We start from the raw sequence: 56,136 nt of genomic DNA, 5'->3' as shown, positions 1-56,136 counted from the left end.
ATCCCAGGTCTTGACCAGGTCCTCGGTGAGGAAGGCCACGTGCTGGATGCCTTCGCCGTTGAACTGCATCAGGAACTCTTCGATCTGCCCGGCGCCCTTGGACGACTCTTCGTTCAACGGGATACGGATCATGCCATCCGGGGCGGTCATGGCCTTGGAGGTCAGGCCGGTGTATTCGCCCTTGATGTCGAAGTAACGGATCTCGCGGAAGTTGAACAGCTTCTCGTAGAAGCCGGCCCAGTAGGCCATGCGCCCGCGATAGACGTTGTGGGTCAGGTGGTCGATGATTTTCAGGCCCGCGCCCACCGGGTTGCGGTCAACGCCCTCGAGGAACACGAAGTCGATGTCATAGATCGAGCTGCCTTCGCCAAAACGGTCGATCAGGTACAGCGGCGCACCGCCGATGCCTTTGATCGCCGGCAGGTTCAGCTCCATCGGGCCGGTCTCGATGTGGATCGGCTGGGCGCCGAGCTCCAGGGCACGTTTGTAGGCCTTTTGCGAATCCTTGACCCGGAACGCCATGCCGCACACCGACGGACCGTGCTCGGCGGCAAAGTACGAGGCCACGCTATGGGGTTCGTTGTTGAGGATCAGGTTGATCGCGCCCTGGCGATACAGGTGCACGTCCTTGGAGCGGTGGGTGGCCACTTTGGTGAAGCCCATGATCTCGAAGATCGGCTCCAGGGTGTTGGGAGTCGGGGATGCGAATTCGATGAATTCAAAGCCCATCAGGCCCATGGGGTTTTCGTATAGATCTGCCATGTTGGCGCCTCATCAGTCGGGTCAATTAACAAAAAACGTTAGTTGCTGGCGATGCTGAGGACACGGGGCGGCGCGCAGGAAATGCCACGAACGCTGCGGGCGAGGAAATCGCCATAGATCAGTTGAAACCCAAGTATCTTCATTGTCGACCCAAGGCTCTTGCGGGCGAGGCTTCTGCTGCCAGAAGACGTTATTCTTATATGCGTAACTCGATTCTACACAGCGTAACCTGGTTTGTCCGCCTTCTGTATCAAATCGCCTTTTCCTTCGACCGCGCAAGGGGTTTGTTGCACAGGAAAATGCCCGCCAGGATCACGCCCCCGCCGACACACATCAAGGCCGTGAGCCGTTCGTCCAGCAGCAGCGCCCCCAGCAGTACCGCCGTCAGCGGGTTGAGCGCGATGAATACGCCGGAGCGGGTCGCGCCAATCCGACGAATGCCGTCGTACCAGGCGATATAGGCCAGGGCCGAGCCCAGCACGCCGAGGTACAACAGGCTCAGCCATTGCTCAACGTCCAGCGCGCGCAGGGCTTCGACACGAATCTCGCCCGCCGCCGCGCAGGCCAGCCACAACATCAGCGTGCCCAGCAGAATCGACCAGGTCACGGTCTGCAAGGGGCCGAGGCTGTCATTGAGTTTTTTCGAAAACAGCGAATAGATGCCCCAGCCCAGCACGCAGCCAAAAATCAGCAGGTCGCCGATCCAGCCCTGCGCGGCGCCTTGCAACAAGGACGGATCACGACTGACGATCACCAGCCCCGCCCCACCGATGCAGAGCACGATGCCCGCCACTTTCAAGCGGCCCAGCCGCTCCTTGAACAACCACCAGGACGCCAGCCCGATCACCGCCGGGTTCAAGGCCACGATCAGCGAGGCCCGCGACGCATTGATGTACTGCAAGCCATAGAAGAAGCACAGGTTGTAGAAAAAGATGCCGAAGAACCCCAGCGCGGCCAATTGCAGCCCCTGCTTCACACTGGGCCTGGCCAGCGGGATCCCGGCCAGGGCGAGAAACGCCAGCAGCGCGATACTCGCCAACAGGAAACGCAGGCTGGCTGCAAACATCGGCGCCAAGGCATCGGCAAGGATCCGGCCGGCCACGAAGGTCCCGCCCCAGATCATGGTGACCATGGCGAGCTTCAAGTAGACCGGCAGGTCCGACGAGGCTGGGAGGGTTTGTTCGAGGGTTTTCATGGTTCGCCACCGCACGCTAATGAGAACAACACCAAACCTGTGGCGAGGGTGATTAATTGTGGGAGCAAAGCTTGCTCGCGATGAAGGCGACGAGATTCAGCAGGCAAACCGAGTCATCGTTCATCGCGAGCAAGCTTTGCTCCCACAGGGTGGAACCTTGCCAAAAGGTGTTGTGCTGCTTCCTGATTCAAGTCAGATACCTCATTATCTGGCTCATGCCTTGTCATCGTAAAATGAGTAATCCCTCATGACCCTCACCCAACTCGAAATCTTCTCCCTGGTCGCCGAGCTGCGGGGGTTCACGGCGGCGGCAACGCGCCTGGGCATCGGCCAGTCAGCGGTATCCCACGCCATCAAATCCCTGGAACAAGAATTGGGCGTTGAATTGCTCCGGCGTCATCAGTCCCAGGTGGAACTCAGCGACATTGGTCAGCAATTGCTGCTGCGGGCCCGGGCCATGCTCGGGCTGGCCAACACCCTGCGCCAGGAAGCCGCCGATGCCCGGGGCATGCGCCGAGGCACCTTGCGCATTGGCTCGTTCGGGCCCACGTCATCGATGAAACTGTTGCCCGGTATCCTGCGGCGCTATCGAGACTTGCACCCGGGCATCGAAGTGCACATCGACGAAGGGCCCGACAGGCAGGTCCTCCAATGGCTGGACGAACGGCGGATCGACGTCGGCTTCGTGGTCCTGCCCGAGGAGCGTTTCGATACGTTCATGCTGATGGAGGATCAGATGGTCGCCCTGCTGCCCGCCAACCATCCCCTCGCCGCCCAGGCCAGCCTGAACCTCAAGGACCTGTGCAACGACCCCTTCGTGCACACTGAGGCCGGATCGTCGGAACTGGTTTCGCGCCTGTTCAATGCCGCCCGGCTGACCCCGAATGTGCGTTTCCGTTGTTCGCAACTGCTCAGCACCCTGGATATCGTCAGGCGCGGTGAGGCGGTGAGCGTGGTGTCCGAAGGTTCGTTGCCGGAGGGCGAAAGCCTGGGCTTCGTCGTGCGCCCCTTGTCGCCGCGGGTGCCGCGCCAGATTGGCCTGGCCGTCCTGGACAGCCGCCAGGCCTCGCCCGCCACCCTGGCGTTTATCGAGCTGGCCCGGCAGTCATGAGCCCTGCATCAAACCTGGGGGAGCCTGGCATTGAACCTGTGGGAGCAAAGCTTGCTCGCGATGAAGGCACCTCGGTTCTCCAGGTGGACCGCATGATCGTTCATCGCGGGCAAGCCTTGCTCCCACAGACCTCGCTCCCACAGTCACCCTGCGGTCAGCAAGCACCCGGCAAGCCATCTATCATGGTCGGCATCCGACGATTCCCCCTCACCCCCTTTCTTCTCAGGTTGTGCCGATGCCCTTGACCGCCACCCGCACGCACACCCGGCCCCGTCGCTATCTCGTCACCCTGCTTTGCGGTCTGGTACCGATGCTGTCAGGGCTGGCCATTTTGTGCATGCAGGCCGAACGGACGCTGGAGCAACAGACCCGGCAGACCGCCGAGGAACTGGTCAGGCAGATCGAGCTGATGCTCGACAACACGGCCTTGGCGGCCCATGAACTATTACCCCTGGCCGGCCAGCCCTGCGAAGCGGTGAAGCTGGCATTACGCGAACAAGTGACGCGCCGGCCCTTTGTCCGTTCGACCAACCTTATCTGGGACAACAACCTGTATTGCAGCTCGCTGTTCGGTGCCTTCGAGGAACGCCTCAACCCGAGCGACTACCATCAAGGCACCTTGTGGCTCATGGACGGCAACCCGGTCACGCCGGACACCGCGCTGCTGATTTACCGGCTCAACGCGGGCCATCAAGGCGCTTTGGCCACGCTTGACGGGTACCACCTGACGAACGTCTTGCGCTTGATCGGCCGCCAGGCCCGGCTACGGCTGCAAGTCGGGGCGAACTGGCTGGCGGCGGACGGCAAGGTCCGACCAGCGCCCATGCCCGGGCTGCCGGTCGCCCAAAGCGAGCTGGGGTCATCGCGTTACGCCTTCAACGTAGAAGCCGGCTTCGACGAGGGTGAAACCTGGCGCTACATGGCCAGGGAATATCCGCCGCTGTTCAGCTTGCTGATCTTCTTCGGCGTCGTGGCCGGGACCCTCGGGCACTGGCTGCAAAAACGCGCCTCCTCGCCCAGCCGTGAACTGCAACGGGCCCTGGAAGCCGGCGAGTTCGTGCCCTATCTGCAACCGGTCGTACACAGCGACAGCAAACGCTGGGCCGGCGTCGAAGTGCTGATGCGCTGGAACCATCCCAAGGAAGGCCTCGTCCGCCCGGACCTGTTCATCCCATTCGCCGAACACAGCGGCCTGATCGTACCGATGACCCGGGCGCTGATGCAGCAGACCATGCACCTGCTGGCACCGCTGGCGCCTCAACTCGAAGCGCCGTTTCATGTCGGCATCAACATCACCGCCCGCCACTGCCAGGACCTGGCACTGGTGGACGATTGTCGCGATTTTCTCGGTGCCTTCGCGCCGGGTACGATTGCCCTGGTGCTGGAGTTGACCGAGCGCGAGCTGATCGAACCTACGCCCATTACCCGGCAACTGTTCGACCAACTGCGGGAGCTGGGCGTCAAGATCGCCCTCGACGATTTCGGCACGGGTCATTCCAGCCTGGCGTACTTGCGCCAGTTCAATGTGGATTTCTTGAAAATCGACCAGAGTTTTGTCGCGATGATCGGTGCCGATACGCTGTCACGGCACCTGCTCGACAGCATCATCGAACTGTCGGGCAAGCTGGGCCTGGACATGGTGGCCGAGGGCGTCGAAACCGTCGAGCAAAGCGACTACCTGAGCGCCCATGGGGTGAACTTTCTACAGGGTTATCTATTTGGTCGACCGATTAGCGGGCCGACGTTCATTGAGACCTTGACCGGCCTTAATGGCAGTTAACCGCCGCCGATCTATTGACGATGATGCCCAACTGACAAAAACTTTTGCTGTTGTTACATAACGAAAAAGTTACGATTTACACTTTCCGGATTAACTACTACAATTTTTCTACCTGTGCCAGATAGCAGGAGAGTCATTAACACCAAGGCGCTTGGCTTATAGCTTTGTTTGCGGTTGGTATCAGCCAAATATTTTGATTGGAGTAACGATTTTGTCCAGACTCGCTGAATTTCGTGCAGCCGAAAAGGCCCTTCAAGAACAGCTCAAGCAGTTGGAATCGCTGAAGAACGATGCCGGGCTCAAGAAGGAAATCGAATTCGAAGAAAAGCTCCAGGGACTGATGAAAACCTACGGCAAGAGCCTGCGCGATATCGTCGCGATCCTCGACCCGAACCCGTCCAAGGCGAGCCTGCAATCGACCAAACCCATCAAGACCCGCCGTGCGCGAGTGGTAAAGGTTTACCAGAACCCGCACACCGGCGAGTTGATCGAGACCAAGGGCGGTAATCACCGCGGTCTGAAAGCCTGGAAAGAACAGTACGGTGCAGCTACCGTCGACTCCTGGTTGCGTGGTTGACACGTGCGCGGTTGACAGCGTCCATGATGCAAAAAAAAGCCCTGAATACACTCAGGGCTTTTTTATGAGCTAAACTTCTTGGATTAAACCCCGAGCGTATTACGCTGACGGCGTTATAGTTTCAAACTGTTTCGCACCGACTGTATTTCATCCTGGCTTTCAACAAACACCTGCGCCTGCCCTGCATAGGACAGCACATAAGCCTTGCCCTCATTTAGTGCCGCGACGAGTGCCTGAGACAATACATGGCGTCCGTTCTGCGTGATCGTGCAAGTGGTTTCCAATGCAGTTACGCCGCCCAACATGGAAGCATGGATCTTATTGCACACACTTTGGTAACCGCCCTGGAAGAAATCCTTCTGGATCGATTTGCGCATTTCCAGCAACACGCCTTGCAAGTTGACCTGGTGATCGGGCTCGACGGTAGTCGTGGTCAATTCCATGACCATCACGGCATTGCCGGCCGAATCGCTCTTGGTTGCACGTTGCCGCAAGGGGCCCGGCGCCGCGGCGTCGGCGGGCAGTGGCTCGACAACCCAGCCTTGGGGCCAGGCGATCTGCGGTTCGTCCGCCTGGACGCCGCCGACACTCGCAATGCAGGCAAACAGCAGGACAAACAGCGAAAGGAACGGTCGAATCATTGCGTTGGCACTCAAGGGCGAATCGTAAAGTCTGAAGCCCGAGGCAGAAGCAGGCAATAGCCACACGCGGTTTGGCGACACCGCGTCCCTTGCGTATCATGCTCGCACCTGCAAGGAAGCCGCTGACGCAAGCCCAGGAACCGTCGCAACCAAGCTTGCGACGCCGTTTGCCCCACTTATATCCGGAGGGCCCATGAGCCTGCACGAACTCAATACTTTCCCTGGCGTCACCGCCCAACCTGACGCCGCCACGGCCAAGTTCGTCTTCAACCACACCATGCTGCGAGTCAAGGACATCACCCGGTCCCTGGATTTCTACACCCGCGTGCTGGGTTTCTCGCTGGTGGAAAAACGCGACTTCCCGGAAGCCGAATTCAGCCTGTATTTCCTGGCACTGGTGGACAAGAACCAGATCCCGGCGGACGCGGCGGCGCGGACCGAATGGATGAAGTCGATCCCTGGCATCCTGGAACTGACCCACAACCATGGCACCGAAAGCGACCCGGCCTTCGCCTACCATAACGGCAACACCGACCCACGCGGCTTCGGCCACATCTGCATCTCGGTACCGGACGTCGTCGCCGCCTGCGAGCGCTTCGAAGCACTGGGCTGCGATTTCCAGAAACGCCTGAACGACGGCCGCATGAAAAGCCTGGCCTTCATCAAGGACCCGGATGGCTACTGGGTTGAAATCATCCAGCCTGCGCCGCTGTAAGCCTCACCACCATCCCCCCTGTGGGAGCGAGCTTGCTCGCGATGACGGCGGCACATTCAGCATTGATGCAGGCTGATCCACCACTATCGCGAGCAGGCTCGCTCCCACATTGGTTAGTGGTGAGTGCGTGAAATAGCCAATAAAAAACCCCATGAGCCAGGCCCATGGGGTTTTGTTTTTTCCGGTTCGGGTGTTCAGGCCGGCGCAGAGGTGCGGATCAGGTGGTCGAAGGCACTCAGCGAAGCCTTGGCGCCCTCACCTACGGCAATCACGATCTGCTTGTACGGCACGGTGGTCACATCACCGGCGGCGAACACACCAGGGATCGAGGTTTCACCCCGGGCATCGACGATAATCTCGCCCCGCGGCGACAGCTCGACGGTGCCTTTGAGCCAATCGGTGTTGGGCAACAGGCCGATCTGCACGAAGATCCCCTCCAACTCCACATCCCGCACGTCACCGCTCGGACGGTCCTTGTAGCGCAAGCCGTTGACCTTCTGACCGTCTCCAGTCACTTCGGTGGTCTGGGCGTTGGTAATCACCGTCACGTTCGGCAGGCTGTGCAGTTTGCGCTGCAATACCGCGTCGGCACGCAATTGCACATCGAACTCCAGCAGCGTGACGTGGGCGACGATACCGGCCAGGTCGATGGCCGCCTCGACGCCGGAGTTACCACCGCCGATCACCGCCACGCGCTTGCCTTTGAACAACGGACCGTCACAGTGCGGGCAGTACGCCACGCCCTTGTTGCGATACTGCTGCTCGCCCGGCACGTTCATTTCACGCCAGCGGGCACCGGTCGCCAGGATCACGGTCTTGGCCTTGAGGCTGGCACCGCTGGCGAACTTGATTTCATGCAGCCCGCCGTCCTTGCCAGGCACCAAGGCGTCGGCACGTTGCAGGTTCATGATGTCCACGTCGTACTGCTTGACGTGTTCTTCCAGGGCGACGGCCAGTTTCGGCCCTTCGGTTTCCTGGACCGAGATGAAGTTCTCGATGGCCATGGTGTCGAGCACCTGGCCGCCGAAACGTTCAGCCGCCACGCCAGTGCGGATGCCTTTACGGGCCGCGTAGATCGCCGCCGAAGCGCCAGCCGGGCCACCGCCGACCACCAGCACATCAAAGGCGTCCTTGGCGCTGATTTTCTCGGCCTGGCGTTCGATACCGCTGGTGTCGATCTTGGCGAGAATCTCTTCCAGGCCCATGCGGCCCTGGCCGAAGTTCACACCGTTGAGGTACACACTCGGCACAGCCATGATCTGGCGTTCATCGACTTCGGCCTGGAACAGCGCGCCGTCGATGGCAACGTGGCGAATGTTCGGGTTCAGCACCGCCATCAGGTTCAGCGCCTGGACCACGTCCGGGCAGTTCTGGCACGACAGCGAAAAATAGGTCTCGAAGTTGAACTCGCCCTTGAGGGCGCGGACCTGTTCGATGACGTCGACACTGGCCTTCGAAGGGTGACCGCCAACTTGCAGCAAGGCCAACACCAGCGAAGTGAATTCATGGCCCATGGGGATACCGGCAAAACGCAGGCTGATATCGGCTCCCGGGCGATTCAACGAAAACGAAGGCTTGCGCGCATCGCTGCCGTTGTCGAGCAAGGTAATCTGGTGGGAAAGACTGGCAACGTCTTGGAGCAACGCGAGCATTTCCTGGGATTTCGCACCGTCGTCGAGGGAGGCGACGATCTCGATCGGCTGGGTGACCCGTTCCAGGTATGACTTCAACTGAGTTTTAAGATTGGCGTCCAACATACGGGCGATTTCCATTTTTTGAATTCAGAAAAAAACAACGCCCGAGCGAATCTCGCCCGGGCGTTTTTTGGGGCGAAGCGGCTTACTTGATTAAGAGCGGATCGCCCTCGGATGACTCACAGACTTAGATCTTGCCGACCAGGTCCAGGGACGGAGCCAGGGTGGCCTCGCCTTCTTTCCACTTGGCTGGGCAGACTTCGCCCGGGTGAGCGGCAACGTACTGAGCGGCCTTGATCTTGCGCAGCAGCTCGGAAGCGTCACGGCCTACACCGCCGTCGTTGATTTCAACGATCTTGATCTGGCCTTCTGGGTTGATCACGAAAGTACCGCGGTCAGCCAGGCCGACTTCTTCGATCAGCACGTCGAAGTTGCGGGAGATGACGTGGGTCGGGTCGCCGATCATGGTGTACTGGATCTTGCCGATGGCTGGCGAAGTGTTGTGCCAGGCAGCGTGGGCGAAGTGAGTGTCGGTGGAGACACTGTAGATCTCGACGCCCAGTTTCTGGAATTCGGCGTAGTTGTCGGCCAGGTCTTCCAGCTCGGTTGGGCAAACGAAGGTGAAGTCAGCCGGGTAGAAGAACACGACAGACCATTTGCCTTTCAGGTTGGCGTCCGATACTTCGACGAATTCGCCGTTTTTGAAAGCGGTAGCGTTGAACGGTTTAACTTGGCTGTTGATGATAGGCATCGATGTTTCTCCATCAGGGTTGAAAGTTGATGGAGAGGATCTTAACCACTCATCCCCAGGCTGGCTCATTGGCAAACCTGATGCGAATGATTGGTTTTGGCTATCAGAAATCTATATGGATAGAAAAAATCTGTAGGAGCTGGCGAAGCCTGCGATCTTTTGATCCTTTGATCCTTTGATCCTTTGATCCTTTGATCCTTTGATCTTTCGCTTGAGATGCAAGTGTTTGGGGAAAGATCGCAGCCTCGTTGCACTCGACAGCTCCTACACAGCTCCTACACAGGTCCTACACAGGTCCTACACAGGTCCTACACAGCTCCTACAGGTAGTGTCAGGCGACGGGGGTACGCATCGTTACGAACTCTTCGGCAGCCGTCGGGTGCACGCCGATGGTTTCGTCGAAGTCGCGCTTGGTGGCGCCGGCCTTGAGGGCAATGGCCAGCCCCTGGACGATTTCACCGGCATCCGGCCCGACCATGTGGCATCCCAACACCTTGTCGGTCCGGGCATCCACCACCAGTTTCATCAGGGTGCGCTCCTGGCATTCGGTCAAGCTCAGTTTCATCGGCCGGAAGCGGCTTTCGAAAATCTCGACCTCATGCCCCTCCTCCCTGGCCTGCTCTTCGGTCAGGCCAACGGTGCCGATGTTCGGCAGGCTGAACACGGCGGTGGGAATCATCCGGTAATCCACCAATCGATACTGCTCGGGCTTGAACAGACGCCGCGCCACCGCCATGCCTTCGGCCAGGGCAACGGGGGTGAGCTGGACGCGACCGATCACGTCGCCAATGGCCAGGATCGACGGTTCAGCGGTCTCGTATTTTTCGTTGACCTGGACAAAGCCCTTCTCGTCCAGCGTGACGCCGGTGGTTTCCAGGCCCAGGTTGTCGAGCATCGGCCGCCTGCCGGTGGCGTAGAACACGCAATCGGTGAGCAACGTTTTGCCGTCCTTGAGCTCGACCCTGAGGCTGCCATCGTCCAGCTTTTCGATGGACTTGATGTCTGCGTTGAACTGCAGGTCCAGGCCACGGCGGGTCAGCTCTTCTGCCAGGTGCTTGCGCACCGCGCCATCAAAGCCGCGCAGGAACAGCTCACCGCGATAGAGCAAGGACGTCTGCGCGCCCATGCCGTGGAAGATCCCGGCGAACTCCACCGCAATGTAGCCACCGCCCACCACGATGACGCGCTTGGGCAGTTCCTTGAGGAAGAACGCCTCGTTGGAGCTGATGGCGTGCTCGCGCCCCGGAATGTCCGGGATCACCGGCCAACCGCCCGTGGCGACCAGGATATGCCTGGCGGTGTAGCGTTGGCCGTTGATCTCGACCTCATTGGGCCCGGTCAGCCTGGCGTGACCTTCGTGCAGCACGACACCGCTGTTGACCAGCAGGTTGCGGTAGATGCCGTTGAGGCGATTGATTTCCCGGTCCTTGTTGGCGATCAACGTCGCCCAGTCGAAACTCGCCTCGCCCGCCGTCCAGCCATAGGCAGACGCCTGCTCGAAATCCTCGGCGTAATGCGCGCCGTAGACCAACAGCTTTTTCGGCACGCAGCCCACGTTCACGCAGGTCCCGCCCAGGTAACGGCTCTCCGCCACGGCCACCTTGGCGCCGAAACCGGCGGCAAACCGCGCAGCCCGCACACCACCGGAACCGGCGCCAACCACATACAAGTCAAAATCGTAGGCCATTTTCTATCTCCTTCGGCAGGTCATCAGCATACCTGCTGTTTTCACCTGAGGCAGCGTTGCGATGGTTATGGGGGCGGAACCTGAAAAGCCAAACGGCATTTCTCGCATGCCTTTGTGGCAAGGGGGCAAGCTCGCCCTGGACTTTGTAGGAGCTGACGAGTGCAACGAGGCTGCGATCTTTCCACTGCCCTTTGAGTCGAGAGCGAAGGATCAAGATCAAAAGATCGCAGGCTTCGCCAGCTCCTACAGAATCCAGGGCGGGCTTGCTCCCTCGCCACAGAGTTTTCAGCGCCTGCGATTTGGAGGTATAAAAAAACGCCCCATCGGGGCGTTTTTTTAGGCGTGGCGCAGGCTATCAGTAAGCCTTGCCCGTCTTGTAGAAGTTCTCGAAGCAGAAGTTGGTCGCGTCGATGTAGCCTTCGGCGCCACCGCAGTCGAAACGCTTGCCCTTGAACTTGTAGGCCATGACGCAGCCGTTCTGGGCCTGTTTCATCAGGGCGTCGGTGATCTGGATCTCGCCACCCTTGCCTGGCTCGGTCTGTTCGATCAGGTCGAAGATATCCGGGGTCAGGATGTAGCGACCGATGATCGCCAGGTTCGACGGTGCGTCTTCAGGTTTTGGTTTTTCAACCATGCTGTGAACGCGGTAGATGTCGTCGCGGATCATTTCGCCGGCAATCACGCCGTACTTGTTGGTTTCCTGCGGATCGACTTCCTGGATCGCCACGATGGAGCAGCGGAACTGCTTGTACAGCTTGACCATCTGGGTCAGGACGCCGTCGCCTTCGAGGTTGACGCACAGGTCGTCCGCCAGGACCACGGCGAACGGTTCATCACCGATCAGTGGGCGACCGGTCAGGATCGCGTGGCCCAGGCCTTTCATTTCGGTCTGGCGGGTGTAGGAGAACGAGCACTCATCCAGCAGTTTGCGGATACCGACCAGGTATTTTTCTTTGTCGGTGCCCTTGATCTGGTTTTCCAGCTCGTAGCTGATGTCGAAATGGTCTTCCAGAGCGCGTTTGCCGCGACCGGTGACGATGGAAATTTCCGTCAGGCCCGCATCGAGGGCTTCTTCGACGCCGTACTGGATCAGTGGCTTGTTCACCACCGGCAGCATTTCTTTAGGCATGGCTTTAGTCGCTGGCAGGAAGCGAGTACCGTAACCGGCTGCTGGGAACAAGCATTTCTTGATCATATAAGTCCTTGAAAAGGCGGTGTGTACGAGTTTCGGCGCAGTCTAATCAGGCAACAGGCACCTTACAATGCCCGCGCTGGCCAACCGGTGCCATCATAGAGAAATAAAAAACGGCGGATAGTTCAATCGCCTTTCGTTTCGATGGCTCCAGCGGACCCACTGTACGCCAGTGAGCGCTGTTTGCGAGCATTTGACGTATCATGGTGCCCTTGATCACGCCAATGAGGCAGCTAGATGTCGGCAACAAGAAACGCAAACGGTTATTCGGTCAGCCAGGGCAAGGACGGCCAGTGGTGGATTATCAACTACCACGGCGAGCAGGTCGCCGGTCCCTTGCCCAGCAAGGCCATGGCGGTGGAAGTGGCCGCGGTATTCCAGGATGAGCGCGCGGCCCCCGCAGTGAAAGAACGCGACACCGCTCCCGCACGCAGCCCCCGCCGCAAGAAGTAACCAGACGAGCCTCGTAAAAATGCCACGCGGGCATTGAACGAGGCTTGTTTAGCTGTACCGAAGTGGCCATTCGCTATAATCTCGCGCTTGCCCTTCCCTTCTCGATGACGACCCCATGAAGACACTTCTGGCACTGTTTGCAGTCCTGGCCCTGGCGGGCTGTGCCTCAGCCGAAAAAACCTACCTGGACAACGGCGAACAAGGCCTGACCATCGACTGCTCGGGTGAGGCCAACTCCTGGGCGACGTGCTACGAAAAGGCCGATGCGTCCTGTGCCGGCACCGGCTACCGCATCGTCGGCACTGACGGCACGCCCCAGACCAAGGAAAGCGAGAAGACCCTGGGCGTCGACGTCGGTAACTTCACCAGCCGCAGCGTCGTGGTGGTGTGCAAGTAGTCAAATGTGGATCTCGGCGAACTTGATGCCCAGCCCGCGCAAGGTTTCGATCAGTTCGTCGAGCCGGGCGAAGGACTCGACTTCGTCCTGGTCATCCACCAGGAAAAAACTGCGCCCGGCGCTTTTCTTGAAGAACACGATCCATTCGCCCGGGCTCGCCGGGTTCTGAATCACGTGGGTGGCACAGATAAGACCTTCTGCATGGCGCTCGCGCACCTGCTCGCGTTTCATCGACTGACTCCATAAATGACAATGCCGCCAACGAGAACCGTGGCGGCATTTTTTGTCGAGGGCAGTAGTTTATCCGATGCCCGGTCCGCTCGTCAGGCGCGCAATGCGATCAGCCGGAAATGCAGGCGTTGGCCGCATCCTGCACGTCGCCCGGACGCACCGGGACATTGGACATGCTTTCGTGCAGCTTGATGCTGCTGCCGCTGGAGCGTTCGTCAATGTCGAACACCGCCGCCGGCAGGGTCGACAGTTTGCCCGGGACGATCAATCGGACGCCATTCTTGTGTGGCTCCACTTGCAACGGACCACGACTGCTGGCCAGTTTGTCGGAAACACACTTGGCATATTCGTGAGGTTTCTTTCCGGAGATGACGCTCATGGTGGGGGGCGTCTGGTTGATGTCCGATACCGATGCACATCCACTCATGGCCAATGCCAACACCCACACGCTGCGCTTCATATGATTCCTCCAATAAAGATCCTCCGACAGTGCAGACGCCGTTTTTCTCCGGTGCCGCACCGCTTTATTTTTCCCGCAACCTGCAATAAATGAACAAAGCCTGGAGCGCGGGCCGGATATTAACACTCGGGGCTGATAAACTGCGCATCATTGCCCCTTGCTATCGTTTTGATTTTGTAGAAAAAGCCCTTCTGGAGGCGCCCATGAAATTCATCCACCAGCGCGAGCACCTGAACGAAGACGACATTGTCGTCATCGAATGCTCCCAAATGTGCAACATCCGTTTGATGAACGACGCCAACTTCCGTAGCTTCAAGAACGGCGGCCGGCACACGTATCACGGCGGCGCGTTCGACACCTTCCCGGCCCGGATCACTGCCCCTAGCACCGGTTTCTGGAACATCACCATCGACACCGTCAACCGCCGTGCAATCAGCGTCACGCGCAAGCCGACCCTGACCCACAAGATCAAAATCATCCGGCGTTCCAGCTCGAAACTGAGCTGAGCCTCGCCCACTTTCAAGACAGGCAAAACCGTGGCCCAGACGACCAAATACGTCATCAAGTACAAGCTCAACGACGAACGCCGCTTCGAATTCGCGCAACTGGAAACCGGCACCGAGGAAGAAGCCAGGGCAGCCCTGCAGGCCTTGCACGGCCAGAGCGACGATGTGATCAGCGACGTCAAGGTCAGCAAAGCGCTGTAAGCCTTTTGTCGCGAGGGAACTGCTTCCGCTCGACTCTGTAGGAGCTATGTAGGAGCTGTGTAGGACCTGTGTAGGAGCTGTGTAGGAGCTGTCGAGTGCAACGAGGCTGCGATCTTGTTCCAGACAATTGAATCGAGAGCGAAAGATCAAGATCAAGATCAAGATCAAGATCAAGATCAAGATCAAGATCAAGATCAAAAGATCGCAGGCTTCGCCAGCTCCTACAGAGCCCGGCCCGAGCAAGCTCCCTCGCCACAGGATGCCGCACCGCAAGAATCGGGGTGCCCTGCAACGCAGCGCTGCGCAGACTGGACAGTCCTTCCAACAAGGATTGCCATCATGCCCCCTACGCCTTCCCTGCCCCAACACCTCGCCAACCTTGACGGGCCTACCGTGGAGCAAAATCTCGACCAGGACGGCTGTGCAATCATTCGCAACCTGCTACCGACAACACAATGCCGGCTGCTGAGTGGTCTGTACGCCGAACCCGGGCTTTTTCGTTCGCGGGTGATCATGGCCCGCCATGGATTCGGGCGCGGCGAGTATCAGTATTTTCGCTATCCGCTGCCCGACCTCATCCAGCAGTTGCGCCAGTCGTTGTATCCAGCGTTGGTACCGCTGGCGAACCGCTGGAATGAACACATGGGTATTGAAGTGCGCTACCCCCACGAACACCCTGACTTCATCCATCGCTGTCACGCCGCCGGGCAATCGCGGCCTACGCCGTTGTTGCTGCAATACGGTCCGCAGGACTACAACTGTCTGCACCAGGATCTGTACGGCGAGCAGGTGTTCCCACTGCAGGTGGCGATCCTGCTGTCGGAACCGGGCCGGGATTTTACCGGCGGCGAGTTTGTCCTCACCGAACAGCGCCCGCGCATGCAATCGCGGCCCCAGGTCATCGATCTGAAACAGGGCGATGCCGTGGTGTTTGCCGTACACCAGCGGCCCGTCAAAGGCGTTCGCGGTTATTATCGGGTGAACATGCGCCATGGCGTCAGCTGCGTGCACAGCGGCAGGCGGCACACCTTGGGAATCATTTTTCATGATGCGCAGTAATGACACACCGCTCACATTGGACCTGTTCGCCGACCAGGCGCCCACCCCGCCAGGCCAGGTCGAGCAGATCGGCCAGCAAGCGTTCGTGCTGCGCGGGTTCGCCCTGCCCTGGCTCGAGCGCTTGCTGCCGGCGCTGGAAAGCGTCTTGCAGGCGGCGCCGTTCCGGCAGATGGTCACGCCCGGTGGCTTTACCATGTCGGTGGCCTTGAGCAGTTGCGGTGCGCTGGGCTGGACCACCGACCGCAGCGGCTATCGCTACACCGCCCACGATCCGCAGACCGGCCACCCCTGGCCCGACATGCCGGCGGTGTTTCGCGAACTGGCCCAGGCCGCCGCCCAACAGGCGCACTTCGAGCATTTCGAGCCCGACGCCTGCCTGATCAACCGCTATGTGCCCGGCGCGCGGATGTCGCTGCACCAGGACAAGAACGAACGTTCCCTCGCCGCGCCCATCGTCTCGATGTCCCTGGGCCTGCCGGCGGTGTTCCAGTTCGGCGGCTTCGAGCGCAGCGACAGAAGCCTGCGCATTCCGTTGTTCCATGGCGACATCGTGGTCTGGGGCGGCGTGGACCGCTTGCGTTACCACGGCGTATTGCCGCTCAAGGAAGGCCAGCACCCGCGCCTGGGCGCACAGCGGATCAACCTGACGTTTCGCACCGCCGGATGAAGATGCGGAATTCAACCGCAAGACCCGGAGTGTCGTCACCTCGCAGGCTCACTACTGTAGCCAAAACGGGCCAATGGAATAACGACCATGAACAGCACTTCGAACAATCTCGCCCCTGAACTGGATCCTCGCTGGGCCGCCGTGCTCGCCCGCGATCCACGCGCCGACGGCACCTTCGTCTATGGCGTGAAAACCACCGGCATCTATTGCCACCCCAGCAGCCTGTCGCGCCTGCCCAACCCGCGCAACGTCGAGTTCTTCGACACGCCGGAACAGGCCCAGGCAGCCGGTTATCGGCCCAGCAAGCGCGTGGCCCGGGACCAGACCCAGATCGCCGCCCAACAAGCGGCACGGGTTGCCGCCGCCTGCCGGCAGATCGAGGCGGCCGAGGAACTGCCTGGCCTGAATGAACTGGCAGAGAGCGCGGGCTTGAGTCCCTTTCATTTTCATCGGGTGTTCAAGGCAGTCACTGGCCTGACCCCCAAGGGTTATGCCGCCGCCCACCGCTCACGCAAGGTACGCGAACGCCTGGCCGATGGCGGCACGATCACCGAGGCGCTGTACGACGCCGGCTTCAACTCCAACAGCCGCTTTTATGAGGCAGCCGACAAGGTGTTGGGCATGAAACCCGCCGACTACCGCGCCGCCGGGCAGAACACCGACATCCGTTTCGCCGTCGGCCAATGCTCCCTCGGGGCGATCCTGGTGGCGCAAAGCGAGCGTGGCGTGTGCGCGATCCTGCTGGGGGACGACCCGGACGCGTTGGTGCGCGACCTGCAAGACAAGTTCCGCCGGGCCAACCTGATCGGCGCCGACCGCGAGTTCGAGCAGTTGATCGCCCAGGTGGTGGGCTTCATTGAAGCACCGGCCCTGGGCCTGGACCTGCCCTTGGACCTGCGCGGCACCGCCTTCCAGGAGCGGGTCTGGCAAGCCTTGCGGGACATTCCCGCCGGCAGCACCGCCAGCTACGCCGAGATCGCCCAGCGCATCGGCATGCCCAAGGCCGTGCGCGCCGTGGCCCAGGCCTGCGGCGCCAACAGCCTGGCGGTGGCGATCCCTTGCCACCGGGTGGTACGCAGCGACGGCAACCTGTCGGGCTATCGCTGGGGCGTGGAGCGCAAGCGTCAGTTGCTGGCGCTGGAGCGCTCGTCCGGGGATTGAATGCCGATGTAGATCGCCACCGAGTCGGGGCCGCTGTAGACCTCGAAGTCGGTGGTGAAACGGCGCAATGTCTGCGGGTTATCCGCGAAGTACGCCCAGATCAGGCCCCAGGTCTGGATCACGCAGTCGGGCATCGGCCCCTTGGCCGCAAACATCAGGTAATCCCCGCCCTCGATGTCCACGGCGGGATAGCCGGCGCTGGTCGCATCCACCTGCACCCCGGCCGTCACATCGAAGTGGCCGGTGGCGTCGGACTCGTAATTGGAATACACCCCGTAGACGAACGACTCCGACTGCCGGGCCGGGATCGTGTCGAACAGCCCTTCGTTGAAGAACTGCTGCCACATCGGGCCGATCCGGGCGGTGTCGGACTGCTGCTCGTCGGTGTTGCGGGTGCGCACCTGCAAACCGGCCACGGTGAAGGGTTCGACGGTCTTGAGTTTCACGTCCATGGGTCGGGCTCCTTGATGTATGAAGCCCGCATGGTAACCCTCCCGTCGTCGGGATCAAGTTGCAGCGCTCGATTGAAAAACTCGACTGGCCCTCGCCGGCCCACACCTGCTAAAACCGCTGTTTCCTTCTGCCGTCGGAGACCCCGCACATGAGCCAGTGGCCAGACACTCGCATTCTTGACCTGCTCGGTATCGAGCTGCCCATCATCCAGGGGCCGCTGGCCGGAGTGACCGGGCCGGCCATGGTGGTCGCGACGTGCAATGCCGGCGGGCTGGGTTCGATGCCGGCAGCGATGCTCGATGTCGAGCAACTGCGCCAGGCGCTGACGACCATCGGCGAGCAGACCGACAAACCGTTCAATGTGAATTTTTTCTGTCACCAGCCGCCGGCCTTTGACGAACAGCGGGCCGAAGCCTGGAAGCAACGACTCAAGCCGTACTACCAGGAACTGGGCGTCGACTTCGACGCGCCAACCCCGGTATCCAACCGCACGCCGTTCGATGATGCCGCCTGCCGGGTGCTGGAAGAGATGCGCCCCAAAGTGGTCAGTTTCCATTTCGGCCTGCCGGAAAAATCCTTGCTGGATCGGGTGAAGGCCACTGGCGCGAAAATCCTTTCCTCGGCCACCACCGTCGAGGAAGCCATCTGGCTGGAACAGCATGGTTGCGACGCGATCATTGCCATGGGTTACGAAGCCGGTGGTCATCGCGGGATGTTCCTCAGCGACGACCTCAACACCCAAGTCGGGCTGTTTGCCTTGCTGCCGCAGGTGGTGGATGCGGTGAAGGTCCCGGTGATCGCTGCCGGCGGCATTGGCGATGCGCGGGGGATCGTCGCGGCATTCGCCCTGGGTGCCTCGGCGGTGCAATTGGGAAGCGCCTACCTGTTCACCCCCGAGGCGAAGATCAGCGCGTCGCATCACCAGGCGTTGCGCACGGCCAAGGAAAGCCAGACCGCTGTCACCAACCTGTTCACCGGTCGCCCGGCACGAGGCATCGTCAACCGGGTGATGCGCGAAGTGGGTCCGATGAGCCCACTGGCCCCGGCTTTTCCCCTGGCGGGCGGTGCGTTGATGCCGTTGCGCGCCAAGGGCGAAGCAGACTTCAGCAACCTCTGGGCCGGCCAGGCCTTCCCCCTGGGCCGCGAGCTGTCGACGACCGAGCTGACGCGGTGGCTGGCCGAAGAGGCGTTGGCCCGACTTCACAGGAAGAATGCCTGATCGAACGTCATCGCGAGCAAGCTTGGCTCCCACAGGGGATTGGGGGCAATCGGCACATCCAGGCACACCATCGGACCTGTGGGAGCTGAGCTTGCTCGCGATAGCGGTAGCCCATTCAAAATGGATGCACGCTGACCCACCGTCATCGCGAGCAAGCTTGGCTCCCACAGAGGATTGGGGGCAACCGGCACATCCAGGCACACCATCGGACCTGTGGGAGCTGAGCTTGCTCGCGATAGCGGTAGCCCATTCAAAATGGATGCACGCTGACCCACCGTCATCGNGGAGCTGAGCTTGCTCGCGATAGCGGTAGCCCATTCAAAATGGATGCACGCTGACCCACCGTCATCGCGAGCAAGCTTGGCTCCCACAGAGGATTGGGCGCAACCGGCACATCCAGGCACACCATCGGACCTGTGGGAGCTGAGCTTGCTCGCGATAGCGGTAGCACATTCAGAATGGATGCCAACTGATCCACCGCCATCGCGAGCAAGCTTGGCTCCCACAGAGGATTGGGGGCAACCGGCACATCCAGGCACACCATCGGACCTGTGGGAGCTGAGCTTGCTCGCGATAGCGGTAGCCCATTCAAAATGGATGCACGCTGACCCACCGTCATCGCGAGCAAGTTTGGCTCCCACAGCCTTGCACCTCACTCCCCAGGCAAAATGCCGCGTTCCGTTTGTCGGTCATTCGCTATATATTCAGGTATATAGCGAATCTGCCCCTACGGAATCTAACCTATGCGCCCCACCCGCTTCGCACCGTTGCTGCTGACCACGCTCTTTACCGTTGGCGCCGTCCAGGCCGAGGAGGTGCAGGTGGCGGTCGCTTCGAATTTCACCGCGCCGATCCAGGCCATCGCCGCGGACTTCGAAAAAGACACCGGGCACAAGCTGGTAGCGGCTTACGGGGCCACCGGGCAGTTCTACACCCAGATCAAGAACGGCGCGCCCTTCGAAGTCTTCCTCGCCGCCGACGACACCACCCCGGCCAAACTCGAAAGCGAAGGCGACACCGTCAAGGGCTCGCGCTTTACCTACGCGGTCGGCACCCTGGCGCTGTGGTCGGCCAAGGACGGTTATGTCGACAGCCAGGGCCAGGTCCTCAAGCGCAACGACTTCCAACACCTGTCCATCGCCAACCCGAAAGCCGCACCCTACGGCCTGGCCGCGACCCAGGTGCTGGACAAGCTCGGCTTGACCGCGCAGGTGAAAAGCAAGCTCGTCGAAGGCCAGAACATCACCCAGGCCTATCAGTTCGTCTCCACCGGTAACGCCGAACTCGGTTTCGTGGCCTTGTCCCAGGTGTACAAGGACGGCAAAGTGACGGGCGGCTCGGCGTGGATCGTCCCGGCCGAACTGCACGACCCGATCAAACAGGACGCGGTGATCCTCAACAAGGGCCGGGACAACCCCGCTGCCGTGGCCCTGGTGGATTACCTCAAAGGCCCGAAAGCCGCCGCCATCATCCAAACCTACGGTTACCAACGCTAAATGCCACTGACCAGCGCCGACTATGCCGCCATCTGGCTGACCCTGAAACTGGCGTCATTGACCACGGTGATCCTGCTGCTCATCGGCACACCCATTGCGTTGTGGCTGTCGCGCACCCGCTCCTGGCTGCGCGGGCCGGTGGGTGCGGTGGTGGCGTTGCCGTTGGTGCTGCCGCCCACAGTGATCGGCTTCTACCTGTTGCTGGCGTTGGGACCGAACGGCTGGATCGGCCAGCTCACCCAGGCCCTCGGGTTGGGCACTCTCACCTTCAGCTTCACCGGGTTGGTGATCGGCTCGGTGATCTATTCCATGCCGTTTGTGGTGCAGCCGTTGCAGAACGCCTTTGCCGCCATTGGCAGTCGCCCGCTGGAAGTCGCCGCCACCCTGCGGGCCGGGCCTTGGGATACGTTTTTCAGCGTCATCCTGCCCCTGGCCCGCCCCGGCTTCATCACCGCGGCGATTCTCGGCTTCGCCCACACCGTCGGCGAGTTCGGCGTGGTGCTGATGATCGGCGGCAACATCCCGGAGAAAACCCGGGTGGTGTCAGTGCAGATCTACGACCATGTCGAAGCCTTGGAATACGCCCAGGCCCACTGGCTCGCGGCGGCAATGCTGGTGTTTTCATTCCTGGTGCTGCTGGCGCTGTACTCCAGCCGCCGAACCCGTGCCGGTTGGAGCTGATCGATGATTCACGCGCGTTTGCAGCTCGACCACGGGGCTTTTTCCCTGGACCTGGATGTGCAATTGCCCGGCCGTGGCGTGACCGCTCTGTATGGGCCGTCCGGTTCCGGCAAAACCACCTGCCTGCGTTGCATCGCCGGGTTGGAGCGGCCGGCCCGGGGTTTTATCGAGGTCAACGGCCAAGTCTGGCAAGACAGTGAGCACGCTGTGTTCGTGCCGCCCCATAAACGGTCGGTGGGGTATGTGTTCCAGGAGGCGAGCCTGTTCGCCCATCTGTCGGTACGGGCCAACCTGGCGTTCGGCCTCAAGCGCATCGCGCCGGCACAGCGGCGGGTGGACATGGCACAGGCGACCGAACTGCTGGGCATCGGGCACTTGCTCGATCGGCAGCCGCACAACCTGTCCGGCGGCGAGCGCCAGCGGGTCGGCATCGCCCGCGCCTTGCTCACCAGCCCGCAACTGCTGCTGATGGATGAGCCGCTGGCGGCCCTCGATAGCCGACGCAAAAACGAAATCCTGCCGTACCTGCAACGGCTCCACGATGAGCTGGACATCCCGGTGCTGTATGTCAGCCATTCCCAGGACGAAGTGGCGCGCCTGGCCGATCACATCGTGCTGCTCGACGACGGTCGCGCGCTGGCCAGTGGGCCGATCGGCGAAACCCTGGCCCGGCTCGACCTGCCCTTGGCCCTGGGGGATGACGCAGGCGTGGTGATCGAGGGCAAGGTCAGCGGGTACGACCCGGCTTATCAATTGCTGACCCTGAATCTGCCCGACAGCCAACTGAACGTACGCGTGGCCCACACCTCACTGGCCCTCGGCCAGCCGCTGCGCTTCAAGGTCCAGGCCCGGGACGTCAGCCTCAGCCTGGCGAACGATGCCCAGACCAGCATCCTCAACCGCCTGCCGGTCACCGTGGTCAGCGAACAGGCCGCCGACAACGCCGCCCATGTGCTGATCCGCCTGGAAGCCGCCGGCACCCCGCTGCTGGCGCGCATCACCCGCTATTCGCGCGATCAGCTGAAATTGCATCCAGGGCAGGTGTTGTGGGCGCAGATCAAGGCGGTGGCGGTGTTGGCGTAGGGTCCATACCAGTGGATCACACTGTGGGAGCTGTGGGAACAAGCCTTGCTCCCACAGGTTTGCTCCTGCTGGTTTGCTCCTGCTGGTTTGTTCCTGCTGGTTTGCTCCTGCTGGTTTGCTCTCACAGGTTTCGGGGCAGCATCAAAATCTTGGCACGACCCGAACAGCCTGCGGTCAATGAATTCACAGGCCACCGGATTCGTTGCCAAGGACTCTTCTCATGCCCGACACCCTGCCGCCGGATGCACTGCCGGCCGACCTGCATTATGTCGATGACACGGCCCCGGGCATCACCCGTAAAAAGCGGCGGGACCAATTCTGTTATTTCGACCCGCAGGGCCAGCGCATCACCGACGCGGCCGAGATCCAGCGCATCAATGCCCTGGCGGTACCGCCGGCCTACACCGATGTCTGGATCTGCACCGACCCGCGAGGCCATCTGCAGGCCACCGGGCGCGATGCCCGCGGTCGCAAGCAGTACCGCTACCATGCGCGCTGGCGTGAGGTCCGGGATGCGGACAAGTATTCGCGGATGCTGGAATTCGGACGGGCCCTGCCGCGCTTGCGCAAACGCCTGGAAGCCATCCTCGCCACGCCCGGTTTCAGCCGCGACAAAGTCATGGCCACGGTCATCACCCTGCTGGACGTGACCCTGATCCGCGTCGGCAACAGCCAATACGCCCGGGACAATCGTTCCTACGGCCTGACGACCCTGCGCGACAAACATGTCGAGATCAACGGCAGCGCCATCGCCTTCCAGTTCCGTGGCAAGAGCGGCATCGAGCACCAGATCACCGTGAAGGATCGGCGCCTGGCGCGGATCATCAGGCGCTGCCAGGAGATCCCCGGGCAGAACCTGTTCCAGTACCTGGACGAACACGGCGAGCGCCACGCCATCAGTTCTTCGGACATCAACGCCTACCTCAAGACCCTCACTGGCGCTGACTTCACCGCCAAGGACTACCGCACCTGGGCCGGCAGCGCAGCCGCTCTGGCCGGGTTGCGGACGCTGCGCTGGGAAACCGAAAGCGAGGCCAAACGGCACGTCGCCGAGATGGTCAGGCAAGTCGCCCGACAACTGGGCAATACGCCGACCGTCTGTCGCAAGTGCTACATTCATCCTGCGGTGGTGGAGGGTTTCCTGCTCGGCGCCCTGACCCAGTTGCCCAAACCCCGGGCACGCAAAGGCCTCAGCGAGGAAGAAGCCGGGCTGACGCTATTTCTGCAGCGCATGACGCAAGCCGCCCGGAAATGCGAACAGCAGCAACCGGCTTGATGCGCTCACCGGCAGCCAGCCACGGATGAGGAACATCCGCAGACCGCTGGACTCCCAACTGTACGGCACAGCCGATCCGCAGGCACTTCAAAGGGTGAAGTCGACAGGAGTTTCAGATGTCCGAACACATTGTCCATTTTCATTGCCAGATCGATCAGGGCACCACCGAACGCTTTCGCGATAACTGCCTGGAGGCCATTGAGAAAGGCGCCGACTCGCTGATGCTCAATCTCTCCACAGTCGGTGGCAGCACCAACTTCGGGTTCACCCTCTACACCTTCATCAAGTCCCTTCCGGTACCGGTACGTGCGGTGAACGCCGGCAACATCGAGTCCATGGGCATCGTCATGTACCTGGCCGCCAGCGACCGCACCACCACCCCGCATTCGCGTTTCCTGATTCATCCGATGAACTGGTATTTCGGCCAGAAATCCGTGGACCACTCACGCTTGCGCGAGTACCTGTCCAGCCTGGACAACGACGTGGCGCGCTACGTGGAAATCTACGTCAAGGAAACCGCCGGCGCGGCGACGCAGTTGGATATCTTCAAATGCCTGTGCGCCGAAGAGCGGGTGATCCCGGCGGAAAACTCCCTGGCTTTCGGCATTGCCCATCGGGTCGAGCAAGTGGTTTTCCCCACGGATGCCAAGCATTGGAAAGTCAGCGGTGGCGAGGATTAGAAGTGAAATCGGGCGGCAAACCATTCGTCGCCGGCAAACGGTTTTTTTTAAACTTCCCTCGGCCATTTTCTTTCCCAACTAATGCGAGGCACGTTGCTCGCTCAACCAAAATGAGGATTCTCGAAATGGCCAGTAGCGGAAACAAAAACCCAGGCAACTTCGCCAATGATCGTGAAAAAGCATCGGAAGCCGGCAAGAAAGGCGGACAAGCGTCTGGCGGCAACGTTGCCAACGATCGGCAAAAAGGCACTGGAGCCGGTAACAAAGGTAGAGAACGCAGCCAAGGCGGCGGCAGAAAATCGTAACCATCCAGATCGTTGGGGCGCAGACGTACTGCGCCCCGGCGCTATCCACTCTTCCCCTCGCCACAAATACGAAATTCCATATATTCGATTGTCCGCATATACTCCGGCGCAGCCCACCCTTGCGCTTATCGGAGCCGATCGATGAAAGTCCTCTTCATGTGCACAGCCAACAGTTGCCGCAGCATTCTCAGCGAAGCGATGTTCAACCATCTGGCCCCCGCCGGGTTCGCAGCCGTCAGCGCCGGCAGTTTTCCCAAGGGCCACGTGCTCCCGCGCAGCCTGAGCACCTTGCAAGAAGCCGGTATCAGCGTCCAAGGCTTGCGCAGCAAGGGTTATGACGCGCTCGAGGGCAGCCAGCCGGACATCGTCATCACCGTGTGCGACAGCGCCGCTCGCGATGCTTGCCCGGTGTACTTCGGCCCCGCCATCAAGGCCCACTGGGGCCTGGTCGATCCATCGACCGTCAGAGGCAACGACGATCAGATCGGCCAGGCCTTCCATGCCACCCTGGATCGTATCGAAACCCGCTGCCGGGCGTTTTTCGCCCTGCCCTTCGACCAGCTCGATGCCCAGGCCCTGAAAGACGAGCTCGACCGCATCGGCACCCTCTGACCGATCAACCCGCGCGATAGGCCTGCTTCACCGTCTCGATCCAGCTCGGGTCAAGACGCGATTGCTCGGTGTCCAGGCCCAGCGCCTGCATCTTTGCCAGGTGCGCATCGGCCTCTCGTGCCAGGGAGCCCTGGGCGCTGGAGTTGGCGTCCAGCTGATGCATCTGTGCCAGCCCCAGGTGATAGAAACGCAACAGCTTCATGGCGATGGGGTCCTGGGCCTGCACGCCGGCAGTCACCTGGTGCATCACGTTGGTGATTTTCATCAGGCTGCGCTTGAGCTGCCAGCCATACACGGCGGCGGCCATCCACGGCTGCGACCAGAAATACACGCGCATCAGCGCAGCCATCGCCAGCACCGCGACAATCACCCCGCCAAGATTGAAACGAAAGTTATCGCCTCCAGGCGTGCCCAGCAGCATCACGGCCAGGCTGGACAGCAACATCGCCAGGGCCAGGAACACCACTGCGATGATCAGGGTGCTGCGGCGGGTCTGCTTGCGGTACGTGTCGCCATCCCACGGTTTGATCTCGAACATCGCGGTGCAATTTCCTTGTACGGCATCAAAAGAGTCACGCATTATCGCCTGCCCGGTCGAATTAGCTATGCTGGGGCTCATTTTGTAGCGCAACCGACTCGCCGGGTCCGGATCAAAGTCCATGGCGATAGCGCAAGGATCGTGCGATCTTTCTGCGTGGACGTTTTTTTCAAGATGCCGTCGTTGTGTGCATGGCATCGTTTTCAAGGAAAGCTGAATGACTCAAAGACATGTAATCAACGCCTCGGTAAGCCCCAAGGGCAGCCTGGAGACCTTGTCCCAGCGCGAAGTCCAGCAACTGAGCGAAGCCGGTTCCGGCAGTATCTATACCCTCTTCCGCCAGTGCGCCCTGGCCATCCTCAACACCGGCGCCCATGTTGATAACGCCAAGACCATCCTGGAAGCCTACAAGGACTTCGAGATCCGTATTCACCAGCAGGACCGCGGCGTGCGCCTGGAACTGCTGAATGCGCCGGCCGATGCGTTCGTCGACGGCGAAATGATCGCCAGCACCCGGGAAATGCTGTTCAGCGCCCTGCGCGACATCGTCTACACCGAGAACGAGCTGGACAGCCAGCGCATCGACCTCAGCTCGTCCCAGGGCATCAGCGACTACGTGTTCCACCTGCTGCGCAACGCCCGCACCTTGCGTCCAGGCGTGGAGCCGAAAATCGTCGTGTGCTGGGGCGGTCACTCGATCAACACCGAAGAATACAAATACACCAAAAAAGTCGGCCACGAATTGGGCCTGCGCAGCCTGGACATCTGCACCGGTTGCGGCCCTGGCGTGATGAAAGGCCCGATGAAAGGCGCCACCATTGCCCATGCCAAGCAGCGTATCCATGGCGGTCGCTACCTGGGCCTGACGGAACCGGGCATCATCGCCGCCGAGGCGCCGAACCCGATCGTCAATGAGCTGGTGATCCTGCCGGACATCGAGAAACGCCTCGAGGCTTTCGTGCGTGTCGGCCACGGCATCATCATCTTCCCGGGCGGCGCCGGTACGGCGGAAGAGTTCCTCTACCTGCTGGGCATCCTGATGCACCCGGCCAACCAGGACCTGCCGTTCCCGGTGGTTCTCACCGGGCCGAAAAGCGCCGCGCCGTACCTCGATCAGTTGCACGCGTTTGTCGGTGCAACCCTGGGTGAGGAGGCGCAGAAGCACTATCAGATCATCATCGACGACCCGGCCGAAGTGGCGCGGCAGATGACCCAGGGGCTCAAGGAGGTCAAGCAGTTCCGCCGCGAGCGCAACGACGCCTTCCATTTCAACTGGCTGCTGAAGATCGACGAGGGCTTCCAGCGCCCGTTCGACCCGACCCACGCCAACATGGCCAGCCTGGGCCTGAGCCGCGACCTGCCCGCCCACGAACTGGCCGCCAACCTGCGCCGGGCGTTCTCGGGGATCGTGGCCGGTAACGTCAAGGACAAGGGCATCCGCCTGATCGAAGAACACGGCCCGTACGAAATCCACGGCGACGCCGCCATCATGGAACCCCTCGACCGCCTGCTCCAGGCCTTCGTCGCCCAGCACCGCATGAAACTGCCGGGCGGCGCGGCGTATGTGCCGTGCTATCGCGTGGTGACCTGACCTATCTGAGGACCACAGATCCAATGTGGGTGCAAAGCTTGCTCCCACAGGGGATTTTTAGTGGCCGAAAAATCGAAGACCACCGCAGATCCAATGTGGGAGCAAAGCTTGCTCGCGATAGCGGTTTTAAAGCCAACAGAGGTGTTGTCTGTGACGACGCTATCGCGAGCAAGCTTTGCTCCCACAGGCGCGCTCCCACAGGGGATTGTGTGGTTAGGGGATTGTGTGATTACTGAATCCGCATCAACCCGGCTTCATCCACTTCAATACCAAGCCCAAGGTAATCCTTGATCTGCGGATGAAGGGTGACCACCGGGTGCGTATGCGTCGCCGTTACCACCGTCACGTCGGCGCCAGCGGCCTCGCCTGCCCGGATGCCCGCCTCGGCGTCTTCAAAGACCAGGCATTCCTGCGGCGTCACTTGCAGGCGCTCGGCGGCCAGGCGATAGCAGGCGGGGTTGGGCTTGCCGTCGCTGACGTCTTCGGCGGTGACCATCACCCCGGGACGCGGGATCCCCGCCGCTTCCATACGACGCAAGGCCAATGCCATGGGCGCTGAGGTGACGATTGCCCAGCGTTCTGGCGGCAGGCTGTTCAGAAAGGCCTGCGCACCGGGCACCTGCACCACCCCTTCGACGTCTTCGATTTCCTCCCGGGTAATCTGCTCGGCTTCGGCCTGGGCATCCACCCCTGGCAGGTGCTGGCGGGCGATGGTGTCGATGGCGCGCACGCCATGAATGGTCGGCAGGAACGTCGCCACGTCCACGCCGTGGCGCAGGGCCCAGCGCGTCCAGATCCGCTCAGCGGTGGCGATGGAATTGAGCAGAGTGCCGTCCATGTCGAACAGGAAGGCGCGGTAGGCAATGTGGGTGGGGAGACTGGCAGGCATCGGATCCTCGGTGGCGGCGTGGCGGATGACGGCCACTGTAACATCGCGAGGGCCCAATCCTCTGTGGGAGCGAGCCTGTGGGAGCAAAGCTTGCTCGCGATAGCGGTTTTAAAGCCAACAGGGGCGTTGCATGTGATGAGGTCATCGCGAGCAAGCTTTGCTCCCACAGGCTGACCCACTGCTGACCCAAAGGGGATTTGTGTTGTGTCAGAAAGCCCTGTTCTACACCAGCCGCTCGATCGGCTGATGCTGCCACACCCGCTTGTAGTACAGCGTCTGCAACAGCAGCATGCTCAAGTAGGCCACCGGGAACGCCATCCACACCCCTTGCAGCCCGAAGTGAGCGTCCAGCAGGTACGCCGCCGGCACTTGCACGGCGACGATGCAGAAGATCGAGATGGCGACCGGCACCAGCACCGTGCCGCTGGCGCGCATGATGCCGCCGACGATCGCCTGGAAGCCGAACACCAACAGGCTCCAGAGCATGATGTGCAGCAGGTGTTCGGCCTGGACCCGTGCCGCCGGGTCGGTGATGAACAACCCCAGCAGCCAGTGGGACAACAGATAACCCAGGACCACCAGCCCACCCGTAAGCCAGAGGTTGATCAACAGCCCCGTGCGCAGGATCGGCCCCAGGCGCTCCAGGCGTCCGGCACCGATGGCCTGGGCGCCGAGGATCGAGGCGGTGATGGCGATCGACAGCGCCGGAAACTGTACGTAGTTGACGATCTGCGTCACCGCGCCGTAGGCCGCCGTGGCCTGGGAACCATGGCTATTGACCAGCGTCAGGATGACCAATTCGGACAATGAGATCACCACCATCTGCAACCCTGTGGGCAAGCCAATGCGCAGCACTTTGCCAAGGATCTCCGTGTCCAGGCGCATCGCCGCGAACAACGCCCGGTCCGGTGCCAGGGCATGCTCGCGACGGTTCAGGCGCCACGCCAGCATGGCCATGGCCGAGGCCGTCCCCACCAACCCCGCCAGCGCCGCGCTCTGGATGCCCATCGGCGGCAACCCCAGCCAACCACGAATCAATACGGGCGTGAGCAGCAGCCCGACACTGGTGGAGATCAGCAGCGCCAGCATCGGTGACACCGTATCGCTCACCCCGCGCAACAGTTGGGTGAACAGCACAAATACCAGCAACATCGGCAGGATCCACATCATGACCCGGGCATAGGAAACGGCGTCCTCCAGCACATCGGCCGGCGTGCCGAGCCCCTGCAACGCCTGACGCGCAAAGACACTGCCGAGCACCGCCGCCGTCAGGCCGATGATCGCCCCCAGCAACAACGTCGAACCGGCAATCGCCTTCACCGTGCCGGTTTCTCCGGCGCCGTAGGCCTGCCCGATCAACACCCCCGCCCCCGCGCCGAGGCCGATCACCAATGCGATAAAGAAAAACACGATGGGAAACATGCCCGACACCGCCGCCAAGGCCTGGGTACCGAGCATCTGGCCGATGTAGATGCTATTGAACGTGCCAGACATGGACTGCAGGAAGTTGGACAGGACCATGGGGGCCAGGAACAGGAGATAGGTTTTCCAGAGGGGCTGGGTGGGCATGGGGACTCTGATGGCAGGTTCGAAAATCCGGGTGCCGGTAATTTAGCGCAATCCATACAACTCGTTTCAGAAGATTCAGCGCGGTTCGCTTTTGTGGCGAGGGCGCTCGCTTCCGTCGGGCTGCATTGTAGGAGCTGCCGAGCGAAGCGAGGCTGCGATCTTTCCAAGGACAGTTGAGTCGCAGGTGAACGATCAAAAGATCGCAGCCTTCGGCAGCTCCTACAGAGCCGCGCGGGAGCAAGCTCCCTCGCCACAGGGGTTCTATGTTGTGGCTTCTACCTTCGTCGGATGCATTCGACATTTCACAGACTGCGTCTAATCTGAAGTAGCACAGTGCCACGTACTGTGCATGCCAATGCCTATGGCAATACCGGTATCGGACAGCCGGTCTTAAAGTCCGAGTAGAGGTCGCAGATAACCAGTTATTCGCAAATAACCTGTTAGAAACTCTGTTCAAGGACCGAACCATGACGTCGTACCCACACGGTCATTCCTTCGCCCAACCACCTCGCATCCTCTGGAACACAGTGCTCGTCGCTTTTGTTGCTGCCGTTGGCGTCGTACTGCTCAACGGTCCAAGTGTTCAAAACATCATCCTGGCTGTTGCCCTCCTGGCCGTTGGCGTCGGCGCTGGCGTATGGGGTGCGCGTTCGCAACGTCAGCAGCTCGGCAGCGCCATCGCCGCCGCCATGGCCCGCCACGACCTGCAGGCCAGCGAGCACCTGGCCCATAAAACCAGCGAGCAACTCAACGAAGTCATTCTCGGTGCCATGCCGATCTGGGCCAAGCAGGTCGAAAGCTCCCGGCAGCAGACCGAAACCGCAATCGTCTCGCTGACCAGCCGCTTCACCGGCATTTCCTCGCGCCTGGAAGAGACCGTGCAAGCCTCGCAACTGGCCGCCGGTGAGTTGGCCGGCAGCAGCGGTGGCGGTGCCGTGCAGGTGCTGGCCCAGAGCGAAAGTGAACTGGTCAAGGTCATCGATTCCCTGAAGGCCACCCAGGCCAGCCGCGATGAAACCCTGGCCCAGGTGCGCAACCTGACGGCCTATACCGGCGAGCTGCGGACCATGGCCGCCGATGTCGCGGCGATTGCCGCGCAGACCAACCTGCTGGCCCTCAACGCCGCCATCGAAGCCGCCCGTGCGGGCGAGGCCGGGCGTGGCTTTGCCGTGGTGGCGGACGCCGTGCGCAGTCTCTCGAGCAAATCCAGCGAGACCGGCCAGCAGATGTCGGCCAAGGTCGACATCATCAACAACGCCATCACCCAACTGGTGCATGCCGCGTCCAGCGGCGCGGACCAGGACAGCCATTCGGTCAGTGCCTCCGAGCAAAGCATCCAGCAGGTGCTGGAGCGCTTCAAGAGTGTCACCGGCAGCTTGGCCGACTCGGCCGACATGCTGCAGCGCGAGAGCTACGGCATCCGCGATGAACTCACCGAGGTGCTGGTCAGCCTGCAATTCCAGGATCGGGTCAGCCAGATCCTCAGCCACGTGCGCGACAACATCGAGGACCTGCATGTGCACATGCAGCAGGCCCGCCAGTCGCCCGAACAGGCTGTCTCCATCGACGCCCGCCAATGGCTGGCGCGCATGGAAACCACTTACGCCACCGACGAGCAACGCCGCAATCACCACGGCGACTCGGGCGCGCAACAGGCTTCACAGGAAATTACCTTCTTTTAGGAGCGCCGTTCATGGCTAAAAGTGTATTGGTTGTCGACGACTCCGCGAGCGTTCGGCAGGTGGTCGGCATCGCGTTGAAAAGTGCCGGCTATGACGTGATCGAAGCCAGCGATGGCAAGGACGCACTGGGCAAGCTCAATGGCCAGAAAGTGCACCTGATCATCAGTGACGTGAACATGCCCAACATGGACGGCATCACCTTCGTCAAGGAGGTCAAGAAACTGGCCAGCTACAAGTTCACGCCGATCATCATGCTCACCACCGAATCCCAGGAATCGAAGAAACAGGAAGGCCAGGCCGCCGGAGCCAAGGCCTGGGTGGTCAAGCCGTTCCAGCCGGCGCAAATGCTGGCGGCGGTATCCAAACTGATTCTTCCTTGATAGCCGGAGGCTCCCATGCCGTTGCAATACGAAACACACGATGACACCGCCCAGGTGCACATCGACGGCGAGCTGACGATCTACACCGCCGCCGACCTGGCCGCGCAATGGTTGCCGCACCTGGGCGCAACACCGCGGATGGCCCTCGATCTGTCGCAGATCACCGAGATGGACGGCGCCGGCCTGCAACTGCTGCTGATGGTGCGGCGTGAGGCCGCCAGGGCCGGGACCCAACTGACACTGATCGGCCAGAGCAAAGCCGTCACGGAAACACTTGCCCTGTGCAACCTGGTTGCCTAGGACTGCAATACGTCGGACACGACAAAGGATATGAGCGTGAGCATCAATCTCGATCAGGCACAACAGACCTTCATCGTCGAGGCACGGGAACAGTTGCAGGCGATGGAAGAGTCGCTGCTGCAACTGGAAACCGACCCCGGCGACGATGACGCCATTGGCGCGATCTTCCGGGCGGCGCACACGATCAAGGGCTCGGCCGGGCTATTCGGCCTGGAACCGATCGTCAGCTTCACCCACATCGTCGAAGACGTGCTCGATCGCCTGCGCAACGGCAGCGTCGAAGTAGACGCCGGGCTGATCGCGGTGCTGCTCAAGTCCAGCGATCACATGCTGGAACTGATCAACGTGGCCGCCAACCAGGGCGGAGCGCTGCCGCCACCGGCCCTGCAACGGGAAGTGGAACTGTGCCAGATCCTGCAGGAGTACCAGGCGCCCTCGCCCGCTGCGGCCCCGACGCCAGCCCCTGAAACCAACACCAGTGAACCCGGCGAAACGCGCCTCTGGCACATTTCCCTGCGCTTCGGCCAGGACGTGTTCCGCAACGGCATGGACCCGCTGTCGTTCCTGCGCTATCTGCAAACCCTGGGTGACATCGTCGACCTCACCACCTTGACCGACGCCCTGCCCGCCGCCGATGCCTGGGACGCCGAATCCTGCTACCTGGGCTTCGACATCGAGTTTCGCTCGGCCGCCAGCCACGGGGCGATCAACGAAGTATTCGACTTCGTCCGGGAAGACTGCGAGATCGAAATCGTTGCCCTGGATGACGACATCGCGCCCCCGGCCAACACCGGCCTGGTTGCCACGTCGCCGGAGCCGGTCGAGGAAACCACCGCGTTGGTCGCCACCGGCGAGTTGCTGTCCGACCAACGCAAGACGCCGCGCGTGCCTGCCCAGATCGCCAGCGACAAACAGGCTGTGACCAGCGACAGCAAGGCCAAGGACGGCACCTACGTGCGAGTCAATGCCGACAAGCTCGACGAGCTGATCAACCTGGTGGGCGAACTGGTCATCGCCAGCGCCGGCGCCAGCCTGCTGGCCCGCACCTGCAACAACGATCCGTTGCAGGAATCCACCTCGACGGTGTCGTCACTGGTGGAGGAAATCCTCGACGGCGCCCTGCGCCTGCGCATGATCCCCATCGGCGAAACCTTCAACCGCTTCCGTCGGGTGGTGCGCGATGTCAGCCAGGAGTTGGGCAAGGACATCGACCTGATCATCAGCGGCGCGGAGACCGAGCTGGACAAGACCGTGGTGGAAAAAATCGGCGACCCGCTCATGCACCTGCTGCGCAACGCCATGGACCACGGCATTGAAACCGCCGAGGCCCGGCTGGCGGCCGGCAAACCGGCCAAGGGGCACCTGCACCTCAACGCCTATCACGACTCGGGCAGCATTGTGCTGGAAATCGCCGACGACGGCGCCGGCCTGAACCGCGACCGGATCCTGGAAAAAGCCCAGGAACGCGGCCTGGTAACACCGGGCGCGAGCCCGACCGACCAGGAAATCTACAACCTGATTTTCGAACCTGGCTTCTCCACCGCCCAGGCCGTGACCAACCTTTCGGGGCGTGGCGTGGGCATGGACGTGGTCAAGCGCAACATCACCCTGCTGCGCGGCACCGTCGACCTGGACAGCCAGCCCGGCAAGGGCACCGTGGTGCGCATCCGCCTGCCGCTGACCTTGGCGATCATCAATGGTTTCTTGGTGGGCATCGGCCAGTCGACCTATGTCATTCCGCTGGACATGGTCCAGGAATGCATCGAGCTGAGCGAAGACGATGGGCTCGCCAGCCGCGAACAAGGCTACCTCGACCTGCGCGGCGAGGTGCTGCCACTGGTCTACCTGCGCGATCACTTCAGCCATGAGGGCCCGGCCGCGCGCCGGCAGAACGTGGTGGTGGTGCGCTACGCCGAACTCAAGGCCGGGCTGGTGGTGGATGACTTGCTGGGTGAATTCCAGACCGTGATCAAGCCGCTGGGCAAGCTGTTTGGTGCCCTTCGCGGCATCAGTGGCTCGACCATCCTGGGCAGTGGCGCCGTGGCGTTGATTCTTGACGTACCGGCGCTGCTCACCCAGATCGCCCAAGTGGAAAACCGCTACACACCGACTCAATTACAACAAGCCAACGCTCGCTGACGCTTTAGCAATTCCATGGAGAGGTACTTCCCAATGAAATGGTTCTACGACCTTAGAATCGCCACCAAACTGATCACTTCATTTCTTGTGGTGCTGGCGCTGACCGCCGTCATGGGAGTGTTCTCGATCATTCAACTGGGCCAGGTGAATGGCACCACCATCGATATCCGGGAAAACTGGATGGTTTCGATGCGTGCAGCTTCGGGCATGCGCTTCTACGCAGCGAACTATCGCCTCAAGGAAAACCGCCACATTTCCGCCGACTCGGAGCAGGAGCGCATCGCCATTGAGCAAGAAGCGGACGAAGCCAAACAGGGTTTCGAAACACGCTTGGCGACCTATGAAAAACTGCTCTCCAGTGCCGAAGATCGCCAGTTGTTCGACGCCGCTCGCAGTGACTGGACCGCTTACCTGGTCGTTAGCAAAGACCTGTTTGCACTTTCCCGACAAAATCTGGCCAACGAAGCCCAGACGTTGCTCAGAGGCGAATCCAAACGTCATTTCGACCTGGTAACCGCCGACCTGCAAAAACTGGTCGAACTCAATGCCGCCGGAGCCGACTTGGCCAGCGCCCACGGCACGGAACTGTATGAGAATGCACGCCTGTCGATCATTGCCGTACTGGTTGCCGCCCTACTGGTAGGCCTGGGCCTGGCGCTGTTCATCTCGCGCATCATCTCCCGCCCATTGAAACAGGCCGCCGCCGTTGCCGAACAATTGGCCGAAGGCAACCTGAACGCCAAAATCGAAGGTGGCTCCAAGGATGAAACCGGCATGGTGCTCAACGCCATGCAGAACATGGTCGGCAAGCTCTCGCACATCATCGGCGAAGTGCGTAATGCCGCGGACAACCTGGCCAGCGCCTCCGAAGAAGTCAGCGCCACCGCGCAATCGATGAGCCAGGCCACCAGCGAGCAAGCGGCCAGCGTCGAGGAAACCAGTGCCTCCATCGAGCAGATGAGCGCCAGCATCAACCAGAACACCGAGAACGCCAAGGTCACCGACGGCATGGCCAGCAAGGCCGCCAAGGAAGCCACCGACGGCGGCGAATCGGTGCAGCAGACCGTGGTGGCGATGAAGAAAATCGCCCAACGCATCAGCATCATCGACGACATCGCCTACCAGACCAACCTGCTGGCGCTCAACGCAGCCATCGAAGCCGCCCGCGCCGGTGAACACGGCAAAGGCTTCGCAGTGGTCGCCGCCGAAGTGCGCAAGCTGGCCGAACGCAGCCAGGTGGCCGCCCAGGAAATCGGCGAGCTGTCGTCCAGCAGCGTCGATATGGCCGAGAAGGCCGGGAACCTGCTCAACGAGATGGTCCCATCCATCAACAAGACCTCGGACCTGGTGCAGGAAATCAGCGCCGCCTCCGAAGAACAGGCCGCCGGTGTGGCGCAGATCAACACCGCCATGACCCAGCTCAACCAGGTGACCCAGCAAAACGCCTCCAGCAGCGAAGAACTGGCCGCCACCGCCGAGGAAATGAGCAGCCAGGCCGAACAGCTGCAACAGGCCATGAGCTTCTTCACCCTGGACACGCCACCCAAGTCTGCCGTGCAAGTTGCCAGGGTCGATAACACCCCAGGTCCGTCCGGCCGCAAACCGGCCCGGACTCCGGCACCGGTCATGCCCAAGGCGTTTGCCTACAACATGGCCAGCGCCCCGGACGAATCGGAATTCACCCGGTTCTGATGGCCCGGTTCCACTGGCTTGCTTAAAGGAGAAAAAGCAATGGGCGCCATCGCCACCACACGTCAAACCGCCATCGCGGTCGAGGAAGAAGCGCAATACCTGACGTTCATGCTCGGCACGGAGATGTTTGCCATCGGCATCCTGTGCATCAAGGAGATCATCGAATACGGCAACCTGACCGTGGTGCCGATGATGCCGGCCTTCGTGCGCGGGGTGATCAACCTGCGCGGCGCGGTGGTGCCGGTGGTGGATTTGTCGGCCCGTTTCGGCCGGCCGAATTCGGCGATCAGCCGGCGTTCGTGCGTGGTGATCATCGAGGCGTCCAGCGCCGACGGCCTGGCCCAGGACATTGGCCTGCTGGTGGACACGGTGTCGGCGGTGCTGGAAATCCCGGCCTCGCAGATCGAGCCGCCACCGAGCTTCGGCGCGAAGATCCGTGCCGATTTCATCAGTGGCATGGCCAAGGTCGATGGCAAGTTCGTCATCGTGCTGGAGGTGGACCGCGTGCTGTCCATCGACGAGATGTCCCTACTCGCAGAAGCCAGCCCGAGCGCGCTGGAAGTGGATGCCCCGTGAACGCCGATACCTGCAAGGAACGCACGCTGAACGCACAGGCGCTCACTGACCGAGAGTTCGGCCAGTTCCAGTCCTGGCTGTACCAGGCCGCCGGCATCAGCCTGTCCGAGGCCAAGAAAGCCTTGGTGGCCGGGCGTTTGTTCAAGCGCCTCAAGCACTATGGGCTGGACAGCTACGGCGAGTATTTCAAGCTGATCATGAACGGCCAGCGCACCGATGAGCTGCAGGTAGCGCTGGACCTGCTCACCACCAACGAGACCTATTTTTTTCGCGAGCCCAAGCATTTCGATTTCCTGCGCCAGCACGTGCTGCCCCACGCGACACCGGGCAAGACCTTTCGCTTGTGGAGCGCGGCCAGTTCATCGGGGGAAGAGCCCTACAGCCTGGCCATGACCCTGGCCGAAGGATTGGGCACCACACCCTGGGAAGTCATCGGTTCGGACATCAGCAGCCAGGTGCTGGCCAAGGCGCGCGCCGGGCATTACCCGATGGAACGTGCCCGCACCCTGCCCCAGCCGCTGCTGGTGAAATATTGCCTCAAGGGCACCGGCAGCCAGCAAGGCACGTTCCTCATCGACCGGGCATTGCGCAACCGGGTCAACTTTATCCAGGTCAACCTCAACGACACCTTGCCGGAGCTGGGGGAGTTCGATGTGATCTTCCTGCGCAACGTCATGATCTATTTCGACCAACCCACCAAAAGCAAAGTGGTTGCCCGCTTGCTCCCCCGGCTCAAGCCCGGCGGGTATTTCATCATCAGCCACTCGGAAAGCCTCAACGGTGTGTCCGATGCATTGAAACTGGTGGCGCCATCGATTTACCGCAAACCATGAGCGCCGCGATCAGGGAAGTGGCCGAGGTGTACCTGGCGCCGGGGGAGTTTCGTTTCGCCACCTGCCCGACCCGCCTGCGCACGATCCTCGGTTCTTGCGTGGCGATCACGCTGTGGCACCCGGAACGCAAGATCGGCGGCATGTGCCACTTCATGTTGCCCAGTCGGGTGCGCTGCTCCACCGCACTGAACGGTATCTATGCCGACGAAGCCATCGAACTGTTCATCCGCCAGGCCCGGGCCCACCACACCGAACCCGAGGATTACCAACTCAAGCTGTTCGGCGGCGGCGAGATGTTCCCCGAACTGCAACGCCACGTGCCCTATGGCGATGTGGCGCGGCTGAACGTCAACGCCGCGCTGGAAATGGCCGCCCTTTATCGCCTCGACCTCATCGCCCACGACATGGGCAGCACTGGCCACCGCAGCATCATCTTCGACCTTTGCAGCGGCGATGTGTGGGTCAGGCACCAACCTATAAGGACCCGGCACTGACTATGTCAAAAAAGATCAATGTACTGCTGGTGGATGACTCTGCCGTGGTTCGCCAGGTGTTGCTGGCGATCCTCAGCGACACACCGGACATCCACGTCATGGGCGCGGCGTCCGACCCGATTTTCGCCATGGACAAACTGGCCAAGGAATGGCCCGACGTAATCGTGCTGGACGTGGAAATGCCGCGCATGGACGGCATCACCTTCCTGAAAAAAATCATGAGCGAGCGCCCCACTCCGGTGGTGATCTGCTCGTCCCTGACACCCCGGGGCGCGGAAACCACCTTGCAGGCGATGGCCGCTGGCGCAGTGGAAATCATCACCAAGCCCACCACCGGCCTGAAGAACTTTCTGTTGGAGTCGGCACCGGAACTGGTGTCGGCGATCCGTGCCGCCGCCCAGGTCAACGTGCGCAACCTGGGCAAGCGTCCCGCCCCGATCGCGCTGACGCCCGCCACCAAACTCACCGCCGACGCCATGCTGCCCGCCGCCAACGGCCACGCCATGGCGCAGACCACCGAACGCATCGTCGCCCTGGGCACCTCCACCGGCGGCACCCAGGCCCTGGAAGCGGTGCTCACCGCCCTGCCGCGAGTGTGCCCGGGCATCGTCATCGTCCAGCACATGCCGGAAAAATTCACCGCCTCGTTTGCCGCCCGGCTCAACAGCCTGTGCCAGATCGAAGTGCGCGAGGCCCGCAACAACGACCGCATCCACCCGGGCCTGGCGCTCATCGCACCAGGCGGCAAGCACATGATGGTGACCCGCAGCGGCGCGTTCTATCACGTGCAGGTGGTGGACGGCCCACTGGTCAACCGCCACCGCCCTTCAGTGGATGTGCTGTTCCGCTCCGTGGCCAAATTCGCCGGCCGCAACGCCACCGGCATCATCATGACCGGCATGGGCGACGACGGCGCCCGCGGCCTGAAGGAAATGCTCGACGCCGGCAGCACCACCGTGGCCCAGGACGAAGCCAGCTGCGTGGTCTTCGGCATGCCCAAGGAAGCAATCAAACTCAACGCCGCACAACGGGTGATGGGGTTGCAGGAAATTGCGCAGGTGATTTTGCATCGGTAACAACGACCGTCCCTACAGCGGAGCTTGATCTGGTGAACGATCGTTCCTCACGCTCCGCGTGGGAATGCCGCCAGGGACGCTCCGCGTTCCGCTTCTGGAAGGTGACGCAGAGCGTCACGGGATGCATGCCCATGCAGAGCGTGGGAACGATCAGGTGGCGGGGCGGTGAACGATCGTTCCTCACGCTCCGCGTGGGAATGCCGCCAGGGACGCTCCGCGTTCCGCTTCTGGAGGGTGACGCAGAGCGTCACGGGATGCATTACCACGCAGAGCGTGGGAACGATCNGCCGCCAGGGACGCTCCGCGTTCCGCTTCTGGAGGGTGACGCAGAGCGTCACGGGATGCATTACCACGCAGAGCGTGGGAACGATCGGGGCGCAGAGGCTGTGAAGATCGTTCCTCACGCTCCGCGTGGGAAYGCCGCCAGGGACGCTCCGCGTTCCGCTTCTGGAGGGTGACGCAGAGCGTCACGGGATGCATTACCACGCAGAGCGTGGGAACGATCGGGGCGCAGAGGCTGTGNGGACGCTCCGCGTTCCGCTTCTGGAGGGTGACGCAGAGCGTCACGGGATGCATTACCACGCAGAGCGTGGGAACGATCGGGGCGCAGAGGCTGTGGAGATCGTTCCTCACGCTCCGCGTGGGAATGCCACCTGGGACGCTCCGCGTTCCGCTTCTGGAGGGTGACGCAGAGCGTCACGGGATGCATGCCCACGCAGAGCGTGGGAACGATCGGGGCGCAGAGGCTGTGAAGATCGTTCCTCACGCTCCGCGTGGGAAYGCCGCCAGGGACGCTCCGCGTTCCGCTTCTGGAGGGTGACGCAGAGCGTCACGGGATGCATTACCACGCAGAGCGTGGGAACGATCGGGGCGCAGAGGCTGTGAAGATCGTTCCTCACGCTCCGCGTGGGAACGCCGCCWGGGACGCTCCACGTTCCGCTTCTGGAAGGTGACGCAGAGCGTCACGGGATGCATGCCCACGCAGAGCGTGGGAACGATCAATTGGCGGAGGGCGGTGAACGCCGCGGTCAATACCATCGCTGAATCTCAATCAACCCTTCCATCCCTGCATAATTGCGTGCACTGGAGTAGCGCCAATGCTCCGGTAACTCCACATACCCGCGCTTCACTGGGTTGAAATGGATGTAATCCAGTTTCTGGCGCATGACCGCTTCGCTATAGATTTGCTCCGCATGCGAGCCTTCTTGCCAGAGCTGATAGACCCTGTCCTGCTTATGCGCTCGCTTGCTGAACCGCAGGCGTTGCAATGCCCGCTCAGCACCCTTGTTTTGTAGGTCGTTGATGATCTGGCGCGCCGTAAAGGATTTGAACTGAAGCAAGCACTTGCTCAGATTCGGCGCTTGGGCAACGAAATGCAGATGGTTTTCCAGAACGACATAACCGAACAGCTGCAAGTTCTGATGGGTTTGCTGATAGCGCCAGCACCCAAGCAGGTGATCAACGAGATAAGGCCGTATGAACAGCGGCAGCCACTCCATCAATGTGCAGGTGAGAAAGTGCGGTTTTTCGGGTTCGGTGATGACGTAGCGGCTCCGGCCCATGGGATGCCTTCCTTTGCGGCGTGGGGAATGGACCATGCTGCCGGTTTCGAGGCGTTTGGGGATAGATGAATAGGGCTCGGAGCACGTGGGAAGGGTCGGTAAACCCTTGATGATCGTTCCCACGCTCTGCGTGGGAATGCAGCCTGGGATGCTCTGCGTCCCTTCAAGAGCCGAACGCGGAGCGTCCGTGGAGGCATTCCCACGCGGAGCGTGGGAACGATCGACCGCAGTGGAGTTGTCGCTACAGAGGCTTTAGCAGCGTGTGCCTATACAGGCGAAATCGTCGCCAGCACGCCGATCAAAATAGTCAGCGCCAAAAACCCACCTAAAAAAATCGCCATCTTCGCCATGAGCACTCCTGGACCAAAAAATTGCAGTACACGGGCCGTCCGATAGGCAAACCGCGTGGTTATTCTGGGGTGGGGGCCGGGTTCATTACAGAGGCACCTGACGCAGGAAAATACGGATCAGATGAACGCCCTCCCGCCCCCGTCGCGCAACTTTCAATAGGCGACAAATACCGCGAAGTTCTTTCACCGAAGGGGAACGGATATACCAAAGTATATTTTCATGTCCCAAGTCAGCGTGGTCTTCAGCCCAGGCAGCCCCTAATCTTGCCGGGCATTTAACGCCCCCGTTCAAGTGCGCTTCAACTTCATGACATCCAATGATCGCAAGTGTGGTCGCAGCCCTGGTTTTCAAAGAGTAATAGAGGTGATCCATGCGCCCTTCTTTCCTTGCACCTGTATTGACGCCCTTCAAAAACCGGGAACAACTTCCTGCTAATTCCTGGCGGGCCGATATAGCGCTGCTGGGCCTCCTGGTGCTCTTGGCTGCCTTTGTCTTCCATGGCCTGGATCAAATGAACCAGCCCCTCGGCGTGCTTGATGCTTCACCGCTGTCCCTTGATCTGGTGCACCTGCCGGAATATACCTTGCGCACGACTTTGCGCATGTTCATCGCCTTGTTCGCTTCGTTTGTTTTTTCCTTGGTCGTCGCCACGTTGGCCGCCAAAAGCCGCAAGGCTGCAATCGTTATCCTGCCCGCCTTGGATATTCTCCAATCGGTGCCAGTCCTTGGCTTTCTTACGTTTACCGTTGTGTTCTTCATGGGGCTGTTCCCGGGCAAGGAAACCGGTGTGGAGTGCGCGGCCATCTTCGCCATCTTCACCAGTCAAGTCTGGAACATGACTTTCAGCTTCTATCAATCGCTGAGAACCGTGCCCAACGATCTTTACGAGGTCAGCCGACAGTTCGCCTTTTCGCCATGGCAACGCTTCATCAGGCTGGAACTGCCCTTCGCCACGCCGGGCCTGGTGTGGAACATGATGATGTCGATGTCCGGCGGCTGGTTTTTCGTGGTCGCTTCCGAGGCCATCACCGTCGGCGACACCACCGTCAGCCTGCCGGGGATCGGCTCATGGCTGGCGCTGGCGATCGAGCAGCAAAACATCGCCGCGATTGCTTGGGCGGTGCTGGCCATGGTCGCGGTGATCATTGCCTATGACCTGTTGTTTTTCCGGCCTATCGTCGCCTGGGCGGACAAATTCCGCTTCGAGCAGACCGCCTCCCAGAAGCGTCCACGGTCCAGGGTCTACGACCTGCTGCGCTCGACTCGCCTGGTGCCCTTGGTGTTGCTGGCGCTGGGCAGCATCAAGGCCTCGTTATTCCTGGAGAAGCTCCCCCGGCTGCCGTCCATCCGCTTCAAGACCAGTGCCCGCGTCAGCCGCACAGCCGACCGGGCCTGGCTCGCCCTGGTCGCCGCTGCCTGCATCGCCGGCATCCTGCAGTTGTCGCGGTTCATCGGCAGCACGTTAGGTTGGGAGGACGTCGCCAGTACGTTTGGCCTGGGCCTGATCACCCTGGTGCGAGTCAGCGTACTCATCGTGCTGGCCAGCGTGGTGTGGGTGCCCATCGGCGTCTGGATCGGCTTGAACCCGCGCTGGGCCGAGCGCCTGCAACCCATCGCGCAGTTACTGGCAGCGTTCCCGGCAAACGTGCTGTTTCCGTTCGCGGTGATCGCCATCGTCGCCCTGAAACTCAGCCCCGATGTCTGGCTTTCGCCGCTGATGATCCTGGGCACCCAGTGGTACATCCTGTTCAACGTGATTGCCGGTGCCAGCGCCCTGCCGACCGATTTGCGCGAGGCGGCGCGCAGCTTCCACATACGCGGCTGGCAGTGGTGGCGCCAGGTCGCGCTGCCGGGCGTCCTCCCTTACTACGTCACCGGCGCCCTCACGGCTGCGGGTGGCTCATGGAACGCCAGCATCGTCGCCGAGGCGGTGTCCTGGGGCGACCACCATTTGTACGCGTCCGGCTTGGGCTCGTTCATTGCCCAGGCGACCACGGCCGGGGATCTGCAACGAGTGGCGCTGGGCGTTGTGGTCATGTCGATTTTCGTGGTGGGTTTCAACCGGTTGCTGTGGCGCCCGCTGTACGGTTTCGCCGAGCGTCGGCTTCGAATTGATTGAGGGGTGATCCAATGCAAGTGATGGACAAACGCTGCCTCGTGGATGTGCAGCAAGTCGGCCACGTCTACGGCACGGCTGGSGGCGCCGAGCGCCGGGTTCTGGACAATGTCTGCATGCGCCTGGACGAGGGTGAAATCGTCGGCCTGCTCGGGCGCTCGGGCTCCGGCAAATCGACCTTGTTGCGCTCCATCGCCGGGCTGATTTCGCCCACCTCCGGCGTGGTGGATTTCCCAAGCAATGCCCAAGGGCTGGCGAGCTCGGTGCGCATGGTGTTCCAGAGCTTCGCCCTGTTCCCCTGGCTGACGGTGCTGCAAAACGTCGAGGTCGGCCTCGAGGCCCTCGGCGTGGCGGCACCTGAACGACGTCGGCGAGCGCTGGCCGCCATCGACATGATCGGCCTCGATGGTTTCGAAAGTGCCTTCCCCAAAGAGCTGTCAGGCGGCATGCGCCAGCGCGTCGGCCTGGCCCGTGCGTTGGTGGTCAACCCGGACGTGTTGTTGATGGACGAGCCATTCTCCGCATTGGACGTGCTGACCGCCGAAACCCTGCGCACAGACCTGCTGGATCTGTGGCGCGAGGGGCGCATGCCGATCCGGTCGATCCTGATGGTCACCCATAACATCGAAGAAGCCGTGCTGATGTGTGATCGGATTCTGATTTTCTCCTCCAACCCGGGGCGGGTCATGAGTGAGATCAGCGTGGACCTCAGCCAGCCGCGCAATCGCGCCGACCCGGCGTTCCAAGCCCTGGTCGAGCACATTTACGTGCAGATGGCCGGCGGCGCGAATGTCGGCGCAGCACCCCAGGGCACCTTTGCCGGCAGCGGCGTGGGTATGGTCCTGCCGTCGATTTCCAGCAATGCCCTGGCTGGGCTGATCGAAGCGGTGCAGGACCAGCCGTTTGCCGGCCAAGCGGATTTGCGCGAACTCGCCAGTGCATTGCGCTATACCGCCAGTGATCTTTTGCCGGTCGCCGAAGTGTTGCAACTCATGCGCCTGGCCGACCTGCAGGACGGCCACATCACCCTCCTGCCGGCCGGGCAGCGCTATGCCGAGTCGGCGGTGGATGAACGCAAGCAACTGTTTGCCAAGCACCTGCTCAAATATGTCCCGTTGGTGGGGCATGTGCGCCGGGTGCTGGACGACCGCCCTACCCGCACCGCACCGGCTAGGCGTTTCCGTGACCAACTGGAAGATTTCATGTCCGAGCACGACGCCGCCATTACGCTGGACTGTGTCACGCAATGGGGCCGCTACGCCGAGTTGTTCGCCTACGACGAAGTGGCCGATCAGTTCAGCCTGGACAATCCATCCTGAGACGCTGCGGTATAGACTGCGTGGATCAGGCCCGGTCGTTGGAGCAATGCGCGATGGACATTCAATGAGAAGAACGACGTTGACCCTGCGTCTACTGCTCCTGCTGGGATTGGCCCTGGGCATCGCGGCGATCGATACCGTCACCGACCTGGAAATCGCGGTCGGGGTCTTCCAGATCGTGGTGGTGCTGATCGCCGTGAGAATCCTGCCGGCGCGCGCCGTGGCCGGGGTCTCGGTCATCTGCATGGTCCTGACGATCCTCAGCTATCGCTTCACCCGTTTTGGCGACACGGAGGCCGGGCTGATCAACGTGCTGATCAGCCTCGCGGCCATCGCCGGCACCACGTACCTGGCGCTGCGTCTCTCGGCCGCCGTGCGCACGGTGCATCAGACCCGCGCCCACCTGGCGCACATCGCCCGCATCAACATGCTCGGCGAACTCGCCGCCTCGATTGCCCACGAAGTCAACCAACCCCTGGCCGCCGTGGCCGCCAGCGGCAGTGCCAGCCTACGCTGGATGGCCACCGAGCCGCCCAACCTGCCCAAGGCCCGGCAGGCGGTGGAGCGGATTATCGCCGACACCCATCGGGCCAGCGACATCATTGCCCGGCTGCGCGGCATGGCCAAACATCAAGCACCAACGAAGCAATGGCTGAACGTGGCCGACACGGTCCATGCCGCGCTGCGATTGTTGGCCGGAGAGCTGAACGAGCAGAACATCACCTTGCGCGTACAGGTCCAGGAAGGCCTGCCGCCGATGCTCGCGGATGAAGTACAAATCCAGCAAGTGATCCTGAACCTGGCGATGAACGCGCTCGACGCCATGCGCCAGGTTGACGTCGACCAGCGGGTTCTGCAGTTTCATGTGACGCTTGAGTCGCCTCAGCAACTGCTCTTTTCGGTATCCGACCAGGGCAATGGCTTGTCGGCAAGCGACCGGGAACGGGTGTTCGACGCCTTCTACAGCACCAAGCAAGACGGCATGGGAATGGGCTTGGCCATCAGCCGCTCGATCATCGAGGCCCATGACGGGCGGATCTGGGTCGCTAGCAATCCGCAGTCCGGCTCGACGTTTCACTTCACCCTGCCAGCCGTTACAAGGGAATCCGATGAGCCAAACTGACGTGCATGACCTGGCCGATTCGATGGTCTACATCGTCGACGACGACCACTCGGTGCGAGCCTCACTGCAAGACCTGCTGGCCTCCGTGGGCCTGGCAAGCATGGCATTCGGCTCGGCCCGTGAGTTCATCGACGCCCAGCGGCCGGACGTCCCGGCGTGCCTGATTCTGGATGTGCGCATGCCGGGCTTGAATGGGCTGGACTTCCAGCAGGAAATGGCGCGCTTGAACATCCTGGTCCCGGTGGTGTTCATCACCGCTCATGGCGACATCCCCATGTCCGTCAAAGCCATGAAGGCCGGGGCGCTGGAGTTCCTGACCAAGCCATTTCGCGAACAGGACCTGCTCGATGCCATCACCCAGGGCCTGAACCGCGACCAGGAACGGCGCAAGACCGCAGCGAGCATGGACGCGTTGAAACGCCGGCATGACACCCTGACTGACGGCGAACGCGAGGTGATGGAACTGGTCGTGTCAGGGCTGCTGAACAAGCAGGTGGCCGGCCAACTGGGCTTGAGCGAAGTGACCGTGAAAGTGCGCCGCGGGTCGTTGATGCGCAAGATGAATGCGGACTCGTTGGCAACGCTGGTGAAGATGTCGGAAAAACTCAAGGAAGCAGATCGCTAGGGGCCCATGATCACGGCTATCATTGCCGCTCGCCCTGTTGACGGGCGATGTCGCAGCCCCTCAAGGACTCAGGTATGAACCTTCTGCCGTCACGCTCCACCCTCTTCGTCTCCAGCCTCCTGCTCAGTTCCCTGTGCTTTGCCGAAGGCGAGCCAACCGACGGCAGCCTCATCAAGGACTCGACCAAAGCAGCCGTCTCAACGTTCATTACCGCCGGCAAAAACCTGCTGGGCGGCGTCAGTGAAGGCGTGCTCGATGGCCGCGAGTCGGCCCAAGGCACCGATGGCGCCGCGATCATTTCCTCCGGCGAGCAAATGAAAGACCGCATCGCCGTTGAAGTGCTGAAGCTCGAACCCGGCGACGACAACGTCAGCATCACCCTCGGCTTCAAGAACAGCACCGACACCCAACTGCGCGTGGTCAACCTCGGCCAGACCGGCGTGCTGCTGGCCATCGACCAGGCGGGTTACTCCAACCGCCTCACCGGCCTGGACAACCCGGATGAAGTCACCATTCCGCCGAAGACTGCCGTGCGGCAGAAGTTCGTGTTTGAAGGCATGAACGAGGCGGTCAGCACGGTACGGGTGTGGGGGCAGGATTATCCGGTCAAGAAATAGTGCGGCAGCGCGTCTGGCTAACGTGCCTGGTTCTCGCCATGTGCACGCTTGCGGCTTGCGAGTACGGCTCAGAGCCGGACCCGCTAAAAAACGCCCTGCTCGACGCACCACCCGAGCTCGTCTTCAAGGGCCAGCTTGCAGGGCAGTTTACTCACTTGGTTGTTCACGATTGTGCGGTTTACAAGATCGAAGGCCAGTCTGCGAAAGACATGACCTGGACCGTGGTGCTGGAAACGGAGCCCTACCCTTTTTTCACCAGTTGCGATCGGCAGTCGCTGAGCAAGGGAAAGGAGAGTGTCACGGTTGAGCTGGGGCGTATGGCATTTGGAGCCGGTGGATGCTGCGCCACTGGGGGAACCTACCGCACGAACGATGGACGTGGATGGAAGAAGTTGTAGGCTTGAGACGCAGCCTTACGTTCACTTAACCAATCGCGTATCCAGGCCAAACCTTTCCTGCGAGACAAGCCTGAACTGATCCGCCGCCAAATCGCAGCTCACCAGTAGATTCCAGGAGTGCCGAGTCACCGCCGAAGGAATCAGTACAAAGGGATGCTGCGCCAGCAGCTCGTCAGCAAACTGCTGCTGATTGGGCGACGGTCGAGCCGGAATCAGCCAGTTGGGGTTTGGCACGTCTTCGACCTGAATCACTTTGATAAGCGCCGGATCCAGCACCTCAAAACATGTCAGTAAGTAAGGCACCCTGTCCAACGCGTCGAATCCCAAGTGGGCCGCTACTTCCAAAATGGCCGTAGACGGGTCAGCCGAAGCGTAGATAACCCGCCGTCCGGGCGGATTCCAACGGCCACCGGTTCGTTGCGCCCCGATGCCGCTGTCCCATGTATCCTTGTAGACCTCCCGGTCAAGGCGCCAAGCGTGCCATCGTCCGTCCCAGGGCAAAGGATTCATTGATAAACCCCATGTTCAATCCGGGTCAGGTAATCCTCCACCGCCTGGAAGCCCAGCGAGTTGTCGATCAGCTCCAATGGCACGTAACCGTCCAGGTACTTGCAGGGTTTCTTCAACCATTCCTCAGCCAGTTGCTGGCTGCCAAAGACGTTGGTGGCGTGCTCCAGGGTCTGAGCATACTGAAAGGCAACCGTACTCTGCTGCTGGTTCAGGCGTATTGGCTTGGTCTCCTTCGCCAGACGCTGGACGGTCCTGACGGATCTCCCGGTAATGCGTTGAACCAGATCCTGCTCCATGTACAGAGTGGACGTAGAAAGCATGTCCTTGACGTCGCTCAGGTAAAAACCTTCCTGCGCATACCGGATAATCAGCAAACGCTCATCACCTTTACGGCCATGCAACAGCACCTCCGTAGGCTTTCTGGTTACCCTTGCCTCCATACCAGTTTTTCCGGCGGATTTAGCAGCCGGCTTGTCTGCTTGCTTCGCTAGGGACATAACATTGACCTCCGTACGACATCTGACGCAATCATAGCGCCAAATGTCGCGATAGCGGCAACTCAGTTCGTCAGCCTTGACGTATAGGGTTTCCGGCATCGATCTGTCCTCACGATATAAAACCAAGCTGAGCGCGCCGGATGCCACGCTGAGCACTGAGACAATCCAGATCGTAAGGCTGGTACTTCCGAAGGCCAACCCTAAAAAGTTGTCAGAGACTTCTGTGATTTATCCCAAAGCGATCGCCTGTCTGTAGGACGGTGTTCCATGGCACTCCGTGTGGCGACAACATCCAACGTCATTGCCGACACCCACAACAGAATCAACCGACTTTTACCCCACTCCCCGACTCAAGCCTCAACGCCAGCACGCTCATCAACACAATCACCGCCCCAACAATAACCATCGCTGACGGGCGCTCAGCCAACACCAAAGAAGCCATCAACATCGCCGTGGGCGGTATCAGGTAAAGCGCCATGGAAGCGCGGCTCACGTTGCTGTGCGCCAGCACGTAAGCCCAAGCAAGGTACGCCAACGCGCTGGGAAAAATACCGAGAACCAACACCGCCAGATTCACCGAAACCGAAGCCTGCCGCGCCGCGCTCAACATCCCCGGCGCAAAAATGAACAATAAAACTGTGCCCGACCAAACGGTGTAGCAAACCAGGGTCAAACCGTCATAACGATGGGCATGGCGCTTTTGCAAAGCGAAATACAAACTCCAGGACAGCGCCGCCAACAGGATCAATAGTCCATGAGCGTCCATGTCGCCCAAGCCACGATCCCCCGCAACGACCACGCCAGCGCCAAGCAAGCCGCACAGCACACACCCCCACTGCCAACCGCTGACTCTGTCCTTGAAGACAAAATGCGCCAGCAGCGTGCTGAACAACGGCGTGGACTGGGCCAGCACACTGGCCGCCCCGGCGCTGACGCCCCGCTGACCGTAATTGAGGGCGATGTGATGCAGGCTGACGGCAAAGAAACCCAACACCGCCAGCAACGGCAAATCCCTGAGACGCGGCCAGGAAATACCCCTCACCATCGCCACAAGGGCCATGAACACTGACGCGATGAGAAACCGCACCAACGCCAATTGACCCGGCTCATAAGCCTGCAAGCCAATACGAATACCAATCGGCGAATAGGCCCAGCAAACAATCACCAACATCGTTGCCAGAATGACTTTCGCACCGGTTTTGCCGGAGGAACCTTCAACCCGCGCAAAACGCATTTCCATCTAAAGTTCCTGCTCACTGGCCGATTTGCCTCGAAGTATCGAAACCACCCCACCTCAGCACAAGTGACTTAAACTCAGTCAACCATTCACTTTTGGTGAGCTATGGAACTGTCCCAACTGCGCATGCTCAAGACAGTCTGCGACACCGGCAGCATCGCCCGCGCCGCCGAAGTGCTGCACTGCGTGCCGTCCAACATCACTGCACGCCTCAAGTCCCTGGAACGGGAACTCGGCACGCCGCTGTTTTTCCGCGAAGGTCGCGGGCTGCAAGTCAGCCCGGCGGGCGAAGTGTTTCTGGAGTACGCGATCAAAATACTGAGCCTGACGGAAGAGGCCCGCCGCGCAGTCGCTCCCACCCGCGCCCCGAGTGGCCCACTGCGCATAGGCGCGATCGAGTCCAGCGCCACCGGGCGTCTGCCGCAGTTGCTCGCCAAATACCACGCGCAGTATCCGCAAGTGTCACTGGAACTGAGCACCGGAACCTGGGCGCAGTTGCTGGACGATATCCAACATCACCGGCTCGATGGCGTGATCGTAGCGGTGGACATCCAACGGCCTGGACTCAAGCGAGCCGTGATGTACCGCGAAGACCTGGTGCTCATCGCCTCCGAGTCCCACGGCCCGCTGCGCAGCGCCGCCGATTTGCAAGGCAAGGCGATCTTCATGTGGCCCACGGGCTGTCCGTACCGCTTGGCGCTGGAACAGTGGCTGCTGCGTCATGACCAAGTGCAACCGATCACCAGCATCGCCAGTTATGGCGCCATTGTTGGCTGTGTCAGCGCGGGTGCCGGCGTCTCACTGGTGCCCCGAGGGATCTATGAGCAATACCGCCAGAGCGCTGGTTGGACGGGGTATGAGTTTCCTGAGCTGACGGGGATCGATAACCTTTTTTACTGGCATGAAAACGCTGGGAAGCATCCTGCCAGAGAGGCGTTTTTGACGATGCTGCAAACGGAGTTCGAAGGCTAATTGCAACACTCTCCCCTGTGGCGAGGGGATTTATCCCCGCTGGGCTGCGAAGCAGACCCAATACCCGATCATCCTGATAAACAAAGATTCCAATCATTAACAAGGAGTCCGCTTTGGAATTACTCCCCCACTTCATCCTCCACGAAACCACCCACTGGATAGTCAACCACCACCTGGCCTCCTCCCTGCCCGGCTACCTCATGCTCGGCTCCAAGCATCACGTAAATTCACTGGCGCAACTGCCCGAACCCGCACTCGCAGAGCTGGGCAGCCTGATGGCAAACATCCAGAGCGTTCTTGAAACACAACTGAACCCCAAATGGCTCTACATCAGCCGATTCGGCCACGATCCCCGCTACCCCATCCACTTCCATTTCATCCCGGTGTACAACTGGGTCGAGGCACTGTTCTGGAAAGATGCGCGGTACAGGCTGCTGGAGACCTTTGGCACTCAAGAAAACGCCCAGACATTGACCGATGGCGCAGAGCTGACATTGTTCATCTGGCGTGAGTTTGGTGAGAGCCCCACTCCGCCGACGATCCAAGGGCCCTCTATCAGCCAGGTAATTGAAAAGTTGCGGCAAGCGTTCAGGACTCAGCCAATACCAAACCTTCCTCCAGCGCATTGGCCATGATGTCTGCTGCTGATGCGTTGACCCAGGTCGAAATATCAGTTTCGCCCCTCGACGCAAGCCAACGTCCGACCATTTGATAGCCCAACGAGTAACCGAGCCATTTGGGTTTGTCGCCAAAACCAAAGAACCACTCGTTGTGATCGTAATATCGTGATTCGAGAATCTGCAGCCCAACCGGTGAGCGCAATAGATCGGCAGATGCGATGGCATGCTCCCAAGGCTCCGGATCGCTACCAAGCACATGCCGAACAAACTGACCGGCAAGCCCTTCGCTGACCAACGCCTCGCCTAACGTCCAACCATAACCAGGACCGCCCATGCGCAGGCAATGGTGAACCTCATGAACAACATGGCGACGCAGTGCGCCGGTGCGCAGGCTGGAAAAGAAATTCGGATTGTCGGGATCAAGGGTCATGGTAAACATGGAACTGCGATACGCCCGTCCTACCAAGCCCATTTCCGGAATGGTTTCGCCCGGTAGCCGCTGAATCAGAACATCGAGTCGCGGTGGGGGCATCAGGCGAGCAATAGCCTCGTAAGCGGCGTCAAACTCATCAACCAGCTCGCGGCGAAACTCGGCAAGACTCCCCGAGGCCTCCAGCCAGTGCAGCGTCCATTTCTCCATTTCCCCTCTCCTTTATTAATCAAATCACCTGGCTCGATGACTCCGGGCCGCTCGCGACGGTAGATCCCCGCCGGGCAACTGTCCAGTATCGATCAGGTTTGACTGCGCCTCTGTCTGCCCGGTTATCTCTGGCAAAAAACTGTCTCGATTCCTACAAGGCTCTCGGAAGCAGGTGTCTTGCCCGTCGTGTCTGGTGAAATCTATAGTCATTCCCATCGCCGCAGAATGGCGATCAGGTTTGGCGACCTGAGGATCGAGTGCAAAAGTACTGCGTTTTTTGCAGAGGCTTTGGCACACTTGCACGGCTGCCCGTTACGGCAGTTGTGCGTGGGAGGCCTTCGGGTCTGCCGGTTTCCGATCCCGGTTCGCCAACCTGCGTACAACTGCCACCCAATTGTTTGGCGACGATTGAGTGGCTAAAACCTCATTAGATCGGAGTTTTGAACATGGAAAGATATGTCCCCATCACCGGCATCGACTGCACCCCTGCTTCCCTCCTCATTGATACTCAAGCCCCGCTGGACGTCCTGCATGCAACCGCTGATTACCGCATCCGTGTGGTGACTCAGGTACTGGAGAACATCGCGTTTCGTTCTGAAATCACCAGCGATACAGTGGTGCTTTCGGACTTCGCACAGCTTTTGGTGATTCCGTTACGCGATGGGTGTGATTTGCTGGAGGTGATTGGTCGGCGGCTTCAGGCGCAGGTTGAAAGCTAATGGAATGACGGGCGCCTAAAAGCGCCCGTTTGACGTAATTAGAGGTGGTATCTGCACCGTGCATCAGATCTGACGATCTAGTTTAAAGGCCCCAACCGGCAGAGGGTAGCCAGAAACGACCAATGAGATGTGTCTATACAGCCAAGGGTGATTGCCTACTTCGGTGAAGAACGGATCTTAACCAAACTTCATAGTAATCACTTCTAATGCTCGGCCAAATGCCACACAATGGCCACCATGAGTAATGCAGTCATTCAGTAGGATTGCTCGGACATCATCTGCTGGAAACTACTCCGTGAGTAGGCGTATTTATCGATCTGAAAGGAGATGCACGCGTGCTGGGCGAAAAGCATAAAGCTGTAGTCAGTTGGCTCGTAAATGAATGGAGCTCTAACAACCATTGCGTTTGCGTCATAGAAGGCTTCTCCGGGGTTGGTAAAACCGAGGTTGCATTCGAGTTCGAGCAACAGGTTTCGATTGATGCGCGGATAGACGCACCGGAGTCAGGAGAGATTGATGACCTACTACTCGATCTATCTGAGCAACTGGCAGCAAGAGGACATATGGAGCTAGCGAAAGCCATTGACGAGGGTTTATCGGCTGAGACGGCTCTAGTATCACTGCTTTTGAAACCGGTTCGCATTGTAATCGATGAGTTCCAGAGAATGGTTGACACAGGTGCTGGCGTTCCATTTCCTCGTGTCGCGGCTTTCATAGAACGTGTTTCCAAGCGAGCAGCGCCTGGAAGATTGCTGCTGCTTAGTCACCATAGTCTAGACAGGACATTTCGATGGGGCGAGCGAGTTGCGTTTAAGACGCTGGAGGGACTATCGCCAGAAGAAGGTGCTCATCTGCTAGGGCAGTTACTGGAAGACTCCAGGCGCGAAGGAGATATCTCCCCCGAGCGACGACCTGAAATATCGCGCTGGCTAGGGGGAAATCCGCGCGCGATCCGTGTATTGGTTGGATGTCTGGAACAGGAAGCGCTCGATGACTTGACCGGAGTAGTTCCTGAGGCGTGGGAGGCGCGCGATCAAGATGTTTCTCAAAGTCTAATCTCCAAACTTGAGCGCGAATTACTCGTACGCGCACTGGAAAATTTAGATGGTGCCAGTGCATCGGCACTTGAAGGCTTAGCCGTTTATCGAAAGTCGATGGACCTTAATGGTATTTCTTTGCTTTTGCCCTCTGAACTGAAACTGGCGGTTTTTTTAGCGGCGCTTAGCTCAAGGTTTCTGCTTCAACAGAGAGGCGGTTGGTACACCCTGAATCCCGTCGTTCGTGAGATATCCCTTCATAGGCTGAAAAGCAACACACGGGCAACACATAGCGCGCATACCGCCGCTGCTGGTTACTACACACGGCACTTTACGGCAAAACAAATTCAAAACGCTGGCAAACTTGGCGGGGCTTTTGTAGAAGCTCGCTATCATCTTGTACAAGCGAATCGGATGGAAGAGCTATATGAGATAGCGCAGCGCTTCGGCCATCATCTGTGTTTGCTGTACGGTTGGTCTACTCCAGAAGCTCGTGACGTAGGACGGCGTGATGAGATCATCGCTGTATTGTCTGCCTATCTGCAAGAGGGTGGCCCCAAGTCAATGGAGTACTACCTGGCGCGCTTGCTTTACAGTCGCCGACGTCCTGAAGACCTCCAACGTGCGCTCGAGCACGCACGAAAGTGCACAGGCCCACAATCGCCAGCCGCTGCTTGGGTACTGCGCCTACGACTAGAGGCCGATGTGGACGGTATTGAGGCCATGCTAATGGCGGCAAATAGCGCTTTTGAAGCAGTTCCCGCAGATGCAGCCTTAAGTGAAATCTATTTTTTAACCGCAGAACAGCTGACATTGAACGGACGCTCCTCAGAAGCCATAAACCTGCTGGAAGAAGGCATCACTAAAATCCCTCCCGAGAAGGGATTGTGTGACATTTTTCTCGCACTAGCGGAGCTTCTTACAGATAAAGGCGAGATAGATAACGCAATCCTTTTACTCAGAAATGGACTCGTGACCATTCCGGCACAAAATAATTTGTTCACGATTTACATTCGAATAGCAAAGTTATTCGTGACCAAAGGTGACGTGATTACTGCGATCGAACTACTTAAGGACGGCATTGATCGAATCCCACCAAGTAAAAATCTGCATAGTATTTTCATCGCTCTTGCGGATACGTTCGCTGATGACGAACAGATAGATGAGGCTGTAAAAGCCCTAGAGCTGGGACTCCAAAAAATCCCTACTGGACCTAACCGAGAGGAACTTCGATTAGCCCATAAGCGTTTATCCGATGCAGCTTCAAACTTCAATTCTGCTGTACTAGCTAACCAAACCTTGGAGAGTCTTACTATCCGCTCGGAAGCAAAACCTATAAACAATACTGAAGCCAGTAGACGCCTTTGCATTATCGCGGTAGGGACTGAGTGGGAATCACGACATGGCGGTTTGTCCACGCTCAACCGAAATCTTTGCATTGAGCTCGCTGCTGTAGGTCATCGCGTAATATGTATGGTGCCTGAGGCATCTGAGCAAGAGCGTACCGAAGCCGAACAGGCTGGTGTCCACCTATTAACGCCAGACGCTGAGCCCGGTCTCAGCGGCACTGACAGATTGCTGTTAAATATGCTGCTTCCTGAAAACTTTGTTCCCGATTTGATCATAGGTCATGACCGGAAGACGGGCCCGCATGCAAAAGTACTTACGCAAAAATATGATAGGGCGAAATTCGTTCTGTTTGTTCATACCCGTCCTGAGAGCATTGAGTGGTACAAAGACAAGCTCGGCCCTGACGATCAAGCATACTCGGCTGAAGAGCGCAGAGTCCTGCAGACGAATCTTGCATCCAGCGCAGCGATTGTTGTCGGTGTGGGACCGACACTCACTCTTGCCGCTCGATCACTCGTCTATCTAGCAGAACCAACGCCTTTAGTGCACCAGTTAGATCCTGGATACCGTGCTGTTACACGCCCGTCAAATTTACCTCCAGAAATTGTGTGCCTGTTGTTAGGTCGCGCAGAAGATTACACGCTCAAAGGCCTAGATATTGCCGCCAAGGCGCTGGGAGAAGTCACCCGACGCGGCAAGCTTCCGATGCCCCCAAAATTAATAGTCCGTGGCGCCCCTGCTGGCACCGGTCAAGAGCTAAGGAATCTGCTTGTCCAATTCGGTGGCGGCAAATTAGACGTGGAAGTGCGTAATTACTCGCACGATACGAATCTTCTACTGAAAGACATCCAGATGGCATCGCTTGTGCTAATGCCATCTCGAAGTGAAGGATTTGGTTTGGTAGCACTTGAAGCCGTTGCAGCGAAAACCCCTGTACTCGTGAGTGATCGCAGCGGTTTTGCGTCGCTATTAAAAGATAAGCTTGGCCAGAGTGCTCAATACATGATTGTCGACACTCACGATGATCTGGATGAGTCGGCGAAAGAATGGGAGCGTTCAATTGAGTATGTACTCCTTGACCGAAAGTCTGCATTCGCTCGAGCAGAAACCCTGCAAACAAAGTTAACCGAAGTACTTAATTGGACGGAGGCAGTTCGTCAGCTAGAGGCGGCATGGAGCCCGTTATTTGACTGAGGCTTGATTATGAACTCCTTCGGACGGCTGTCTTTGGTCCCCAGCGGTCATCGCTGGCTGTCCGCTTTCGGACGATTCTGTTGAAAAAGTCGGCTTCAGTTTCCCCGGCGGAAAAGTACGCGCCTGAGATTGAAATCGGTGTTTTGCGCAGAAGTTTCAGGACTCGGTTTTCACGTAGCAGCGTGCAAAAGAGGTGTTTTCCCCCGTCAATATTCGAGCGTTTTGGGCAACCCGACTTTTTCAACAGAATCGGACGCTGAACACTTCTGGACGCAATGTTTTCCGCGTGTGTAACAAGGATTCATTAAAGCATTGATGCTAAATGCCTGCATTGATAAGCCCCCTACGTAAGCGTCCGCCCGACACCCTCTTGTTGATCAGACCTTCACCTGCTTCTTCAGCCATTGGTTGACCCAATCGCAGTCAAACGCTGTTGGATCAAATC

General features: G+C 60.2%; 58 protein-coding genes (1 of these 58 only partly in view). 39 read left to right on the top strand and 19 right to left on the bottom strand.

Translation table 11 applies throughout. The annotated features are described in order from the left end of the window. Together hppD and ASC85_RS19780 are read right to left on the bottom strand one after the other, a co-directional pair. Positions 1-762, bottom strand: the 5' portion of a protein-coding gene (gene hppD, locus ASC85_RS19785) for a 4-hydroxyphenylpyruvate dioxygenase (protein WP_057450993.1). The gene continues 315 nt to the left of window position 1, outside the view; 762 of the gene's 1,077 nt are visible here — the first part of the coding sequence; its start codon is at positions 760-762; its stop codon lies off the left edge, out of view. Between the two features lie 250 nt (positions 763-1,012). Beyond that, positions 1,013-1,957 carry a DMT family transporter gene (locus ASC85_RS19780; protein ID WP_057450992.1) on the bottom strand — a complete coding sequence of 315 codons (945 nt, stop codon included), beginning with the start codon at positions 1,955-1,957 and terminating at the stop codon, positions 1,013-1,015. A gap of 247 nt (positions 1,958-2,204) precedes the next feature. Here ASC85_RS19780 and ASC85_RS19775 point away from each other — a divergent pair, with 247 nt between their 5' ends. The 3 genes from ASC85_RS19775 to ASC85_RS19765 all read left to right on the top strand — a co-directional run bounded on the left by ASC85_RS19775 (position 2,205) and on the right by ASC85_RS19765 (position 5,425). Continuing rightward, complete coding sequence (locus ASC85_RS19775; RefSeq protein WP_057450991.1) at positions 2,205-3,068, top strand: LysR family transcriptional regulator; 864 nt, start codon at positions 2,205-2,207, stop codon at positions 3,066-3,068. Between the two features lie 235 nt (positions 3,069-3,303). Next, complete coding sequence (locus ASC85_RS19770) at positions 3,304-4,848, top strand: EAL domain-containing protein (protein WP_057450990.1); 1,545 nt, start codon at positions 3,304-3,306, stop codon at positions 4,846-4,848. A gap of 211 nt (positions 4,849-5,059) precedes the next feature. Beyond that, positions 5,060-5,425 (top strand): histone-like nucleoid-structuring protein, MvaT/MvaU family, encoded by a 366-nt coding sequence (locus ASC85_RS19765; protein ID WP_003202992.1) that lies wholly within the window; start codon positions 5,060-5,062, stop codon positions 5,423-5,425. A 113-nt stretch (positions 5,426-5,538) separates the two neighbouring features. Here ASC85_RS19765 and ASC85_RS19760 read toward each other — a convergent pair whose 3' ends face one another. After that, the gene (locus ASC85_RS19760) at positions 5,539-6,066 is read right to left on the bottom strand and encodes a DUF4946 domain-containing protein (protein ID WP_018605975.1); all 528 of its coding nucleotides are present in this window, start codon (positions 6,064-6,066) and stop codon (positions 5,539-5,541) included. A gap of 193 nt (positions 6,067-6,259) precedes the next feature. On the opposite strand from ASC85_RS19760, the gene gloA reads away from it, so the two are divergent. After that, positions 6,260-6,781, top strand: a complete 522-nt coding sequence (gene gloA, locus ASC85_RS19755) for a lactoylglutathione lyase (protein ID WP_024617783.1) — start codon at positions 6,260-6,262, stop codon at positions 6,779-6,781. A 194-nt stretch (positions 6,782-6,975) separates the two neighbouring features. On the opposite strand, the gene ahpF is transcribed toward gloA, so the two are convergent. The 4 genes from ahpF to galU form a co-directional block, all read right to left on the bottom strand. Next, a complete protein-coding gene (gene ahpF / locus ASC85_RS19750; RefSeq protein WP_057450989.1) occupies positions 6,976-8,538 on the bottom strand; it encodes an alkyl hydroperoxide reductase subunit F in 1,563 nt (520 codons plus the stop codon). 124 nt (positions 8,539-8,662) lie between these two features. Continuing rightward, positions 8,663-9,226, bottom strand: a complete 564-nt coding sequence (gene ahpC / locus ASC85_RS19745; RefSeq protein WP_003202998.1) for an alkyl hydroperoxide reductase subunit C — start codon at positions 9,224-9,226, stop codon at positions 8,663-8,665. A 331-nt stretch (positions 9,227-9,557) separates the two neighbouring features. Next, entirely contained in the window at positions 9,558-10,913 is a 1,356-nt protein-coding gene (gorA, locus tag ASC85_RS19740) for a glutathione-disulfide reductase (protein WP_057450988.1), read from the bottom strand. Positions 10,914-11,268: 355 nt separating this feature from the next. Beyond that, positions 11,269-12,108 (bottom strand): UTP--glucose-1-phosphate uridylyltransferase GalU, encoded by an 840-nt coding sequence (gene galU, locus ASC85_RS19730; RefSeq protein ID WP_003182953.1) that lies wholly within the window; start codon positions 12,106-12,108, stop codon positions 11,269-11,271. A gap of 234 nt (positions 12,109-12,342) precedes the next feature. Between galU and ASC85_RS19725 the strand changes: the two genes are divergently transcribed. Then, a complete protein-coding gene (locus ASC85_RS19725) occupies positions 12,343-12,558 on the top strand; it encodes a hypothetical protein (protein ID WP_003203002.1) in 216 nt (71 codons plus the stop codon). A 115-nt stretch (positions 12,559-12,673) separates the two neighbouring features. Then, positions 12,674-12,955: a hypothetical protein gene (locus ASC85_RS19720; protein ID WP_057450986.1), complete on the top strand. Its 282-nt coding sequence runs from the start codon at positions 12,674-12,676 to the stop codon at positions 12,953-12,955. On the opposite strand, the gene ASC85_RS19715 is transcribed toward ASC85_RS19720, so the two are convergent. Further along, the gene (locus tag ASC85_RS19715; protein WP_003203005.1) at positions 12,956-13,186 is read right to left on the bottom strand and encodes a hypothetical protein; all 231 of its coding nucleotides are present in this window, start codon (positions 13,184-13,186) and stop codon (positions 12,956-12,958) included. It lies immediately after the preceding gene. A 109-nt stretch (positions 13,187-13,295) separates the two neighbouring features. Further along, complete coding sequence (locus tag ASC85_RS19710; RefSeq protein WP_057450985.1) at positions 13,296-13,646, bottom strand: hypothetical protein; 351 nt, start codon at positions 13,644-13,646, stop codon at positions 13,296-13,298. Positions 13,647-13,849: 203 nt separating this feature from the next. On the opposite strand from ASC85_RS19710, the gene ASC85_RS19705 reads away from it, so the two are divergent. The 5 genes from ASC85_RS19705 (at position 13,850) to ada (ending at position 17,240) form a co-directional block, all read left to right on the top strand. Continuing rightward, the gene (locus ASC85_RS19705) at positions 13,850-14,152 is read left to right on the top strand and encodes a DUF1883 domain-containing protein (RefSeq protein WP_003182962.1); all 303 of its coding nucleotides are present in this window, start codon (positions 13,850-13,852) and stop codon (positions 14,150-14,152) included. Positions 14,153-14,182: 30 nt separating this feature from the next. Beyond that, positions 14,183-14,353 (top strand): hypothetical protein, encoded by a 171-nt coding sequence (locus ASC85_RS32655; protein WP_164488491.1) that lies wholly within the window; start codon positions 14,183-14,185, stop codon positions 14,351-14,353. A gap of 339 nt (positions 14,354-14,692) precedes the next feature. Continuing rightward, positions 14,693-15,412, top strand: coding sequence for a 2OG-Fe(II) oxygenase (locus ASC85_RS19700; RefSeq protein ID WP_057450984.1), 720 nt, complete (start codon positions 14,693-14,695; stop codon positions 15,410-15,412). Beyond that, positions 15,399-16,079: a DNA oxidative demethylase AlkB gene (gene alkB, locus ASC85_RS19695; protein ID WP_057450983.1), complete on the top strand. Its 681-nt coding sequence runs from the start codon at positions 15,399-15,401 to the stop codon at positions 16,077-16,079. The genes ASC85_RS19700 and alkB overlap by 14 nt, the downstream gene beginning before the upstream one ends. 87 nt (positions 16,080-16,166) lie before the next feature. Next, the gene (ada, locus tag ASC85_RS19690) at positions 16,167-17,240 is read left to right on the top strand and encodes a bifunctional DNA-binding transcriptional regulator/O6-methylguanine-DNA methyltransferase Ada (RefSeq protein ID WP_003203015.1); all 1,074 of its coding nucleotides are present in this window, start codon (positions 16,167-16,169) and stop codon (positions 17,238-17,240) included. Here the strand turns inward: ada and ASC85_RS19685 are convergent. Further along, positions 17,204-17,692 (bottom strand): GyrI-like domain-containing protein, encoded by a 489-nt coding sequence (locus ASC85_RS19685; RefSeq protein ID WP_057450982.1) that lies wholly within the window; start codon positions 17,690-17,692, stop codon positions 17,204-17,206. The genes ada and ASC85_RS19685 overlap by 37 nt on opposite strands. A gap of 149 nt (positions 17,693-17,841) precedes the next feature. Here ASC85_RS19685 and ASC85_RS19680 point away from each other — a divergent pair, with 149 nt between their 5' ends. The 8 genes from ASC85_RS19680 (at position 17,842) to ASC85_RS19645 (ending at position 25,045) form a co-directional block, all read left to right on the top strand. Next, on the top strand, positions 17,842-18,912 hold the full coding sequence (locus tag ASC85_RS19680) for an NAD(P)H-dependent flavin oxidoreductase (protein ID WP_057450981.1): 1,071 nt from the start codon (positions 17,842-17,844) through the stop codon (positions 18,910-18,912). A gap of 743 nt (positions 18,913-19,655) precedes the next feature. Next, complete coding sequence (modA, locus tag ASC85_RS19675) at positions 19,656-20,408, top strand: molybdate ABC transporter substrate-binding protein (RefSeq protein ID WP_057450980.1); 753 nt, start codon at positions 19,656-19,658, stop codon at positions 20,406-20,408. Next, positions 20,409-21,089: a molybdate ABC transporter permease subunit gene (gene modB / locus ASC85_RS19670; RefSeq protein ID WP_003203023.1), complete on the top strand. Its 681-nt coding sequence runs from the start codon at positions 20,409-20,411 to the stop codon at positions 21,087-21,089. 3 nt (positions 21,090-21,092) lie between these two features. Then, a complete protein-coding gene (modC, locus tag ASC85_RS19665) occupies positions 21,093-22,172 on the top strand; it encodes a molybdenum ABC transporter ATP-binding protein (protein ID WP_057450979.1) in 1,080 nt (359 codons plus the stop codon). A 220-nt stretch (positions 22,173-22,392) separates the two neighbouring features. Beyond that, positions 22,393-23,448, top strand: a complete 1,056-nt coding sequence (locus ASC85_RS19660; RefSeq protein ID WP_057450978.1) for a DNA topoisomerase IB — start codon at positions 22,393-22,395, stop codon at positions 23,446-23,448. Between the two features lie 116 nt (positions 23,449-23,564). Beyond that, positions 23,565-24,128 (top strand): ATP-dependent Clp protease proteolytic subunit, encoded by a 564-nt coding sequence (locus tag ASC85_RS19655; RefSeq protein ID WP_057450977.1) that lies wholly within the window; start codon positions 23,565-23,567, stop codon positions 24,126-24,128. Between the two features lie 125 nt (positions 24,129-24,253). Continuing rightward, positions 24,254-24,433: a general stress protein gene (locus ASC85_RS19650; protein WP_057450976.1), complete on the top strand. Its 180-nt coding sequence runs from the start codon at positions 24,254-24,256 to the stop codon at positions 24,431-24,433. Between the two features lie 141 nt (positions 24,434-24,574). After that, complete coding sequence (locus ASC85_RS19645; protein ID WP_057450975.1) at positions 24,575-25,045, top strand: arsenate reductase ArsC; 471 nt, start codon at positions 24,575-24,577, stop codon at positions 25,043-25,045. A 4-nt stretch (positions 25,046-25,049) separates the two neighbouring features. Here ASC85_RS19645 and ASC85_RS19640 read toward each other — a convergent pair whose 3' ends face one another. Continuing rightward, positions 25,050-25,583, bottom strand: coding sequence for a DUF3087 family protein (locus tag ASC85_RS19640; protein ID WP_057450974.1), 534 nt, complete (start codon positions 25,581-25,583; stop codon positions 25,050-25,052). A 217-nt stretch (positions 25,584-25,800) separates the two neighbouring features. Between ASC85_RS19640 and ppnN the strand changes: the two genes are divergently transcribed. Next, positions 25,801-27,174: a nucleotide 5'-monophosphate nucleosidase PpnN gene (ppnN, locus tag ASC85_RS19635; protein WP_003203037.1), complete on the top strand. Its 1,374-nt coding sequence runs from the start codon at positions 25,801-25,803 to the stop codon at positions 27,172-27,174. A 229-nt stretch (positions 27,175-27,403) separates the two neighbouring features. Here ppnN and ASC85_RS19630 read toward each other — a convergent pair whose 3' ends face one another. Continuing rightward, the gene (locus tag ASC85_RS19630) at positions 27,404-28,063 is read right to left on the bottom strand and encodes an HAD family hydrolase (protein WP_057451007.1); all 660 of its coding nucleotides are present in this window, start codon (positions 28,061-28,063) and stop codon (positions 27,404-27,406) included. Positions 28,064-28,285: 222 nt separating this feature from the next. Further along, positions 28,286-29,632, bottom strand: coding sequence for an MATE family efflux transporter (locus tag ASC85_RS19625; protein ID WP_003203040.1), 1,347 nt, complete (start codon positions 29,630-29,632; stop codon positions 28,286-28,288). Positions 29,633-30,099: 467 nt separating this feature from the next. Here ASC85_RS19625 and ASC85_RS19620 point away from each other — a divergent pair, with 467 nt between their 5' ends. Genes ASC85_RS19620 through ASC85_RS19580 form a run of 9 tightly spaced genes read left to right on the top strand, consistent with a single transcriptional unit; the run spans position 30,100 to position 38,804 of the window. Then, positions 30,100-31,314 carry a methyl-accepting chemotaxis protein gene (locus ASC85_RS19620; protein WP_057450972.1) on the top strand — a complete coding sequence of 405 codons (1,215 nt, stop codon included), beginning with the start codon at positions 30,100-30,102 and terminating at the stop codon, positions 31,312-31,314. An 11-nt stretch (positions 31,315-31,325) separates the two neighbouring features. Next, the gene (locus ASC85_RS19615; RefSeq protein WP_003203044.1) at positions 31,326-31,694 is read left to right on the top strand and encodes a response regulator; all 369 of its coding nucleotides are present in this window, start codon (positions 31,326-31,328) and stop codon (positions 31,692-31,694) included. Between the two features lie 15 nt (positions 31,695-31,709). Further along, a complete protein-coding gene (locus tag ASC85_RS19610; protein ID WP_057450971.1) occupies positions 31,710-31,994 on the top strand; it encodes an STAS domain-containing protein in 285 nt (94 codons plus the stop codon). Between the two features lie 36 nt (positions 31,995-32,030). Further along, positions 32,031-34,133 (top strand): chemotaxis protein CheA, encoded by a 2,103-nt coding sequence (locus tag ASC85_RS19605; protein WP_057451006.1) that lies wholly within the window; start codon positions 32,031-32,033, stop codon positions 34,131-34,133. 33 nt (positions 34,134-34,166) lie between these two features. Further along, entirely contained in the window at positions 34,167-35,825 is a 1,659-nt protein-coding gene (locus ASC85_RS19600) for a methyl-accepting chemotaxis protein (RefSeq protein WP_057450970.1), read from the top strand. Between the two features lie 39 nt (positions 35,826-35,864). Further along, positions 35,865-36,401 (top strand): chemotaxis protein CheW, encoded by a 537-nt coding sequence (locus tag ASC85_RS19595; RefSeq protein ID WP_014337792.1) that lies wholly within the window; start codon positions 35,865-35,867, stop codon positions 36,399-36,401. Further along, positions 36,398-37,234 (top strand): CheR family methyltransferase, encoded by an 837-nt coding sequence (locus ASC85_RS19590; RefSeq protein ID WP_014337791.1) that lies wholly within the window; start codon positions 36,398-36,400, stop codon positions 37,232-37,234. The genes ASC85_RS19595 and ASC85_RS19590 overlap by 4 nt, the downstream gene beginning before the upstream one ends. Then, complete coding sequence (gene cheD / locus ASC85_RS19585) at positions 37,231-37,728, top strand: chemoreceptor glutamine deamidase CheD (RefSeq protein ID WP_057450969.1); 498 nt, start codon at positions 37,231-37,233, stop codon at positions 37,726-37,728. The genes ASC85_RS19590 and cheD overlap by 4 nt, the downstream gene beginning before the upstream one ends. Before the next feature lie 2 nt (positions 37,729-37,730). After that, positions 37,731-38,804 carry a protein-glutamate methylesterase/protein-glutamine glutaminase gene (locus ASC85_RS19580; RefSeq protein ID WP_003203057.1) on the top strand — a complete coding sequence of 358 codons (1,074 nt, stop codon included), beginning with the start codon at positions 37,731-37,733 and terminating at the stop codon, positions 38,802-38,804. A 1,028-nt stretch (positions 38,805-39,832) separates the two neighbouring features. On the opposite strand, the gene ASC85_RS19565 is transcribed toward ASC85_RS19580, so the two are convergent. Both ASC85_RS19565 and ASC85_RS32185 read right to left on the bottom strand, forming a co-directional pair. Further along, positions 39,833-40,366 carry an REP-associated tyrosine transposase gene (locus tag ASC85_RS19565; protein ID WP_057450966.1) on the bottom strand — a complete coding sequence of 178 codons (534 nt, stop codon included), beginning with the start codon at positions 40,364-40,366 and terminating at the stop codon, positions 39,833-39,835. Between the two features lie 435 nt (positions 40,367-40,801). Beyond that, on the bottom strand, positions 40,802-41,089 hold the full coding sequence (locus tag ASC85_RS32185; RefSeq protein ID WP_156395662.1) for a hypothetical protein: 288 nt from the start codon (positions 41,087-41,089) through the stop codon (positions 40,802-40,804). Here ASC85_RS32185 and ASC85_RS19560 point away from each other — a divergent pair. The 6 genes from ASC85_RS19560 to ASC85_RS19535 all read left to right on the top strand — a co-directional run bounded on the left by ASC85_RS19560 (position 41,088) and on the right by ASC85_RS19535 (position 46,915). Continuing rightward, positions 41,088-42,836 (top strand): ABC transporter permease, encoded by a 1,749-nt coding sequence (locus ASC85_RS19560; protein WP_057450965.1) that lies wholly within the window; start codon positions 41,088-41,090, stop codon positions 42,834-42,836. The genes ASC85_RS32185 and ASC85_RS19560 overlap by 2 nt on opposite strands. A gap of 11 nt (positions 42,837-42,847) precedes the next feature. Further along, a complete protein-coding gene (locus ASC85_RS19555) occupies positions 42,848-44,152 on the top strand; it encodes an ABC transporter ATP-binding protein (protein WP_057450964.1) in 1,305 nt (434 codons plus the stop codon). A 64-nt stretch (positions 44,153-44,216) separates the two neighbouring features. After that, on the top strand, positions 44,217-45,275 hold the full coding sequence (locus ASC85_RS19550; protein ID WP_082534417.1) for a sensor histidine kinase: 1,059 nt from the start codon (positions 44,217-44,219) through the stop codon (positions 45,273-45,275). After that, the gene (locus tag ASC85_RS19545) at positions 45,262-45,900 is read left to right on the top strand and encodes a response regulator transcription factor (protein WP_057450962.1); all 639 of its coding nucleotides are present in this window, start codon (positions 45,262-45,264) and stop codon (positions 45,898-45,900) included. The genes ASC85_RS19550 and ASC85_RS19545 overlap by 14 nt, the downstream gene beginning before the upstream one ends. A gap of 74 nt (positions 45,901-45,974) precedes the next feature. Next, positions 45,975-46,517, top strand: coding sequence for a hypothetical protein (locus ASC85_RS19540; protein ID WP_057450961.1), 543 nt, complete (start codon positions 45,975-45,977; stop codon positions 46,515-46,517). Between the two features lie 38 nt (positions 46,518-46,555). Beyond that, on the top strand, positions 46,556-46,915 hold the full coding sequence (locus ASC85_RS19535; protein WP_057451005.1) for a hypothetical protein: 360 nt from the start codon (positions 46,556-46,558) through the stop codon (positions 46,913-46,915). 21 nt (positions 46,916-46,936) lie between these two features. On the opposite strand, the gene ASC85_RS19530 is transcribed toward ASC85_RS19535, so the two are convergent. From ASC85_RS19530 to ASC85_RS19520, 3 genes are all read right to left on the bottom strand, one after another. Then, positions 46,937-47,425, bottom strand: coding sequence for an RES family NAD+ phosphorylase (locus ASC85_RS19530; RefSeq protein WP_053189200.1), 489 nt, complete (start codon positions 47,423-47,425; stop codon positions 46,937-46,939). Then, positions 47,422-47,865, bottom strand: coding sequence for a type II RES/Xre toxin-antitoxin system antitoxin (gene parS / locus ASC85_RS19525; RefSeq protein WP_057451004.1), 444 nt, complete (start codon positions 47,863-47,865; stop codon positions 47,422-47,424). The genes ASC85_RS19530 and parS overlap by 4 nt, the downstream gene beginning before the upstream one ends. 379 nt (positions 47,866-48,244) lie before the next feature. Continuing rightward, entirely contained in the window at positions 48,245-49,162 is a 918-nt protein-coding gene (locus tag ASC85_RS19520; protein ID WP_057450960.1) for a DMT family transporter, read from the bottom strand. A gap of 102 nt (positions 49,163-49,264) precedes the next feature. Between ASC85_RS19520 and ASC85_RS19515 the strand changes: the two genes are divergently transcribed. Then, on the top strand, positions 49,265-50,131 hold the full coding sequence (locus ASC85_RS19515) for a LysR family transcriptional regulator (RefSeq protein WP_057450959.1): 867 nt from the start codon (positions 49,265-49,267) through the stop codon (positions 50,129-50,131). Between the two features lie 113 nt (positions 50,132-50,244). After that, a complete protein-coding gene (locus tag ASC85_RS19510; RefSeq protein ID WP_057450958.1) occupies positions 50,245-50,766 on the top strand; it encodes an HIT family protein in 522 nt (173 codons plus the stop codon). On the opposite strand, the gene ASC85_RS19505 is transcribed toward ASC85_RS19510, so the two are convergent. After that, positions 50,720-51,391 carry a DUF2268 domain-containing putative Zn-dependent protease gene (locus ASC85_RS19505; protein WP_057450957.1) on the bottom strand — a complete coding sequence of 224 codons (672 nt, stop codon included), beginning with the start codon at positions 51,389-51,391 and terminating at the stop codon, positions 50,720-50,722. The two genes, ASC85_RS19510 and ASC85_RS19505, sit on opposite strands and share 47 nt — an antisense overlap. 446 nt (positions 51,392-51,837) lie before the next feature. Here ASC85_RS19505 and ASC85_RS19500 point away from each other — a divergent pair, with 446 nt between their 5' ends. Then, positions 51,838-52,110 carry a hypothetical protein gene (locus tag ASC85_RS19500; RefSeq protein WP_025569626.1) on the top strand — a complete coding sequence of 91 codons (273 nt, stop codon included), beginning with the start codon at positions 51,838-51,840 and terminating at the stop codon, positions 52,108-52,110. Between the two features lie 335 nt (positions 52,111-52,445). Then, positions 52,446-55,691, top strand: a complete 3,246-nt coding sequence (locus ASC85_RS19490) for a glycosyltransferase (protein WP_156395661.1) — start codon at positions 52,446-52,448, stop codon at positions 55,689-55,691. Positions 55,692-56,136: the final 445 nt, after the last annotated feature.

Source organism: Pseudomonas sp. Root401 (genome assembly GCF_001425105.1).
In the GTDB taxonomy this organism is placed as follows: Bacteria; Pseudomonadota; Gammaproteobacteria; order Pseudomonadales; family Pseudomonadaceae; genus Aquipseudomonas; species Aquipseudomonas brassicacearum.
The sequence above is the reverse complement of the archived record's forward strand: the minus strand, read 5'-3'. Positions and strand labels throughout refer to the sequence as shown.

Bases quoted from the DNA above. Each gene is read 5' to 3' on its own strand.
- ASC85_RS19640 (WP_057450974.1), bottom strand. From the start codon at position 25,583: ATGTTCGAGATCAAACCGTGGGATGGCGACACGTACCGCAAGCAGACC.
- alkB (WP_057450983.1), top strand. From the start codon at position 15,399: ATGATGCGCAGTAATGACACACCGCTCACATTGGACCTGTTCGCCGAC.
- ada (WP_003203015.1), top strand. From the start codon at position 16,167: ATGAACAGCACTTCGAACAATCTCGCCCCTGAACTGGATCCTCGCTGG.
- ASC85_RS19515 (WP_057450959.1), top strand. From the start codon at position 49,265: ATGGAACTGTCCCAACTGCGCATGCTCAAGACAGTCTGCGACACCGGC.
- modC (WP_057450979.1), top strand. From the start codon at position 21,093: ATGATTCACGCGCGTTTGCAGCTCGACCACGGGGCTTTTTCCCTGGAC.
- ASC85_RS19550 (WP_082534417.1), top strand. From the start codon at position 44,217: ATGAGAAGAACGACGTTGACCCTGCGTCTACTGCTCCTGCTGGGATTG.
- ASC85_RS19700 (WP_057450984.1), top strand. From the start codon at position 14,693: ATGCCCCCTACGCCTTCCCTGCCCCAACACCTCGCCAACCTTGACGGG.
- ASC85_RS19680 (WP_057450981.1), top strand. From the start codon at position 17,842: ATGAGCCAGTGGCCAGACACTCGCATTCTTGACCTGCTCGGTATCGAG.
- ASC85_RS19625 (WP_003203040.1), bottom strand. From the start codon at position 29,632: ATGCCCACCCAGCCCCTCTGGAAAACCTATCTCCTGTTCCTGGCCCCC.
- ASC85_RS19780 (WP_057450992.1), bottom strand. From the start codon at position 1,957: ATGAAAACCCTCGAACAAACCCTCCCAGCCTCGTCGGACCTGCCGGTC.
- ahpF (WP_057450989.1), bottom strand. From the start codon at position 8,538: ATGTTGGACGCCAATCTTAAAACTCAGTTGAAGTCATACCTGGAACGG.
- ASC85_RS19505 (WP_057450957.1), bottom strand. From the start codon at position 51,391: ATGGAGAAATGGACGCTGCACTGGCTGGAGGCCTCGGGGAGTCTTGCC.
- parS (WP_057451004.1), bottom strand. From the start codon at position 47,865: ATGGAGGCAAGGGTAACCAGAAAGCCTACGGAGGTGCTGTTGCATGGC.
- gloA (WP_024617783.1), top strand. From the start codon at position 6,260: ATGAGCCTGCACGAACTCAATACTTTCCCTGGCGTCACCGCCCAACCT.
- ASC85_RS19710 (WP_057450985.1), bottom strand. From the start codon at position 13,646: ATGAAGCGCAGCGTGTGGGTGTTGGCATTGGCCATGAGTGGATGTGCA.
- ahpC (WP_003202998.1), bottom strand. From the start codon at position 9,226: ATGCCTATCATCAACAGCCAAGTTAAACCGTTCAACGCTACCGCTTTC.
- ASC85_RS19725 (WP_003203002.1), top strand. From the start codon at position 12,343: ATGTCGGCAACAAGAAACGCAAACGGTTATTCGGTCAGCCAGGGCAAG.
- ASC85_RS19530 (WP_053189200.1), bottom strand. From the start codon at position 47,425: ATGAATCCTTTGCCCTGGGACGGACGATGGCACGCTTGGCGCCTTGAC.
- ASC85_RS19520 (WP_057450960.1), bottom strand. From the start codon at position 49,162: ATGGAAATGCGTTTTGCGCGGGTTGAAGGTTCCTCCGGCAAAACCGGT.
- ASC85_RS19615 (WP_003203044.1), top strand. From the start codon at position 31,326: ATGGCTAAAAGTGTATTGGTTGTCGACGACTCCGCGAGCGTTCGGCAG.
- ASC85_RS19535 (WP_057451005.1), top strand. From the start codon at position 46,556: ATGTGCACGCTTGCGGCTTGCGAGTACGGCTCAGAGCCGGACCCGCTA.
- ASC85_RS19660 (WP_057450978.1), top strand. From the start codon at position 22,393: ATGCCCGACACCCTGCCGCCGGATGCACTGCCGGCCGACCTGCATTAT.
- ASC85_RS19630 (WP_057451007.1), bottom strand. From the start codon at position 28,063: ATGCCTGCCAGTCTCCCCACCCACATTGCCTACCGCGCCTTCCTGTTC.
- ASC85_RS19770 (WP_057450990.1), top strand. From the start codon at position 3,304: ATGCCCTTGACCGCCACCCGCACGCACACCCGGCCCCGTCGCTATCTC.
- ASC85_RS19775 (WP_057450991.1), top strand. From the start codon at position 2,205: ATGACCCTCACCCAACTCGAAATCTTCTCCCTGGTCGCCGAGCTGCGG.
- ASC85_RS19685 (WP_057450982.1), bottom strand. From the start codon at position 17,692: ATGGACGTGAAACTCAAGACCGTCGAACCCTTCACCGTGGCCGGTTTG.
- cheD (WP_057450969.1), top strand. From the start codon at position 37,231: ATGAGCGCCGCGATCAGGGAAGTGGCCGAGGTGTACCTGGCGCCGGGG.
- ASC85_RS19610 (WP_057450971.1), top strand. From the start codon at position 31,710: ATGCCGTTGCAATACGAAACACACGATGACACCGCCCAGGTGCACATC.
- ASC85_RS19600 (WP_057450970.1), top strand. From the start codon at position 34,167: ATGAAATGGTTCTACGACCTTAGAATCGCCACCAAACTGATCACTTCA.
- ASC85_RS19720 (WP_057450986.1), top strand. From the start codon at position 12,674: ATGAAGACACTTCTGGCACTGTTTGCAGTCCTGGCCCTGGCGGGCTGT.
- galU (WP_003182953.1), bottom strand. From the start codon at position 12,108: ATGATCAAGAAATGCTTGTTCCCAGCAGCCGGTTACGGTACTCGCTTC.
- gorA (WP_057450988.1), bottom strand. From the start codon at position 10,913: ATGGCCTACGATTTTGACTTGTATGTGGTTGGCGCCGGTTCCGGTGGT.
- ASC85_RS19715 (WP_003203005.1), bottom strand. From the start codon at position 13,186: ATGAAACGCGAGCAGGTGCGCGAGCGCCATGCAGAAGGTCTTATCTGT.
- ASC85_RS19595 (WP_014337792.1), top strand. From the start codon at position 35,865: ATGGGCGCCATCGCCACCACACGTCAAACCGCCATCGCGGTCGAGGAA.
- ASC85_RS19645 (WP_057450975.1), top strand. From the start codon at position 24,575: ATGAAAGTCCTCTTCATGTGCACAGCCAACAGTTGCCGCAGCATTCTC.
- ASC85_RS19620 (WP_057450972.1), top strand. From the start codon at position 30,100: ATGACGTCGTACCCACACGGTCATTCCTTCGCCCAACCACCTCGCATC.
- ASC85_RS19560 (WP_057450965.1), top strand. From the start codon at position 41,088: ATGCGCCCTTCTTTCCTTGCACCTGTATTGACGCCCTTCAAAAACCGG.
- ASC85_RS19760 (WP_018605975.1), bottom strand. From the start codon at position 6,066: ATGATTCGACCGTTCCTTTCGCTGTTTGTCCTGCTGTTTGCCTGCATT.
- ASC85_RS19655 (WP_057450977.1), top strand. From the start codon at position 23,565: ATGTCCGAACACATTGTCCATTTTCATTGCCAGATCGATCAGGGCACC.
- ASC85_RS19580 (WP_003203057.1), top strand. From the start codon at position 37,731: ATGTCAAAAAAGATCAATGTACTGCTGGTGGATGACTCTGCCGTGGTT.
- modA (WP_057450980.1), top strand. From the start codon at position 19,656: ATGCGCCCCACCCGCTTCGCACCGTTGCTGCTGACCACGCTCTTTACC.
- ASC85_RS19500 (WP_025569626.1), top strand. From the start codon at position 51,838: ATGGAAAGATATGTCCCCATCACCGGCATCGACTGCACCCCTGCTTCC.
- ASC85_RS19565 (WP_057450966.1), bottom strand. From the start codon at position 40,366: ATGGGCCGGAGCCGCTACGTCATCACCGAACCCGAAAAACCGCACTTT.
- ASC85_RS19650 (WP_057450976.1), top strand. From the start codon at position 24,254: ATGGCCAGTAGCGGAAACAAAAACCCAGGCAACTTCGCCAATGATCGT.
- ppnN (WP_003203037.1), top strand. From the start codon at position 25,801: ATGACTCAAAGACATGTAATCAACGCCTCGGTAAGCCCCAAGGGCAGC.
- ASC85_RS19540 (WP_057450961.1), top strand. From the start codon at position 45,975: ATGAACCTTCTGCCGTCACGCTCCACCCTCTTCGTCTCCAGCCTCCTG.
- ASC85_RS19705 (WP_003182962.1), top strand. From the start codon at position 13,850: ATGAAATTCATCCACCAGCGCGAGCACCTGAACGAAGACGACATTGTC.
- ASC85_RS19545 (WP_057450962.1), top strand. From the start codon at position 45,262: ATGAGCCAAACTGACGTGCATGACCTGGCCGATTCGATGGTCTACATC.
- ASC85_RS32185 (WP_156395662.1), bottom strand. From the start codon at position 41,089: ATGGATCACCTCTATTACTCTTTGAAAACCAGGGCTGCGACCACACTT.
- modB (WP_003203023.1), top strand. From the start codon at position 20,409: ATGCCACTGACCAGCGCCGACTATGCCGCCATCTGGCTGACCCTGAAA.